This is a genomic window from Paraburkholderia denitrificans, assembly GCF_042655705.1.
GTDB classification, from domain to species: Bacteria; Pseudomonadota; Gammaproteobacteria; order Burkholderiales; family Burkholderiaceae; genus Paraburkholderia; species Paraburkholderia denitrificans.
On sequence record NZ_JBHSMP010000001.1, the window covers coordinates 1 to 56,997 of the forward strand.

A 56,997-nucleotide genomic window follows, 5' to 3' on the forward strand; every position below is an offset into this window, starting at 1 on the left:
CGTCAGGCTCCTTATGCTGTATCCGAAACCCCGGTGTCTCCCTGAGCGCCGGGGTTTCGGCGTTTGTGCCTGAAAAAGCGACGATTTTAAGGTCCGCGAGACAAAACGCTCCTTAGCGACCAGTGGCGCAGGTCGTATTGGCGCTGCGGCTTGCGCGGTTCGTCCGCCCCCGCGCGCTGTGCTTCAGTGTTTGCGGTGCACCCGCTCAAGCACGTGATGCACGGCAAGCCAGTGATGCATCATGCCTTCGCCCTCGTGTTCCTTGCGGTAGGCTCGGGATTCGTAGATCGACAGTGCAAGCAGCACCAGTAGACCGACGGCCAGTCCGATCAGGCCCGCAATACTTTCGGCATCCATGGCAGCCTCCTTTGGTTGCGGCCATTTTTCTATCTTAGGACAGCCGCGAGTCAGAAAAAATAGCGTGCTGTACCAAGGCGGCAAAACGAAATAATTTTGAAAGGATTGGATCCGATGTTTCGTGTTCTTCTGGTGGCCGCAGTGGCCGCTTTGCTTTCCGCGTGCGCCGACAATACTGCGAGCAGGCACGGCGGACCGCCGCCGCACGATCCTCCGGACTATCACGGTGTCCCCACCGACGACCGGCCGCCAATGATGATCGACAACCTGCCACCCGCTCAATAACCGCGCGTGAATCGTCTTATTGCGGTTGCGCAGTGGCAGGACGGATTGCGCCGGCAATGCGCGGCAACAGTGGCGAGAGCGTCAAGCCGCGCACACCCATGAAGATGAGCAGGGCAGTCCACAGGCCGTGGTTGCCGAATGTGCCGACCAGCGCCCACGACGTGACGAGGAATACGGCGAGCGATATCGCCATCGAGCGCATCAGCTCGCGTGTGCGTGTCGCGCCGATGAATACACCGTCGAGCAAGAAACCCCATACCGACACAAGCGGCGACAGTGCTGCCCAAGGCAGAAAACGCTCCGCAGCGGTTCGCACATCGGCTTGGTTGGTCAGTTGCTCGATGATCCAGCTTCCGGCGACCCAGTAAATCGCCGAGAATGCGAGCGCACCGAGCACGGACCAGAACAGATTGACCTTCACCGCCTGGTGGAATGCGTTGCGATCGCGCGCGCCGATTGCGGCACCGACCAGCGCCTCGGCGGCATGGGCGAAGCCATCCAGCCCGTATGCCATGAAGGTCTGAAAATTCAGGAGCAGGGCGTTCGCGGCGAGGATAGCGTCGCCTTGCTTCGCGCCGATATGCGCGAACCACCCGAAGGACCCGAGCAGGCACATCGTGCGCAGAAAGATGTCGCGATTGATCGCGACGAGCCGCCCGAGCGCTGCGGGTTCGAGGACGCGATCGAGGCGCAACCGTGGCAACCCGCGCGGTAGCTGATAGCGGAGCACGACGGCGCCGAACACGAAGCCGAGCGTATCGGCGGTGGCCGTGGCCGTACCGATGCCCGCAATGCCCCAGCCGAGCCCGTACACGTACAGCAGCACCGCGATCACGTTCGCGACGTTGACGAACACCTGAGCCGCGAGCGCGAGACGTACGCGCTGCGTACCGAGCAGATAACCGAGGACGACATAGTTCGCGAGGGAGAACGGCGCGGCGCCGATGCGCGCCTCGCAGTATGTCTGCGCGTTACGCTGCACCTCGCCGCTTGCGCCGATCAATGCGAGTGCATGGCGGATCAAAGGCGCTTGCATGAGCAGGATCACAGCGCCGATCGCGAATGCCAGCAACAACGCGCGAGCGACATTGGCCCGCAGGCCGATGCGGTCGCCCGCACCGAATGCCTGTGCGACGAGCCCGGTAGTGCCCATGCGCAGGAAGCCGAAGCCCCAGAACACGAAGTTGAAGAACAGCCCGCCGAGCGCTACGCCGCCGAGATCTGCTGCGCTGCCCAGATGGCCGGCTACCGCTGTGTCGACGGCGCCGAGAATCGGCTGCGTGAGGTTGGCGAGGACGATGGGAAACGCGAGCGTCAGGACACGCCGATGCCATCCGCGCTGCGCCGGGAGCGGGACGTCTCCGCTCAACCGCGTTCCTGCACGCAGACCCACGGCGAGACCACGACGGCCCACAGCTCCGGCTTGCGCGCCGCGTAGTCGGCTGCGGTGGCGGCTTGCATCCGTTCGACGAGCCCCGACGACAGCCATTGCGTGACGCGTTTGGCGTCATCGTTGGCAATGGCCTCGGCGATGCTGACGAGATCAAGATCGCGTGCCACCGAAAGCAGCTTGCCTTGCGCGAAAAAACGTTCGAGATCTTGCCAGTCGATTTTGGCTGTTTCGCCGAGGAGCTTGGTGTACAGCTGACTGGGTGTGGCGTCGGGAGTAGTCATGGTCATTGAGAAACGGTTGCGGCCGATACTATAAACGATTGGGAGGTCATCGCGAGCGGGCGGTCGGCGCAGCGTCGTCGCATTAACTATAATATTAATATCTGAGATATTCCAGCCTTAATCAGACATAAACCGGTGAGAATGAAAGCGCTTCAATCTCGTGTGTGCCTTCCGCTTAATTGACTTTATACGTGCGCTCGCCCACTAAAAACTGTGCGCTTGAAACTGGCGGCATCAATGGCTTCCGATTGGCTGAAAGAAGCCCGCCGCGGACACCTTGGCGACATTCTTAGATGAATGTAAAAATCAATATAATCAATATGTTGATGTAATTTGTATTGTATTTGTAATCTATATTTGATGTGGTTTATCTATGTGCGTTCGCATTCTTTTGATCTCCTGAGTTCATAAGAAAGTCCACGTGTCCCATAATCGGTGCGCCGCGACACATTTTCGAGAGAATTAAAAGATTGCAGCGATGTCAGGCCGTTGATAGATTGCGTCTCGGCGCATGGTAAACCGGTCCTTTGCCGAAATGCGCCAAACCCCCGTTAGCCCGGCTCCATGCCGGGCTTTTTTTATTTATCGGAAGTGTAGCGGCGTCCTCAACGTGGAGGCAGTTCGCGTGCCGGGTCGATCGATCGGCCCTGGTAACGCAGTTCGAAATGGAGCATCACGCGATCATTGTCGCTATTGCCCATCTGCGCGATCTGCTGGCCCTGCGTAACCGCTTGCCCTTCCTTCACGAGCAGCGCCTGATTATGCGCGTACGCGGTCAGGTAGTCGCCGTTGTGCTTGAGGATCAGCAGGTTGCCATATCCGCGCAAGCCGTTGCCCGCATAGACGACCTTCCCGGCCGCTGCCGCAATTACCGGCGTGCCCGCAGCGTTGACGATATCGATTCCCTTCGAATCGCGGCCGTCGAACGTGCGAATCACTTTGCCATTCGTGGGCCAGATAAGCGAAATGGACGTCGCGGGAACGGCCGTTGGCTTCGGCGGGGTGTCGGGTGCCGTGGGCCGCGCGGGGCGACTCGCGCGCGGAGCGGGGGCCGTTGCGGCTGTCGCTGCTGGTGCCGCCGCCGTAGAGGTGCTCGCAGGCGGCGCTACGCGCAGGACCTGGCCGACTTCGATAGCGTTGGGGTTCGACAGGCCGTTCCAGCGCACGATGTTCTGCACCGGTTGCCGATTGTCACGTGCAATCTTGCTCACCGTGTCGCCGGACTCCACGCGATAGAAGCCCGGCCCGACCGGCGGCAATCCGCACGCGGCAAGCAGCGCGACGAGCGTCGCACACGCGAATTGCCCGATTCCCCGTCTGATCCTTTTTGCCAACATTGTTTTTGTCAACCTCGAACCCCGCAAGAGCTTGCCGTGCGGCGATTCCGCGGTGGCAATCGTCTGATTTTAACGGGTTTACCCCCGCGCAAACCGTCGCACCTCAGACGCAAGCGGTAGCACCTCAGGATGGCTGACATAGGGCCCCGAACGGAGCCTGAAGGGAGCGATGCGCGCGTCAGGCGAGCGCGTCCACGCTGATTCGCAGAACGGCTGTCTCCGACGCGCCGGGCGCGAGCAAGCGCAGACCGAGGCCGTTATGGATCGCGTCCGGCAGACCGAGCCACGGCTCGACGCAGTAGAAGTCGGAGTCGTCGGCCTCGGTCCACGTCGTCACCGCATACCACGGCAGCGAGTCGGGCCGGTCGAGGTCGATCGTGACGCTGCGATGGAGCGCCGGCGCAACCATGCGTACCGGAGCCGAAGGCGGTGTCGGGTTGAGGATGTGGAAGCGGTCGACAATGCCCGGATCATCGAGCCGGTATTGCGCTTCCCCCGGTTCCACAGCGCTGATCGAGCCATCGGGTAACTGATGGCGGCGCGTGGTGGGCGGCAGTTCCAGCGTGGTCTGCGCGCGCTGTGCATGGGGCAGCGCGAAGTAAAAGTGGTGGCCAGCGTACCAGGGCAGCGGCTCGGTGCCTCGATTGGTTGTCGTCAGCGACACTTCGAGCGTGCGCTCGTCGACGAGGCGGTAGGCGGCTTCGAAACGGAACGCAAACGGATAGCCCGCGCGCGTGGCCGCTGAATCGGCAAGCGTCATGCGGACGCCGCGGCCGTCGTCGTCGATTTGCGCAGAAAAGGGCAGGTCGCGCGCGAAACCGTGCATCGGCAAATCACGCACGACGCCTTGCGCATCGCGCCAGCGCCCGATCTGTCCATCGACACGATGGCGTCCGAGAAACGGGAACAGCAGCGGGTTGCCGCCGCGAATGCGCGCTGGCTGGCTCCAGTTCGCGTGCTCGGGCCAGTGGATGACCGGCTGACCGTCGATATGCCATGAGAGCAGGCGGCCGCCCGCCCACGGTGCGAAACGCAACGTCGAAGCGCCGCTGGAGAGTTCGAGAATGTCCTGCGGAGGGCGTGATTCCATGGCCTGGCGTGTAGATGACGTGAAAAGGGGCCGTGATTTCGGCTATAAACCGGCTATGAACGCGGATTGTGCGCCGCTTTCCGAAGCGTGGAAACCTTCGTCGGTAATGCGCGCGTAAGGTGCGAGATATCCAGCCTGTGCGGTTGCCACGTTTGCCGGGATTCATTTTCGGCGATCACGCCTTGGCATCATCGCGCGGCTTCGTTAGAAATTGTTGCGGTGCCGTAAATTTCTCGACAAATGCGCCTCGCTACTTGGCGCTACGGTACTGCCCCGGCATAATCGGGACGCTTCGTCGCACCGTCAGCGTGGCGGTTCGGCGCCATGTCTACCCATTTCGAGGATCTGCGAGTGAGTCTCTGGTTTCTATTGTCTCTGAGTGTACTGCAGGGCGTCACCGAACTCTTTCCCGTGAGCAGTCTCGGCCATACGCTGCTCGTGCCGGCGCTCTTCGGCATGCACATCGACAAACATGCGCCGCAGCTGCTGCCGTTCCTCGTCGCACTGCATCTGGGCACAGCGGTCGCGCTGCTCTGGTATTTCCGCGAGCGCTGGGTTGCGCTGATCCGCGGTTTTATCGGCTCGCTCGCCGGCCACAAGAGCGACGATGGCCACATGATGTGGGCGCTTATCATCGGTACGATTCCCGCGGGTCTTGTCGGCCTTGTGCTGGAAAAGCGCATCGAGACGCTCTTTCACGATCTGCGCATCGTCGCTGCGGCGCTCATGATCAACGGCGTGCTGCTGTGGTTCGGCGACCGCTTGCAACGCGCGCGCATGCATCGCGCACCCGAGAAGCTCACATTCCGCCAGGCGTTTCTCGTCGGTCTTGCGCAGATCGGCGCGTTGATTCCGGGCTTCTCGCGCAGCGGCCTCACGATGATCGCGGGCAACGCCGCGGGTCTTACGGCCGAGAAGGCCGCCGAGTTTTCGTTCCTGCTCGGCACGCCGATCATCTTCGCCGCGGGCCTGCTCGAACTGCCCAAGCTCTTTCACGCACGCGACCAGTTGATGACGGCTGTGGTGGGCGGCGTGCTCACGGGCATCGCTGCGTGGCTCAGCGTGCGGTTTCTGATGCGCTATTTCGAAGGCCGTGGACGCCTCGCGTCGTTCGGCGTGTACTGTGTGATTGCGGGCGCGATTTGCCTCGGCTGGTTCGTGCTGCATCAGCAGCCGGTCTGAAACCGCGCACGCCGAGGTACGACCGGCACAGGTCGATCAAGGTATAATCCCGCGCCTGTACTCCTGCACATGCGGGGGACGGCGCGCCAGGCACGCGCTTACGCGACAGTAGCTCAGCTGGATAGAGCATCGGCCTTCTAAGCCGAGGGTCGGGGGTTCGAGCCCCTCCTGTCGCACCAGTGAAATCAAGCGCTTAGCCCGGTTTTGAAAACCGGGCTTTTTGCTATCTAGCGACCGTGTAACCGCCATGTAACCGGATTCGGTCAACGTTGGCGGCCCGGCATCCCCTCGCGCGCGCGTGCGCGATACGTGCGGATATTCGAGGGTGCTCATCCCCTCGCGCGCGTGCGCGCGGTATTGGTCCGATAATGCCCCTGCTTCTCCCCGCCAGCCTCATCCCCTCGCGCGTGCGCGCGATGCGTTCACTATTCCCCTCTACTTTAGCGACCAAGCCCATGAATCCACTGAGAATTCATGGACTGACTACCTGAGCCACGGTAGCCAATCAGGCGTCTATCTGGCAACAAAAAAGGCCCCGCACAGGGGGCCTTTAGACGGTGTATCGCAGCCTCACAGGTCATCATCCATATCCGGCCCGCCGCCATACATGCGCCTCGCCTGCTCGGCTCCACTCATCGGCTTCTCCCCGCCAGCATCAGCGCCTCGCACCGCCTCGCGCTTACGCTTTACGTGATAGGCCGTCAGCACCCCATGCGCCACCATGTCGAGTGCCGGTTTCGCGTCGCCGTGCTTGTCGGTCCACACCTTCGGCGTGAGTGTCCCGGCCAGCGCCAACGAATCGCCGTCATCGAGCGCCAGCAATGCCGCTTTAGTGGTATCGCTGAACGCAATCACATTCACGAACAATGACTCATCCTCGCCACTGACAGCGCGCACCTTCGCAACCACGAACGGTCGCCCACTCTGCCCCGTGCGCTCCGTCGCAGCGCCGTACAGCTTCCCGCTTACCAGCCCGTCAATCATGCCGTCACCTCGCAATCGTCGTGTCCAATGCCGGAACAAAGTTCCGCTTTAGATGGCATATCTAGAGGGTCACCGTCTGGCGGTGTAGAGAGAGTCCCGAAAACGCCCGTAATAGCACCGTCTGGCGGTGTAGTGGAGAGGGCATCTACACCGTCTCCCGGTGCAATTCGTGGCCTCTATCCACCGTCTCCCGGAGTAAGGGGCTCAATTTTTCCCGGCTGGTTTTCAGGTACGCGCTGCGCACAAAGCCAGCGCTCGCCCCTTCGTCGTACCCATCCAACTTGTCGAGCGGCCACCACGTGCAGGCGTACCAACTCGCCTTGTGCGGCCTGCATCCCTTCACAGTCTCGTATATCAGGCCAGCGCCCAAGAGCTCCTGCTTGGCCCGGTTTATCGTGTCGTATGAGGTCCAGCCGCGAGGTTTCAGATACGCGAGCGTGACAATCATTCGCCCGTTGTCGTCGCGGTGATACTGGCGCGCGATCTCTAACAACAGCGCCTTTGCAGGATGTGACAACCCCTGATAAGTCGCGCTGTCCAGCACCAACCAAGGAATCGCCACAAAGCCCCCAGCGTCGCGATTCGACACACGTCGTTTTGGCTTCGCCATTCATCACGCCTCCCACAAATCGCCTTGGCGCGGATCGATGCGACGGGCGTTCAGCTTCGCGGCGCTCACCTTGACGGCAGCGCGTTGCTTTCGGCGCTTGTCGGCAGCAACCTTTACATCGTCAATCCATGCGCGCGCGCCGGCAGCAAAGGCAGCCTCGCGGGCCTGGGCGGCTAGCCAGTACACACTAACCCATGCGACGCGGCCATCGTTGGTTCCGGTCGCAATATCGCGGCGCTCGATATGCCAACCGTAGTCCGCCTCAAGGTAATAAATGAGTGCGGCGGCGCGCGTCGTGCTTTGCTTGAATACCGCTTCCATGCCGGTTACGACGTCGCCCTCTAGCAATGTGGCCAGCACACCAGCAGTAACCGTATTGGTGCGCTTGGGCAGCGCTCCGACTGTAAAATAGCCTTGGTCTTTGGCGCTCGTTCCTTCTCGTTGGGATCGGGCGTTTTTCATTTTTGCCCCCCATTCAGCAGCGCCTGAATGTCGGAGACACGCCAGGCGAGGCGTCCATTGATGCGGACAGGGCGAATGGGGCCGTTTTCGAGACACGCCCACTTGCGCAGAGTTTGCGGTCGGCGGTTCAGCGCGGCGGCGGCTTCGTCAGTCGGGATAACTGCCTCGATACCGCGCGCGGCATGGATGGCGGGATTACCTTGAAGGTCGGTCATATCAACGTCCACTTCTGAGCCTCACGCGGCGGCCCCTTGGAGCGCTGATAACGTGCCGAATTCGTTTCAGCGCATCAAGGATTCTGCCGTGTTCGGCTTTGTGCTTCGGCGTTGATATGTTGGTATTCCGGGAGTCTCCCGCATCAACTCCCGTTTTGGTCCCGCATGTCAGATTCAGCGGCCTTAACAAGCTCCCGCTTCACGTCGCGCACATCGTGGCGCGCACGTCCCGCCACCTTCTCCTCGCGTGACAGGGCGGCAAGCGCACCACGCATTCCAGTGAGTCTCCATTGGTCGCCACCGGCCCGCTCTAAATCCCCTCCCAATTTGCGAAAGCGAGCCAATCGGCGTTTTTGGCGTTGTTCCGGGGTCTCACCGGGCGCGGTTGCGGACTCGGCGCTTCCGGCCGGGGCGTTCGACGGCTCAGGGAATCGAAACGTGATAAGCGGTTCGTTCTTTGCAAGCCATGCGTTCAGGTCGGCGGCGCGGGCCTCTTCGTATAAGTCGCGCACAGTCTTGGGGTTGTAGCGGGCAATGCGGCCTGGCTCATACACCACCAGCGCGCCAGCGGATACGGCGGCCTTCAATTTCTCAAGCATGGGGCCGAATCGCTCCCCGGTGTTGCGCGCAATTTCTTCGGCAGCTTCGCGCAATCTGTAGCGGCCAGCGGCGCGGCGGTCGGCTTCCTGCTTTGCCATCTTTTCCGCCTCGTCGCGCCGTTTCTGTTCGAATTCTTCGATAGCCTCGCGCGGCGGGTTCGCGAAAATGTGGCGCAATTCTTCCGTGGCAACCCATGCGCCTTGCAGTTCGGTCGTCGGCTCAAAGCGGCCTGTTTCGCCATCGTAGTGGTACGCAATCAGCGGTAACTGGCCTTGTCTCAGCAGGTGGTCAATTACGGTCTGCCACTTCACTTCAGACGCCCAGATTAGACCGCTGTCTTTATTTTCGCCTACGTCCATGATGGCAAGTGCGGTGGCTGCCCGAGCAAGGGAAATTGCATCGATGAACGTCTCTTGAAACTTCGCCTTCGTAGTGAGTTGCTGAGGTAATTGTTGTGTGTCCATTCGCGCTCCTTCAGGGCGCAACCCTTCGCATTTGGGCACCAGACAGGCGGGCGAAGGTTTCCCCCTTTTCGGCCCGTCGGCCTAGTCTGGTGCGTAACCTGTCAGACGCTCACCGCCCGCAATCCCGGCTTTGCCTGCTCGGCGTCAAACTGAATCCCCGCCTGGTCGAGCATCCACGCCTCAATCTTGTCGTGCCACATGCGCAGCAGGTCGAGCGGACGGCGGCGGTAATGCTTCTCCGCCAGCGCGCTCGGCTTGTGGCCTTGAATCTGCGCCACGACGCCCACCGGGCATTCAACCCACTCGGACAGTGTGCCGAACGAGCGCCGCAGCCCGTGTAGGCTTACGTGGGGCAACCCGGCCATCTGCTGCGCCTTGGTGTGCGCGATGCGCGGCTCCGCCAGCTTTCCATCTGCCGCCGTCTTGCTGGAGAAAACCCACTCAGACGGTTTCCATGCATTGCCATTGGCCTCCATGCGTGCCAGCGTGCGCACGTTCGGCGGCGTGTCGTTGAGTCGTTTCAATTCGAGTAGCAGGGACGCAAGGTAGGGCGTCAGCGGGATTGCGCGGCCCGTCTCGGTTTCTACCTTGTCGGAGACGTGAAGGCTTCGCCACTGAAAATCCACGTCATCCCAGCGGAGCCCGGCCAGTTCCTCACGGCGTGCGCCCGTTAGCAGCAAGCCTTGCAGGTACGCGCTGATTACCGGGTTGGCAATCCGGCGCACCGCGCCAAACCATGTTGCGAGTTGTTCGCGCTGGAGGCAATCATCCTTCGCCTTCGGGCGGGGCACAGCGTCGCGCACTGCGCGAGCGGTGTATGCACCATCGGGAGCAAGGCCGCGATAGTCCGGGCGTTCGTCGCACCAGCGGATGAACGCGCGCAGCTTGCGATAGGCTTGCTCGGCGTTCGTCGGGCGGCTTCGGGCCTCATCGTGCAGCCACGAGGCGACGCGCTCGGCATCGAGGTCGGACAGTTTTAGCCCCATGAGCGGCGCGAGCGGCCCCGCCACGGTCAAGCCCTTGCCGCGCTTCTTTTCCTGTCCGCCAGCTTGCGCAAGGTGTTCGTGGTCGAGCATGTGACGCTTGCTCCATTTCGAGCGGTGGGCGTCGAGATAGGCGGTCCACGCTTCGCTCACGGTCGCATCCTTGCGGCGTGCTTCCAGCTTGCGCGCAGCGACGGCTGCAAGTTGCTCGGCCATTTCCTCGCGCGGGTCTTTCCCTGCATCAGCCAGCCGCTTAATGCGGCGTGCCTCGTCTCGTACCTTGTCAATGCTCCAGTCCTTCGGCGCACCAATCGAGACGCGGATAGTTGCCCCGTCGAGCTTGCCTTGCCAAATGTAGGTGAGCGCGCCCGCTTGTGTAGCCCGCAGGCCGAGGCCGCTGGCGGCGGTATCCCAGATGAACGCCTGATACTTGTCAGCAGGGCAGCTATGCCCGCTGACCCGCGCCGCCGTGAAATTGACCTTCGCCACTGTTCGATTCCCTAGGTTCCGGGTTACATGGGAATTCCATGTAACCACCATGTAACCCGATTCTATGGAAATCGGTCAATTCTGGTCAACGTCCCTATTTCTGGGAAATCCTTTAAATCCTTTGCTGGCGGGCGTTTCGTGATTTTGTGGAATTCCAGTCAACGCCGAGAAATGTGGACTTGTTCGGCCTTCTAAGCCGAGGGTCGGGGGTTCGAGCCCCTCCTGTCGCGCCAAAATCTATTAAAAATCAAATGCTTGGAATTTCGCCGACTGCGGGAATCTGAGTCGGAATCCACTCTCGTTGTGGCGGGAGTGTGGCGAGATTCTATCGGTAACGGGTCGTCTACCCAAGCCTTGGTTCAGGCGCGAGTGATTGCGGGGTAGACCCACATGCGACGAAAGACGTTGTCAAAATAGATACCGGCCACGGTCTTATAGTCTTCCGTTAGCTTGCTAAGCTCCTATGCGTCACTTTCAAAAACGAGTTTTCCCTGGACGCTCGCAGCAAGATATTGGGTGTCGTCCTCGTAGTGTCCGAATCAGGTGTCACTGACGCTACTGCGCTTTCGGGCACTGCTCAGCCGCGCTCTTAGGGCGGCGGCCGTAAGGATCCGCGGTTGCTGCGGGAACACAGCTACCGCGAGACGCCCGAGCAGATCGCGGTGCGTCTATGATGTATTGTGGCCCCGTTTTAATGCTTGTATTTGAAGCACTTGCCGTCAAATACAGACCGTGCGGCGCCGTACCGACCGCGATGCGACACGCTGCGACAGTCAAAGCGAACGTTGCGGCAGCCAGAGCGAACTTGCAAATTATTGCGAGTAAACTTTTTGTGTAGAATCGCCGTTAACAGCGGTGTGACAACCGCTCTAAAACCCAACCCCGAAGGAGATTCCATGGTCATGAAAGGTAAGACCGGGAACATCCACGGAGTCGAAGTAAAGGCCCGGGCAGGCGTACAGCTCCCAACAACAAAGGTCAATGCAAGCTCCGCGGATGGTCGTAGGCAGATCGTTACTGCCGCCAAACGTGTTTACGAGCAACATCATTCCGTCATTCAGGCTCTCGCTAAGAGATGATTCTTGACGTGGATATGGTCGTGCTCGTGCACGACTTCATCCTCAGCCAGGAGCCGGGTCTCAATGGCAGAGCGAACAGGGGCGCCTTAGAGGGCGCCCTTGGTCGTATTGAGAACCGGGTTATCTACGATGGGTTAGCGGACGTTTTTGAAATTGCCGGGCTGTATGCAGAGGCAATTGCGCGCGGCCATGCGTTCTCAGACGCTAACAAGCGAACGGCACTCGTTTCAGCTCTTACCTATCTCTTCATAGAAGGGTACGAAGTCGGGCGAACGCAGGCGCTCGAGGAGATCATGGTCGATATTGCCGAAGGCAAGCTCAACTACCTCGACCTCGCAAACATCTTCTCGTCGCTGGCCAAGAAGATTGACCCGGTAGTGCGGCCAAACCAGATAGGCAAATGACTCCGCTTCGCGCGCTACCGGCCGCCTATGCGGTTTCACAGCTGGATATGTCCGAGTCCGGCCGAGCAGACGTAATGTGATCCGGGCGGGGCACGGTGAAGGAATGTCTTCTTGCCGCTCGCTGCGCAATTCGCGCACAAGTAAGCTCCAGCTACCTCGCCTTGGTCGTAGCTCGACCCCATCAAGGTCACCCGGAATTCAAAGTTGTCTGCGAAGTCGGCAGCGAGATCGCGAATCTGCTGGAGTTCCTCCTTCAGCGCGTTCTCTCGTGCGCTGGCCGCTTGGGCGTCCGCGAGCAGACGCTGGTTGGTTTGCTGCAGTTCGAAGCACTCCGACTGCACATCGATGATGCGTTCGAGCATCACCTCGGCTGATTTGTGCCCCGTCACCAGTCGTCCCCTCTGGCATGCGGCGACGGCATCCCGCCTCAGCCAGGGTATCCAAACGCGACATGAAATTAGGGATGAATGTCCCCTTTGACGCAGGCCTGATACCAAGCGTCGCAGCCTGATCCACAGCCTTTGCTAACCAGTAAACTTCCACCCGGCGAGCTTTCTTGAGCCTGATGCGCGGAATTTCGGTGGGGGCTGGATGAAGAAGATGTACAACTACAGAGGCTTTGACGTAACCGTTGAGGCTGAGCCGATGCGGGCGTCATCGGGTAACGTTGCTTCGTTGGCCGCGTGCGGCTTTGTTGCTGTCGTGCGTATCGGCAGGATGGGGGCGACCCGCCCCGCGGTCGCACCCATGCGTCTTATGTCTGACAATCGAAAGCCGTTCGTGACGGTAGCCGACGTGCAGAGTACAGGCTACAGTGCGGGCCAACGAGTCATCGACGACGTACTCGCCTGCTGAGCCGCTCGCGCCGCTTGAGCCGCTTGGTACGGCACGTTAGCCGGGCAATGCCACGCGTTGCCCAGGCTTGCCGCTGACTCCCCGGCGCACAGATCAGGCAGCGGGGTACGACGAGCCAGCGGGGATCGGTGGGCCGTTCAGGCCCACTGCATGTCGATTCGCATGTCTTCCGTTGCCGCCGCACCGTTTGGTGCGCTGCGATCTCCGCGGATTCTTTCTACATCGACGCACGTTCCATAGACACCCACTTTGCAGGGTCGAGGGTGCGCGCGCTTTTCATCGTGCCGTTTAATCTGCACATGCGAAATCGGGACATAAACATAAATGAAAAAAATTCGCACTCCGATAGAGCATGTAATCGCCGCAACACTCCCGCGCGGCAGCAGTCAAGAAAAAACGCGCGTGCTATTCTTTTTCCGATCCGATTGCTCATGAAGGAGAACATTCGATGACCACCCGAACCCGGTTCGGTCAGAGCGTATCGCGGCCGCAATCGGCGGCCGCGTGGCTCGACCGGGAGGCGCACCGAGCGTGGTGAACGGCAAGGTCGTGTCATGCGGCACCGTGCTGCTCGATCCCGCGGGCCGTGTGTTGCTCGCGCATGCAACCGGCACGAACCACTGGGACATCCCGAAGGGGCACGGCGAGCCCGGCGAGACCGAGGCCGAAAGCGCGGTGCGCGAGATGGTCGAGGAAACCGGAATCGCGCTTGATTCGTCGCGGCTGAAGGATCTGGGGCGTTACGTTTATCGCCGCGACAAAGACCTGCACCTGTTCGCCGCACGTGCGCTCGCAAATGAACTTGATCTTTCGCATTGCGTCTGCACGTCGTGGTTCCCGCGTCGCGAAGACGGCGTGATGATTCCCGAAATGGATGCCTGGCGCTGGATCGCGCCGGACGAGGTCGGGCAGTTCGCAAGCCGCAGCCTCACGCGTCTCTTCGAGACGACGCTCTCGCTCGTCCTGCTGCATCGCACGCTGTGAACGCGCCTCGGCGTGTCGGAGTATCGATGCATCGGCGGTCGGGAAACAGAAGAGCCGTTGCGCGATCCGCCGGGCCGTACCGCAAAGGCGTTAGTGGACGCCGCAACGAGTGTGATTCGCCAATTCCCGCAAACTCCGTTTCAGGAGATTTGTTTCGGAGGATTTGTTTTTGCGTTAGAGATCGGGCACTAAGTATGCGTGCGCAGGCGCGCAGAGCAGGGGCCTTCGGCAGATAGCTTCAGGCCAAGGAGAACCACGACTAAAGGAGATGCGATGGAAACGCTCAAGCGAGTTTGGGCCGGACAGGAGAGGCTCTGGAAGGTGTGGTGGCTGGTTGGTGTACCGCTTTGGATCGTCCTTGAGATTATCTGGATCCTGCTACTGAACCGTCAAAAGAACGGTTTATTCGATGTGCGCAGCCCTGGATACTGGTTGCCCGCTATCGTTGGCGTCGCCTTGTGGATCCTCTGGCTGATTGCTGCCTGGCGCAGTTCGCCGAATGTTGTTAACCAGATGTGGAAATGGGTCGCGCGGGTGCTGATCGTGTTGTTCGTCGCGTTGTCCGTCATCGCGTTGCTCGCCGCTCGCGAGGAATGGCAACAGCGTCTGGCTATGGCCACTCCGTCGCAAGGTGAGATAACCGTGTCCTGGCGCGAGGCACAAGGCAACCAGCACTTGCCCGGTCAGCCCGAGCAATCAGTTCAAATCAGGACGTAGTCTCCCGCAAATCATTCCCTCAACGGAAAATCCCCCGAAACGTCATGTTTACGGGGGATTGTGGGGAATCAGCCTCGGTTTTCCCGCACCTTTGCGGCGCGGGTTGGCGATTCACGCAGCAGGTTTTCTTTTGCGCGTGAGCCAGCGAGCCGACTTACTTCGCCCAGCTGTCGCGCAGGCCGACGATGCGGTTGAACACCGGCTGGCCCGGTTTCGAATCGACGCGATCCGCCACGAAGTAGCCGTGACGCTCGAACTGATAGCGGTCTTCCGCGGCGGCGTTGCGTGCGCCCGGTTCGAGGTACGCGTGTGCGACGCGCTTCGAGTCCGGATTGAGCGCTTCGAGGAAGTCGCGTCCGCCCGCGTCCGGCTGCGGTTCGCGGAACAGGCGGTCGTAGAGACGCACTTCCGCCGGGTACGCATGCGCTGCGCTCACCCAGTGGATGTTGCCCTTCACCTTGTAGTTGTTCGCGCCTTCGGTGCCCGATTTGCTGTCCGGGAAGTAGTTGCAGTGAACGGCGATGACGTTGCCGTTCTCGTCCTTGTCCGCGCCCGTGCATTCGATGACGAAGCCGTAGCGTAGTCGCACCTTGTTGCCCGGGAACAGGCGGAAGTAGCCCTTCGGCGGCGTTTCCGTGAAATCTTCGCGCTCGATCCACAGTTCGCGCGAGATCGGGAACGTGCGCTGGCCGCGCTCCGGGTGGTGCGGATGCACCGGCGCTGTGCAGTCTTCGCTCTGGCCTTCCGGGTAGTTGTCGATGATGAGCTTGAGCGGGTCGAGCACGGCGGTCGTGCGCGGCGCCTTTTCGTCGAGGTCGTCGCGCAGCGCGCCTTCGAACACGCTCATGTCGATCCACGAATCGACCTTCGTCACGCCAATGCGCTCGCAAAAGAGCTGGATGCTCTCCGGCGTGAAGCCGCGCCGGCGCACGCCGACGATGGTGGGCAAACGCGGATCGTCCCAGCCTTCGACATGGCCTTCGTTCACGAGCTGCAGCAGCTTGCGCTTGCTCGTGATCGCGTAGGTCAGGTTAAGGCGCGAAAACTCGATTTGCTGCGGCAGCGGGCGCGTGAAGACGCCGGCGTCCGCGAGTTCGTTCAGCACCCAGTCGTAGAGCGGGCGATGGTCCTCGAACTCCAGCGTGCAAAGCGAGTGTGTGATGTTTTCGAGCGCGTCCGAGATGCAGTGCGTGTAGTCGTACATCGGATACACGCACCATTTGTCGCCGGTGCGGTAGTGATGTGCGAAGCGGATGCGGTAGATCACGGGGTCGCGCAGGTTGATGTTCGGCGACGCCATGTCGATCTTCGCGCGCAGCACGTGCTCGCCTTCCGCGAACTCGCCCGCCTTCATGCGGCGGAACAGGGCGAGGTTTTCCTCCGGCGTGCGGTCGCGGTACGGCGATGCCTTGCCCGGCTCCGTGAGCGAGCCGCGGCTCGCGCGCATTTCTTCCGCGCTCTGGCTGTCGACATACGCCTTGCCGCGCTCGATCAGCAGTTCGGCGAATGCGTAGAGCTTGTCGTAGTAGTCGCTCGCGTAATAGAGGTGGTCCTGGTCGGCCTTCTTCCATTCGAAGCCGAGCCACGTTACCGCGTCGATGATCGAGTTGACGTATTCGACGCTTTCCTTTTCCGGGTTCGTGTCGTCGAAGCGCAGGTGGCATACGCCGCCGTAGCTCTTCGCCACGCCGAAATTCAGGCAGATGCTCTTGGCGTGGCCGATGTGCAGATAGCCGTTCGGCTCCGGCGGGAAGCGCGTTTCCACGCGCTGGCCCCACTTGCCCGAGCGGTTGTCGTCGTCGATGATGTTGCGGATGAAGTTGGATGCCGCGGGCGCATCGCTGCGGTCAGCGTCTTTGCGTTCGATATTCATGCGAGAAGGGGAAGATCGTTCGAGGGCGCGATTTCAACGAAAATTCACACGCCCGGGTGGTGCTGCCCATTTTACCTGACGTAACCGGGTGAGGAAGCCCTGACAGCTTGCAGGAAGTTTGCAGGTTGTGCCGATTCGCGCCGATGCTGCGCCAACGCCGTGTCGACGCAATCGCGGCGTATTTGACGGGAAATAACGATGAAAGAACAACGGGTGCTGGTGCTGCCGGGCTATCTGAATTCCGGGCCTGGGCATTGGCAGACGCGCTGGGAAGACGAACAGGCCGGTTTCGTGCGGGTGCAGATGCCCGACTGGATGCATCCCGAGTGCGATGCCTGGTGCCGCGCGCTCGATTCGGCGGTGCGCGAGGCGAGCGCCGCGGGCGCTCGCGTGCTGCTGGCGGCGCACAGCCTCGGCTGCCTGACCATTGCCCACTGGGCTGCGCGGCACGCCAGCGCGGCGCGTGCAGATGGCGGGGTGGCGCAGGTCGCGGGGGCGCTCCTCGTGGCGGTGCCGGATCCGCACGGCCCCGAGTTTCCCGCAGATGCCCACGGCTTCGATCCGGTTCCGCTCGTCCCGTTGCCGTTTCCAAGCATCGTCGTCGCGAGCAGCGACGATCCGTATGGCGGTATCCCGTTCGCCGAACGCTGCGCGCAGGCGTGGGGAAGCCGCTGGAACGGCATTGGCGCGCGCGGTCATATCAACGCGGAAAGCGGCCTCGGCGGCTGGCCGCAGGGTCTCGAATGGCTCGAATCGATGTCGACGTGAGGCCGCAGTGAAGCGGGCAGTGAAGCGGGGGCAGCGACGGGGGCAGTAAAGCGGGCAGCGGCGTGCCGCTGCCGCGCAAGCTCAGACGACGCCCTTGCCGCGCAGCGCAGCGACCTGCTCTTCGCCGTAGCCGAGCACGTCGCGCAGGACGGCGTCGGTGTGCTCGCCGAGCGTCGGCGGATGGCGCTCCACGCGCGGCGGCGTTTCGCTCATGCGGATGGGGTTGCGCACGAGCCTGGCCGTCGCGCCCGACGGGTGCGGCAGTTCCACCTGCATCCCGCGCGCGACGACCTGTTCGTTCTCGAACACCTCGGACAGATCGTTGATCGGCCCGCACGGCACGCCTGCCGCTTCGAGCGCGGCGATCCAGTCGGCCTTGGTGCGCGAGCGGACCAGGTCGGCGACGATCGGCACGAGCGTATCGCGGTGACGCACGCGCGCGGGGTTGGTCGCGAAGCGCTCGTCGTCGGCGAGTTCGGGTCTTCCGGCCACTTCGACGAACTTGCGGAACTGCCCGTCGTTGCCGACGGCGAGGATGATCCAGCTATCGTTCGTCTGGAAGGCCTGGTAGGGCACGATGTTCGGGTGCGCGTTGCCCCAGCGCACGGGCGGCTTGCCGCTCGCAAGGTAGTTCGAGTTCATGTTCGCGAGCATGGCCACCTGCACGTCGAGCAGCGCCATGTCGATGTACTGGCCCGTGCCCGTGCGGTCGCGGTGTGCGAGCGCCGTAAGCACGGCGATGGTCGCGTACATGCCGGTCATGAGGTCCGCGATGGCAACGCCCGCTTTTTGCGGGCCGCCGCCCGGCAGGCTGTCGCGCTCCCCGGTGATGCTCATGAAGCCGCCGATACCCTGCACGATGAAGTCGTAGCCCGCGCGCGCGGCGTACGGGCCGGTCTGGCCGAAACCCGTCACCGAACAGTAGATGAGGTCCGGCTTCACGGCGCGCAGCGATTCGTAGTCGAGCCCGTATTTCTTCAGTTGTCCGGCTTTGTAGTTTTCCAGCACGACGTCGCTCTGCGCCGCGAGTTCGCGCACGATGCGCTGTCCTTCGGGCGTCGAGATATCCACGCTCACCGAGCGCTTGTTGCGGTTCGCGGCGAGATAGTAGGCGGCTTCGGCCGTGTCCTTGCCGTCGGGCGTCTTCAGGTACGGGGGACCCCAGTGGCGCGTGTCGTCGCCCGCGCCGGGGCGCTCCACCTTGATCACGTCGGCGCCGAAGTCGGCGAGGGTCTGCGCGCACCACGGCCCCGCGAGCACGCGGGTGAGGTCCAGTACGCGGATATGGCTGAGAGCGCCCATGCGGTGTCGTCCAGGTTTGTTGTGCGGTTGGCCGCCCGTTACCTCGCGCGCGGCCGATTTCGGCATCTTACGCGATCCCGCAGTGGCAGTGTGAATTTCGGTACAGTGTTTCGCTTAGCGGAACTATGGCGACCGATAAGGCGATAAGCTGGGCGGATTTCGCTCACGACCTTCGTCCTTTTGCCGTGCGTTTGTCGTGCAGTTGCCGTGCATTCGTCGAGCATTCCAGGCCGGATTGGCACGCGACCGGGGCGCGTCGCAAGTCAGCCCGGCCGTGCCACCGCGCGGCTGCTTCGATCCCGCTTCGATCCCGTATAATCGACCGATTCCCGGCGACTGATACGGCCGCGAACCGCTCGCAACCGGTTCGCAACTGCCCGGATCGCCACCGGTCGGACCGGAACCAACGCAAGCCATTACTCCGATAGAAAACCAGAACGCTGTCCGGCCGTCACGTCGGCGCCACGCGCGCGGCATGCCGGTCCCGGGGCGAGGACATACGCACAGGACGCCTCCAAAGCACGCCATGAAAGCCGCTGAAATCCGCGAGAAATTCCTCAAGTTCTTTGAATCGAAGGGCCACACGATCGTGCGCTCGTCGAGCCTCGTGCCGGGCAACGACCCGACGCTGCTCTTCACCAACTCGGGCATGGTGCAGTTCAAGGACGTGTTCCTCGGCGCCGAGTCGCGTCCGTATTCGCGCGCGACCACCGCGCAGCGCAGCGTGCGCGCGGGCGGCAAGCACAACGACCTCGAAAACGTGGGCTACACGGCGCGCCACCACACGTTCTTCGAGATGCTCGGCAACTTCTCGTTCGGCGACTACTTCAAGCGCGACGCGATCCACTACTGCTGGGAGCTGCTGACCAGGGTCTACATGCTGCCGGCCGAGAAGCTCACGGTGACCGTCTATAAGGAAGACGACGAGGCGTTCGACATCTGGTCGAAGGAAATCGGCGTGCCGGTCGAGCGGATCATCCGCATCGGCGACAACAAGGGCGCGCGCTACGCATCCGACAACTTCTGGCAGATGGCCGACACCGGCCCGTGCGGCCCGTGCTCGGAAGTGTTCTACGATCACGGCCCGGAAATCTGGGGCGGCCCCCCGGGATCGCCCGAAGAGGACGGCGACCGTTTCATCGAGATCTGGAATCTCGTGTTCATGCAGTTCAACCGCGATGCCCAGGGCAACATGACGCCGCTGCCCAAGCAGTGCGTCGATACGGGCATGGGTCTGGAGCGTCTCGCGGCCGTGCTGCAGCACGTGCACAGCAACTATGAGATCGACCTGTTCCAGAACCTCATCAAGGCCGCTGGGCGCGAAACGAACACGCCCGACCTCACGAACAACTCGCTGAAGGTCATCGCCGACCACATCCGCGCCTGCGCGTTCCTGATCGTCGACGGCGTGATCCCCGGCAACGAAGGCCGCGGTTACGTGCTGCGCCGCATCGTGCGCCGCGCGATCCGCCACGGCTACAAGCTCGGCCAGAAGAGCGCGTTCTTCCACAAGCTCGTGGGCGACCTCGTCGCGGAAATGGGCGCGGCCTATCCGGAACTGAAGGACGCCGAACAGCGCGTGACCGACGTGCTGCGTCAGGAAGAAGAGCGCTTCTTCGAAACGATCGAGCACGGCATGTCGATCCTCGAAGGCGCCCTGGCCGATCTCGCCGCGAAGGGCGGCAAGGTGCTCGACGGCGAACTCGCATTCAAGCTGCACGACACGTACGGCTTCCCGCTCGACCTCACGGCGGACGTTTGCCGCGAGCGCGAGGTGAGCGTCGACGAGCCGGCGTTCGACGGCGCGATGGCGCGCCAGCGCGAGCAGGCCCGCGCGGCGGGCAAGTTCAAGATGGCGCAGGGCCTTGAATACTCGGGCGCGAAGACCACGTTCCACGGCTACGAAGAAATCGTGTTCGACGACGCGAAGGTCGTCGCGCTCTACGTCGACGGCGCGTCGGTCAACGAAGTGAAAACCGGCCAGGACGCCGTGGTCGTGCTCGACCACACGCCGTTCTACGCCGAATCGGGCGGTCAGGTGGGCGACCAGGGCGTGATTTCGAACGCGAGCATGCGCTTCGCGGTGGCGGACACGCTCAAGGTCCAGGCCGACGTGATCGGCCACCACGGCACGCTGGAGCAGGGCGCGCTGAAGGTCGGCGACATCGTGAAGGGTGAAATCGACGCGGTCCGCCGCGCCCGCACGGCCCGCAACCACTCGGCGACGCACCTGATGCACAAGGCGCTGCGTGACGTGCTCGGTTCGCACGTGCAGCAAAAGGGCTCGCTCGTCGACGCCGAGAAGACGCGCTTCGACTTCGCGCACAACGCGCCGATGACGGACGATGAAATCCGCCGCGTCGAGGGCATCGTGAACGCGGAAGTGCTCGCGAACGCGCCGGGCGTCGTGCGCGTGATGTCGTTCGACGACGCGGTGAAGGGCGGCGCGATGGCGCTCTTCGGCGAGAAGTACGGCGACGAAGTGCGCGTGCTCGACCTCGGCTTCTCGCGCGAACTCTGCGGCGGCACGCACGTGAACCGCAGCGGCGATATCGGCCTCTTCAAGATCGTGATGGAAGGCGGCGTGGCGGCAGGTATCCGCCGCGTGGAAGCGATCACGGGCGACAACGCCGTGCGCTTCGTGCAGGAACTCGATGCGCGCATCAACGCGGCCGCTGCGGCGCTCAAGGCGCAGCCGTCGGAACTCACGCAGCGCATCGTGCAGGTGCAGGACCAGGTGAAGTCGCTGGAGAAGGAGCTGGGCGCGCTGAAGTCGAAGCTCGCGTCGAGCCAGGGCGACGAACTCGCGGGCCAGGCTGTCGAAGTGGGCGGCGTGCACGTGCTGGCGGCAACGCTCGAAGGCGCGGACGCGAAGACGCTGCGTGAAACCGTCGACAAGCTCAAGGACAAGCTCAAGAGCGCGGCGATCGTGCTGGCGGCTGTCGAAGGCGGCAAGGTGAGCCTGATCGCGGGCGTGACCGCCGAAGCGAGCAAGAAGGTCAAGGCCGGCGAACTCGTGAACTTCGTCGCCCAGCAAGTGGGCGGCAAGGGCGGCGGCCGTCCCGACATGGCGCAGGCGGGCGGCACCGAGCCGGCGAATCTGCCGGCCGCGCTCGCGGGCGTGAAGGGCTGGGTCGAAGCGAAGCTGTAACGCGCGAACCGGTCGGCTGATCGGCTGATCGACGTAAAGAAGGGCTGCTCGCGAGGGCAGCCCTTTTGTTTGGGGCGCGCGGACGGAGGCAGGATTGCGCCGGATCTGGCCGGATCTGGCCGGGTTTTACCTTCGAGCGCGCCGTCCCGCTCGCGCTCTACAATAGCCGCTCGGTGCGCGCCGCCCTGTGCCCGCGCGCGAACCACACAGTTGTCCTTGCTCCGGAATTTGCCCCGAAACCCTTCGCTTCGAAACCCTTCGCCCCGTTCCCGATGAACCGCCCCGTCGCCCTCGCCCGCACCGATTACGTTCACTTCCTGCCCATCACCACGCGCTGGATGGACAACGATGTCTACGGCCACGTGAACAACGTCGTCTACTACAGCTACTTCGATACTGTCGTGAACGAGTATCTGATCCGCGCGGGCGTGCTCGATATCGAGCATGGCACGACGATTGGCCTTGTCGTCGAAACGCAGTGCAACTACTTCGCGCCGCTCGTGTTTCCGGAGCGCGTCGAAGTGGGGCTGCGGGTCGCGCGGCTGGGTGCGTCGAGCGTGCGCTACGAAGTCGGCCTCTTTCGCGAGGGTGAAGCGCGGCCTGCCGCGCAGGGCCACTTCGTGCACGTCTACGTCGATCGCGCGACGCGCCGCCCGGTCAGCGCGCTGCCCGCGCCGCTGCATGCCGCGCTCGCGCGTCTCGTCGTCGCGCCTGCCGACGAAGCCGCGCGCGGCGTGGGACGCAACTGAGCGCCTCGCCTTCGCACCACCGCACCGCGAGCAAAGGGCGTCTTTCGTGCAGACCTTCGCCATCGACGCACTGAACGGCATCAGCTACGGTCTGCTGCTCTTCATGCTGTCCGCTGGACTCACGCTGATCTTCAGCATGCTCGGCGTGCTCAACTTCGCCCATGCGAGCTTCTATATGCTCGGCGCGTATCTGGGCGTGACCCTTGCATCGTCGCTCGGCTTTGGCTGGGCGCTCGTGCTCGCGCCGCTCCTGGCCGGGCTGGCCGGCGCGTGGTTCGAACGCGCGCTGCTGCGCCGCGTACGGGCAGGCACCGCGCTCAATGCGCTCTTGCTCACGTTCGGCGCCGCTTACGTGATCGGCGAACTCGTCAAGCTAGCGTGGGGGCTCGAGCCGCTTGCCGCGACGATGCCCGCCGTGCTCGACGGTCCGCTCTTCACGCTCGGCGGCGCGGCTTTCTCGCGCTATCGCGCGTTCACGATGGCCGTCGCCATCGCCATGCTCGGCGCGCTCTGGGCCGTGCTGCGCATCTCGAAGACCGGTCTTGTCGTCCGTGCGGCGCTCACGCACGCGCAGGCGGTCGAAGCGCTCGGCCATGATGTGCCGCGCGTGCGCACGCTCGTGTTTGCGCTCGGCACCGCGCTCGCGGCGCTCGCAGGTGCGGTCGCCGCGCCGGTTTTCGTCGTCGAACCCGCGATGGCCGAATCGCTGGGATCGATCGTGTTCGTGGTCGTCGTGACGGGCGGACTCGGTTCGTTGTCCGGCGCGTTTGTCGCGTCGCTCGCGGTGGGCTGCCTGCAGACCTTTGCCGTGGCGAGCGATGTGTCGCTCGATGCACTCGGTGCACGCTGGGGCGTTGCGATCTCGCCGGCATGGCGTGCGCTCACGCTCGCGCAGGCCGCGCCGCTTCTGCCGTATCTGCTGCTCGTCGTGATGCTCGCGGTGCGGCCGCGCGGCCTCTTCGGACAACGTGGCGACGATGCGTGAACCGCTCGCGACCGTGACGTCCAGGCGACCCGCCGCGCGCTGGCGGGCGTGCGCGCCGTGGCTCGCGCTCGTCGCGCTGTTCGTCGTGCCGCCGCTGGTCTCGGCGCTTGCATCGTCATTCTCGTCGTCCGCGTTCGCGCCGCAGGGATGGCTGCTCGCGTGTCTCGCGCAGGCCGCGACGATGATCGTTTTCGCGCTCTCATACAACCTGCTGCTCGGGGAAACCGGGCTGCTCTCGTTCGGCCACGCCGCGCCTGCGGGGATCGGCGCGTTTGTGGCCGCGCATCTGTTCAACCGCTATGCGCTACCGCTGCCGCTGTTGCCGCTCGTGGGCGGCCTCGGCGGCGCGGCCTTCGGCGTGTTGACCGCGCTCGTGGCCGCGCGCCGCGCAGGCACCGCATTCGCGATGATCACACTCGGGCTCGGCGAACTCGTCGCGGCGGCTGCGTGGGCGTTGCCCGGCGCGTTCGGCGGCGAGGCGGGCGTCGGTATCGACCGCGCGAGCGGGCCCGCCTGGGCGAGCTGGACCTTCGGCCCCGATCTTCAGGCGTACTGCGTCATCGCCGCGTGGTGTCTCGTGGCGAGCGCGGCGATGTTCGCGCTCTCGCGCGCACCCTTCGCACGGCTTGCCAACGCCGTGCGCGACAACCCGGTGCGTGCAGCGGCGCTTGGCGTTGCGCCTGCGCGTGCGCGCGCCGCGATGATCGTGTGGAGCGCGGGCTTCGCGGGCGTGGCCGGTACGCTCGCGCTCATCAACATCGAACTGGCCGCCGCCGAGAGCGTCGGCATGATGCGCTCGGCCGCCGTGCTGATCGCGACTGTCACGGGCGGCACGGCGTCGTTCTTCGGACCGGTGCTCGGCGCGCTCGTATGGGTCGCGTTCAGCGTGGGCATCGCGAGTGTCACGCACGCCTGGATGCTTTACGTGGGGCTCTTTTTCGTCGCTGTCGTGCTTGCCGCGCCGGACGGGCTGGCGGGTTTCGTTGCGCGCCAGCGCGCGTGGATCGCACGGCACGGCTGGCGGCGCGGCGCGCGCGCGTGGGCGGCGGGTGCGTTAGCGGCTGCAAGCGGCGTGCTCGCGTTCGTGCTCGCCGTGCAATGGGCGTACGCCGTGCGATTGCGCGATGCCGACCCCGGTGCGTGGCTCGCGGCATTGACGCCGCGCGGCGCGTGGTGGCTCGCGGGCGCGATTGTCGTGCTGGCGGTGTTCGCTGTGGCGGGCGCGTATCGTGCGCGCGGTTTCGCGCGCGCACTCCGCACGCTCGACAGGCAGGAGGACACGCGATGAGCGTCGCGCTCCAGCTTCGCGGCATCGAAAAACGGTTTGGCGCGACGCCGATATTGCGCGGCGTCGATCTCGCCGTGCGCGCGGGCGAGCGTCACGCGCTGATCGGCCCGAACGGCGCGGGCAAATCGACGCTCTTCAGTCTGATCGCGGGCGAGCGCCGCGCGAGTGCGGGCCGCATCGAACTGAAGGGCGTCGACACGACACGTCTGTCGTCCGCCGCGGTCGCCCGGCGCGGGCTCGCACGCAGTTTCCAGACGACGAGCGTGTTCGCGCGGCTCTCTGTCTTCGACAACGTGCGCTGCGCGGTGCTGGCCTCGCGCCTCGGCTGGGCGGGGTGTGTCGGGCGCTGGTTCGGCTCGCGCGACGTCGATGCGCGTGCAGCCGAAGTGCTCGATGCGATCGGCCTTGCTCCCGTCGCACAGCATGCTGCGGGCATGCTCGGTTATGCCGGGCAACGCGCGCTCGATCTCGGCCTCGCGCTCGCGGGCGGTGCGCACACGCTGCTGCTCGACGAACCGACCGCAGGCATGAATCGCGCCGAAAGCGCCCGTGCCATCGAACTGATCCGCACGGTGACGGCGGGCAAGACGCTCCTCGTCATCGAGCACGATATGGACGCGGTGTTCGGCCTCGCCGACCGCGTTTCGGTGCTCGTGCAGGGCCGCGTGATCGCGACCGGGACGCCCGATGCGATCCGCGCCGATGCCGCCGTGCGCGATGCCTATCTTGGCAGCGGGTTCGGATCATGAGCGCGCTGCTCGATATCGCGGGCCTGCGGGCGTGGTACGGCGCGAGCCAGGTCTTGCATGGCGTGGATTTGCGCGTCGGCGCGGGCGAGATCGTCGCGCTCGCGGGGCGCAACGGCTCGGGCCGCTCGACGCTCGCGAAAGCCCTGATGGCGCTCGTGCGCACCGAGGGCGCGCGCATGTTCGCGGGGCGTTCGCTCGACGGCCTGCGAACCTTCGAGATTGCGCGGCTCGGGCTCGGCTACGTCGCGGAACAGCGCGACGTGTTTCCGGATTTGAGCGTGGAGGAGAACCTGCGGCTCGGCCTCGCCAGATACGCCAGGCACACACGGCGCGCACGCCGCGTGCGCTTCGGCGTCGAGGATGCGTGGACGCTTTTTCCCGTCCTGCGCGAGCGGCGCGCCGCGCGCGCGGGCGTGCTCTCGGGCGGCGAGCAGCAGATGCTCGCGCTCGCGCGCGCCCTGGTGGGCGACCCGGATCTGCTGATCGTCGACGAACCGACCGAGGGACTCGCCGCGCAGATGATCGCGCGTGTCGGCGAATGTCTGCGCACGCTGCGCGAGCGCGGTGTTGCGGTGCTGCTGATCGAGCAGCGACTCGCGCTTGCGCCCGAACTCGCCGATCGCGTCGTGGTGATGGGGCACGGGCGCATCGTGTTCGACGGTACGCCGAGCGAACTGGCGGCACGCGACGACGTGGTGCGCGAGTGGCTCGGCATCGGCTGAGCTTGCAGCGCGCTTGTACCGCGCTTGCACCGTGCTTGCACCGTGCACGGTGCGCCCTTACGGTAGCGCGACGCGTGCGAGCGCGGCCATCGGCCCGATCTGCGCGAGCACTTGCCGTTGCGCGGCGTCGCGCACGAAAAGCGAACCGGCAAAGCCGAGCGCATTCACCGAAATGCCTTCCACGCGCTCGGCCGCGCGCGGCACGACGAGCATCCAGCGGTGCGTCACGAGCAGGTTGTACGGCATGGCTTGATGGGCGACGCCTTGCACGTCGCGCGTGCCAATTCCGGCGGCATTGAGCAGCGCGCGATAGCAGCCGCTCATGCGCGCTGCCGCATCTTCGCCTGTGAGATCGAGCCTCGCGAATGCATGCCGGAAATGCAGCCCCGGCACGGTCCCGATACCGCCGACGAACCGCGCCGAATCGAACAGCGCTTCAACCGGCACGGTCGCCGTGCTTTCGTCGAGCGGCAGCGGCGCCACCTGCAGATGCTTGTGCGTCTGGCTCGCGCCCGCCTCGGGCCCGCTGTTGTAAAAGCCGAGCCCGTCTATCGCATGCAGCGCCGTGCAGAGCGCCGCGAAATCCGCCCGATCAAGCAACGCGTCCTGCGGCTCGAAACGCCGCGTGACGATCAGCAGATGATGCGCGATCACGTTGTACTTGTTCAGCAGCGCCACGTGCGTGCTGGAGAGATCGGCGACGAAGAGAGCGGGTTCGTACGGCAGGAACGGATCGACTGGACGTTGCGTGTGCGACGTGCGCGTTGCGGCTTCCTTGCGCGCGAGGCTCGAAACTTCGCGCACCACGAAGCGCACGCCGCCGTCTTCGATCACCGTGCGCTTCGTTGCGATCGGGAGTAGCGCGCCGCAACGCAGCGCGTGTTCGCTGCGTCGCGCGATGGCCGCGCCAAGCGAGGTGGAGTCTGCCATAAGGGGCGGCATTGGCGCTCAGGCCTTGTAGCCGATGGCGCGCAGCAGGTCGCGGCGCCACTTGACGTCCTCTTCGGCCTCGACGCCAAGCGGAGGAAAACCGTCCACGACGCCGACGATGCCGCGCCCCTGATCGGTCTCGGCCACGAGCACCTGGGTGGGATTGGCCGTCGCGCAGAAAATGCGGCACACCTCCGGCACGGCCTTGATTGCGTTGAGCACATTCACGGGGAAGAAGCCGTCGCCGAGAAACACGATGAAACTGTGTCCCGCGCCGATGCGCTGAAGATTGCTCGTGGCGAGTTCGACGAGCGCATCGTCGGTGCCCGAGCGGCGCACGAGCCGCTTGCCGGACGCTTCGCAAAACGCGAGGCCGAAGCGGATGCCGGGCACCGTGCCGTAAAGGGCTTCGTGCAGATCCTCGACGCTTTTGATGAAGTGCGACTGGCCGAGGATGAAGTTGGCGGCTTCGGGCTTGACGATCTCTACCGTGGACAGTTGCATGGCGGACCTCTTCGCGCAGTGGATGGCGCAGTGGTTGACGCAGTGGTTGATTTTGGGGGGGCAGCGCGCCGGACGTGCAGTGCGCGTCGGAACGCTGCCGCAGCGAGACCTATTATTCGCGCGAACCGGAGCCGGCTCAAGCTCGATGCGGCGCAACACAACGTAGAAGCGCACAGGCCGCCCGAAAAACAAAACGGCCGGCACCGCGAGGCGTCCGGCCGTTCGTCGTGCATGCGGCGCGCTCACTCGGTCACCACTCAAGCAGCACTCAAGCAGCGGCCTTCTTCAAGCGCTTGCCCTCGACATCGGGCAGGAACACGGTCAGCAAACCAATGAGCGGCAGGAACGAACAGACCTTGTAGACGAAGCCGATGCTCGTGGCATCCGCGAGCTGGCCGAGCACGGCCGCGCCGATGCCGCCGAGGCCGAACGCGAGGCCGAAGAAGAGGCCCGCGACCGTGCCGACCTTGCCAGGAATCAGTTCCTGCGCGTAGACGAGGATGGCCGCGAACGCCGAAGCCAGCACGAGGCCGATGATCACGGTCAGCACGCTGGTCCAGAACAGGTTGGCGTAGGGCAGGAGCAGCGTGAACGGCGCGACGCCGAGAATCGACACCCAGATCACGTATTTACGGCCGACGCGGTCGCCGACCGGTCCGCCGATGATCGTGCCCGCCGCGACGGCCGCGAGGAACACGAACAGATGGATCTGCGCGGCCTGCACGCTCAGGTGAAAGCGGTCGATCAGATAAAACGTGAAGTAGCTGTTGATGCTCGCGAGGTAGAAGTACTTCGAGAACACGAGCAGCAGGAGCACGCCGAGCGCCGTGGCGACGCGGCCGCGCGAGAGGGCGGCGTGCGGGGGCGCGGCGCGTTTTTTCTTCATGTTCGGATGCGACTTGTACCAGCGGCCGATCTGCGTGAGCACGAAGATCGCGACGAGCGCCGCGACGGAGAACCACGCGATGCTGCGCTGGCCGTGCGGAATGACGATCGCGGCGGCGAGCAGCGGCCCGAGCGACGTGCCCGCATTGCCGCCCACCTGGAAGAGCGACTGCGCGAGCCCGTGACGGCCGCCCGAGGCCATGCGTGCGACGCGCGACGACTCCGGGTGAAACACCGACGAACCGCAGCCCACGAGCGCCGCCGCGCAGAGCAGCACGGTGAAGTTCGACGCCGCCGACATCAGCAGCACGCCGCACAGCGTGAAGCCCATGCCGATGGGCAGCGAATACGGCATCGGGCGTTTGTCGGTATAGATGCCGACGAGCGGCTGGAGCATCGACGCTGTGAGCTGGTAGGTGAGCGTGATGAGGCCGATCTGCGTGAAGGACAGCGAAAAGCTGTCCTTGAGCATCGGATAGATCGCGAGGATCAACGACTGGATCATGTCGTTGATCAGGTGCGAAAAGCTGATCGCGCCGAGGACCGGATAGATCGTGGGCTGCTGCGCGGCGGATGGGGCGGGCGCGGGGGACGTAGCGGAGGCCGCAAGGGCACCCTTCTTGAGGCTCGTTTCCATGTTGTAAATCGCAGGAGTGTTCGTGCGGGCACCGCGCCCCAAGGGCGTCGGCAACGGCACGAAATGGACATGTATAAGAGTTATGAACGCAGTGTAATGTGTCTCGCACGAATATTTCGGACATTATTTGTTGAGAATCAGACATCCGCAGCCGCTTACGGCTGCTAGCCGCCATGGCGACAGTTGCGGCGCGCGCGCAACAGATTCTGGAGCGATTTATTGGTCCGTCATTTTGGCCGGGTATAACCCGCCGTACGCACGCTCACGAGGCGTGACGAGACGGGGCCGGAATGCGACAGATCAGGGCACGACAACGGGGAGCTAAAGTTTGCGTCCTGCTTTGCCGTAGAACCGGTTCTGGCGGACCGCGACGCAGCTCCCGGACGCACTACAACAAGCAGGAGACGTAACCACATGAAAGCAGCATCACAAGCCAGCCGGCGCGCCGGATTCATGGAGCAGGACACGGGCGCCGCGGGCGCCGGCACACGCACGACGCGTGCCGCGCGGGGCGGGGACGGTAAATCGTTCTCGGTGAAGGGGACGCTGCGGATTGCCTTTGCCGTGCTTCTCATCGGCACGCTCGCCATGGGCGTGTTCTCGCTCGCACAGATCAGCCGGCTCAACAGCTCGACGCAATCGATCTACGAACAGGGTTACATCGCCAGCCGCGCCGCCGAAGAGGCGCGCGGCCATCTTTTGCGCGCCAGCCGTGCGCAAAAGATGCTGCTCACGGCCACGACCGCGAAAGAGCGCGACGAACTGGGTCAAGACATCGACCGCGATCTCGCCGCGCTCGAGCGCGAGCAGGGCTCGCTCGCGCAATACGCGACGCAGTCCGGCGGCGAGGCGCTCGATCAGCAGAAGAAATTCGCTGCCGCGACTTCGGCGTGGAGCGGCCATCTGCGCGATTTCGTGACGCTCGTGAAGGCGCAGCCGCTCGACCTCTCGCAGATGAACTGGCAGGTCGGCACGCAGGACGTGTCGCTGCTCGTCGAGACGGAGAAGCTCGAAAAGCTCGTCGACCAGCTCGTGGCGCAGCGCGGCACGGCCGCGAAGGCGACCATCGATACGGCCGGGTTCATCTATAAGTCGTCGTTTGTCATGATGGCCATCGCGACCGTCGCGCTCTTCGTGCTCGCGTTCGTCATGGGCGAGTGGGTCGTGCGGCGCATCGCGCGGCAGCTCGGCGGCGAGCCCGTGCACGCGAAGGAAATCGCGAGCCGCATCGCCTCGGGCGACCTGGCGCAGCCGGTCAAGGTCGATGCGCGCGACGCGTCCAGCATGCTCGGCGCGCTGCGCGACATGCAAACCGGGCTCGCCTCGACCGTGTCCGAAATCGCTGCGAGTGCGGAGGCCATTGCTGCCGCGTCGGGCGAGATTTCGACCGGCAACCTCGATCTCTCGCATCGCACCGAGCAACAGGCGGTCGCGCTCGAACGCACCGCGAGCAGCATGGAGGAACTCACGTCGACGGTGCGCCTGAACGCCGAAAACGCGGCACAGGCCAGCACGCTTGCGGGCAATGCCTCGGAGATCGCGGAGAAGGGCGGCAGCGTGGTGGGCCGCGTGGTCGCGACGATGAACGAGATCAACGAGAGCGCGAAGAGCATTGCGGACATTATCGGCGTGATCGAGGGCATCGCGTTCCAGACCAACATTCTCGCTTTGAACGCGGCGGTGGAAGCCGCGCGCGCGGGCGAGGACGGACGCGGCTTCTCGGTTGTGGCGGGCGAAGTGCGCAACCTGGCGCAGCGCAGCGCGGCGGCGGCCAAGGAGATCAAGACGCTGATCAGCGCTTCGGTGGAGCGCGTGGCGAACGGCTCCACGCTCGCGCAGGACGCCGGTCAGACGATGGACGAAGTCGTGAAGGCGGTGAAGCGCGTGAACGACATCATCGGCGAGATTTCGGCGGCGTCGCACGAACAGCGCGCGGGCATCGAGGAAATCAGCCGCGCCGTGACGCAGATGGACGCCGGGACGCAGCAGAATGCGGCGCTTGTTGAAGAGGCGACGGCGGCGGCGCAGTCGCTCGACGATCAGGCGAAAACGCTCAAGCGGCTGGTTGGGAAGTTCAGGCTTGCCTGAGTGTCTTGCGGGCATTGCCTGAAATGCAAAACGCCGCCTGAAAAGGCGGCGTTTTGCATTCGGGCTTCGAAGCGTTCACTTCGCATCGCGCTCAATAATCCACGCGTGCGCGGGATCGTTATGGAAGTGCCATTCGCGGCACTTGCCCGCCATGACGTTTAGATAGTACGAGTCGTATCCATAAGGCACCACCACCGGATGATAGCCGCGCGGCACCATCACGATGTCGTGGTCCTCGACGGCCATCGTTTCGTCGAGGTCGCGCGCATCGGTGTAGACGCGCTGGAACGCGAAGCCCTGCGGCGGGCTCAGGCGGTGATAGTACGTCTCTTCGAGCGCGCTCTCCTGCGGCAGGCGGTCGGCGTCGTGCTTGTGCGGCGGATAGCTCGACGAATGCCCCGATGGCGTCCGCACTTCCACGACAAGCAGCGATTCCGCGGGCTCGGTTTGCGGCAGGATATCGCAGATATAGCGCGTATTGAGGCTCTTGCCGCGCGTCGAACGCTTCATCTGCGCGGGCTCGATCAGCCGTATGGGCAGCGTGCCTTTCGCGGGCGCGCTCGCAACACCCACTTCGGCGCTGCGCGTCGCGCGCACGGTGATTTTCACGCCGGGCGGCACGTAGAGCGCATACGGTGCGGCGTCTTCAAACACGCTGTCGCGCGAGCCCATCCCCGACCAACGCTCGCTGCCCGCTTCGATATCGACCGTGCCCGTGAGCACGACGATGCAGCTCTCGCGTTCCTTTTCGTACACGTAGACCACATCGCCCTCGGAAAGCCGGTAAGCGGCGAAACCGACGTACTGCCAGCCTGCCGTCGAGGGCGTCACGCGCGCGATCGTCTGGCCTTCGCGCGCAGCCTTCACTAGCAAAGTCATGCTGCCTCCTTCGTTGCATCGAGCGGCGCATCGGCGAGCGCGCGCAGCGTGCGCCAGCCTTTCTGTGCATACGCATAGGATGGCGCGATGACGGGGTCCTGTTCGGCCTCGACCACGAGCCAGCCGCGATAGCCGTGGCGCTTGAGGCGCTCGACGATCGCCGCAAAGTTCACCGCGCCGTCGCCGGGCACGGTAAACGCACCCGCGAGCACCGCGTCGAGAAAGCTCCAGTTGCGGTTGCGCGCGAGCTTCACGACCGCTGGACGCACATCCTTGCAATGGACGTGGCACACGCGTGCGACGTGTTTGTCGAGCTCGCGCACCGGGTCGCCGCCCGCGAACGTGATGTGACCGCTGTCGAATAGCAGACCCACGGCGTCGCTCGTGCGCGCCATGAGCTTGTCGATGTCGGCGGGCGTTTCGACGTAGGCGCCCATGTGATGGTGATACGCGAGGCGCACGCCGCGCGAGAGCGTGTGGCGCGCGAACGCTTCGACGCGGGCGGCGTAGTCGTCCCACTGCGCGTCGGTGAAAAAGCGCGGACGCTGATAGAGCGGACGCGCTGCGCCCTGGATCGAATCGGCGACTTCGCCATACACCATCACCGTTGCGCCGTTTCGTGCCAGCAGTTCGAGATGCGGGCCGACGGCGGCGATTTCCTCTTCGACGCTGCGGCGCGCGAGCCTCCCCGAGTACCAGCCGGATACGAGCGCAAGATCATATTGCGCGAGCAACGTTCTGAGCGCCTGCGGCTCGCGCGGAAACTTGTTGCCGAGTTCGAAGCCCTCGTAGCCGATCTCGCGCCCTTCGGCGAGTGCCACCGAAAGCGGTGTTTCGCCGCCGAGCGACGGCAGATCGTCGTTCATCCACGAAAGCGGATTGATGCCGATACGTACGTCGAATGCGCTCATGTGCGTACCTCCGCGTACCTGAAGCCGTGGATCGTCATTGCGCCGGGTTGTCGTTGTCTGCGTTGCTGCCAATGCTGCTGTCCGCACCGTCGTCAGACTCGCCGGTGCCGCTGCTCTTCTCGCGGCGGCTGCGCGCGGCGAGCCGCTCGTCGTACTGCTTGCGCGCCTCGCGGACGTTGGCGCGCGACGACACCTCGGGCACCGCGACTTCCCACCACCAGCCGCCGTCCTCGGTCGTGCGGGTGGGATCGGTGTCGATGCTGATGAGGTAGGTGCGCGACGAGGCGCGCGCGCGCTGCATCGCCGCTTCGAGTTCGGCGACGTTGGCGACGTGTTCGGCCTGCGCGCCGAGCGAGCGCGCGTGCGAGGCGAAGTCGATGCGCGGCGCGCCGAGCGGCCCCTGCGCGCAGTCGTCGAAAAGATTGTTGAACGGTGCGCCGCCGCAGGCCTGCTGCAGGCGGTTGATGCAGCCGTAGCCGCGGTTGTCGAGCACGACGATGATGAGTTTCGCGCCGAGCATCACGGAAGTCGCGATCTCGCTGTTCATCATCAGATAGCTGCCGTCGCCGAGCATCACGATGACTTCGCGATCGGGCCGCGCAAGTTTTGCGCCGAGGCCGCCCGCGATTTCGTAGCCCATGCACGAGTAGCCGTATTCGACGTGATAGGCGCCCGGCTGGCCCGCGCGCCAGAGCTTGTGCAACTCGGCGGGGAGCGTGCCCGCCGCGCAGACGACGATGTCGTCGGTGGGCGAGCGGCTCGACGAGCGTTGCACCGCGCCGATCACATCGGCGTCGTAGGGCAGGCAACTGCGATCCTGCGGCGCATGCGTGAGGTGGTCGACGCTCGCGCGCCACTCGCCCGCGAGTTGCAGCGCGTGCGCGGTCCAGTTGGCCTCGGCGCGCCAGTTCACGAGTTCGTCGGCGAGTGCGATGAGCGCGAGACGCACGTCCGCCTGCACGGCGAGGCCGTCGTGCTTGATCGCGTCGAAACTGTTGGCGTTAATGCCGATCACGTGCGCGTGCTGGAACAGCGAATTCGATCCCGTCGTGAAGTCCTGCAACCGCGTGCCGATGGCGAGGATGTAGTCGGCGTCGTGGGCGAGCGCGTTGGCGGCGGGCGAACCCGTCACGCCGATTGCGCCCACGTTGAGCGGATCGTCCCACGCGAGCGCGCCTTTACCCGCCTGGGTTTCCGCGACGGGAATGCCGCGCGCGGCAGCGAGCGACTGCAATGCCTCCGACGCGTGCGAATACAGCACGCCCCCGCCCGCGACGATCAGCGGACGCTTCGCGCGATGCAACTGGGCGAGCGCGGCGTCGATTTCGGCCTGCACGGGTGCGGGTGCATGAAAACTCACGAGGCGCGGCGTGAAAAAGCTCGCCGGGTAGTCCCACGCGGCGGATTGCACGTCCTGCGGCAGTGCGAGCGTGACGGGGCCGCACAGCGCGGCGTCGGTCAGCACGCGCAGCGCGCGCGGCAGCGCCGTGAGCAGTTGCGCGGGATGGACGATGCGGTCGAAGTAGCGCGAGACGGGCTTGAGCGCGTCGTTGGCCGAGAGGCCGCCGTCATGCGTGTCCTCGATCTGCTGCAGCACGGGATCAGGTGCGCGCGAAACGAAAATGTCGCCGGGCAGCAGCAGGATCGGCAGACGGTTCACATGCGCGAGTGCCGCAGCCGTGACGAGGTTGGTCGCACCAGGTCCGATCGACGTCGTCACCGCCATCATGCGGCGGCGCAATTGCGCCTTCGCGTAGGCAATCGCGGTGTGCGCCATCGCCTGTTCGTTATGCGCGCGTAGCGTGGGCAACTCGTGGCGCCACTGATAGAGCGCTTCGCCGAGCCCGGCGACGTTGCCATGGCCGAAGATCGCGAACACGCCGCCAAAGAGCGGTTCGGTGCGGCCGGAGCCGTCTTCGCAGGCGACGCGCTGCGCAGCGAGGTAGCGCACCAGCGCCTGCGCAGCCGTGAGACGCACGGTCTGTCCGGACGCCATGTGCGCGGCGTGTGTCGATGCAGGCTGGCTTTCGTTCACGGCGGAAGCGATGCGCTGGTTCATGCTGCTCTCTCCTCGTGCGTATGCGATCGGGCGCCGTTCGCCTGTGGGTCGCCAGGGGCCGTGCCGCGTGCATTGCTGCGCGAATCGTGCCAGGCCGCGATCAGCGTTTCGAACGTGCGGCGCACGCGTGCGATCAGCTCGTCGTCGCCGATCTCGCCCGCGAGCCATGCGAGAGCAGGCTCGTGGTGGATCGTGCGGCCCACCGTGAAGCCGCGGCAGGTCGCCGAATGCGCCGCGTTACGAAGGCCCGCGAGCATTTGCTCGACGCTTGCCGACAATCCGAGCAGCACGACGCCGCGGCAGTACGGGTCACGTTCGGCGATTAGCGCGTCAATGGCGCGCCATTGCGCGGCGTCCATCGGTTCGAGCTTCCACCACTCGGGATAGATGCCGATGTTGTAGAGGCGCTTGAGAGCGCGCCACACCGTGTCGGGCGCGTTCGGCGCGCCGTCGAGCTTCGGTGGAATCACCTCGAGCAGCAGTTCGTGGCCGCTTGCCTGCACGGCGTCGTAGAGCGCGCGCAATTGCGATTCCTGCTCGATGCGCTGTTCGACCGGTTCGTCGGGATGGAGCTGCACGAGGCACTTCACCGTGTGCTCGATGGGCCAGTTCGCAAGCGTCGTGCCGATCGAGCGGCCATGATCGAACACGAGCGGGACCGATCCGGGCAGCTCGACAGGGCGGCCGATCCACCAGCCGCGCCCGGTGGCGGCGTTCAGCGCATCCTGGCCGTAGCGGTCGTCGATCAGCACGCCGATGCGCCCTTGCAGACCGAGCGCCTGTTCGGTCTGGGCAACCGCAACGACAAAGAGATTCTTGAGTTGCGTGATGCGCGATTCGTCGGCGCCCGCTTGCTGCGCGAGTTCGAAGAACTGATTGCGATGATCGAAGGCGAAACCGAGCACTTCATCGTGCGGCGTGCGCGCGGGCGTCACGCGATGCAGGCGCGCGAGCGTTGCGTCGCGGTCCGGGCGGCGCATGCGTGCGGGGTCGGCAGCGGCTTCGCGCAGGAAGTAGTCGAGTTCGGCGGGCGTCGGCATGGCGGGCGCGCAGCCGTGGCGCGACACCACGAGCGCGCCGCATGCGTTGGCCGTGCGCGCGCAGTCTTCGAGCGGCGCGTCGCGCAGCCATCCCGAGAGAAAGCCCGCGGCGAATGCATCGCCCGCGCCGAGCACGTTGAGCACCTCGACCGCGACGCCGCGTTGCATCGGCAGATCGTCGAGCGACGCGGGCAGCGCGCCTTCGATGATCTGGCAGCCGAGCGGGCCGCGCTTGACGAGCAGCGTGGCACGGGTCGCTTCGCGCACGCGCGCGAGTGCGTCGATGAGCGATGCCGCGCCGCCCGCGATGCGGAATTCCTCTTCGGTGCCGATCACGAGATCGAAGTGCGGCAGGATGCGCTGCAAATGTGCGGACACGCCTTCGCTCGCGACGAAGCGCGTCTCGCCGTCCGCCTTGCCCGTGAGGCCCCAGAGTACGGGGCGATAGTCGATGTCGAGCACCGTGCGCACGCCGTTGCGCCGTGCGTAGTCGAGCGCCGTGAGGCTCGTGCGGTTCGTGTGTTCGGTCGAGAAGTGCGTGCCGGTGATGAGCAGCGCCTTCGAGTCGGCGATGAATGTCTCGTCGAAATCCTGCGCGTCGACGGCCATGTCGGCGCAGTTCTCACGATAGAAAAGGAGCGGAAACGTGTCGCGGTCCTTCAGGCCGAGCAGCACGAGCGCGGTCAGGCGTTCGCGGTCCACGCGCACGTGGCTCGTGTCGCAACCTTCTTTCGCGAGCGTTTCGGCGAGAAAACGGCCCATGTGATCGTCGCCGACGCGCGTGAGCATGGCCGTCCGAAGACCGAGCCGTGCGCAGCCGAACGCGATGTTCGCCGACGATCCGCCCAGATACTTCGCGAACGTCGAGACGTCTTCGAGCCGCGCGCCCACCTGCTGCGCGTAGAGATCGACGCCGAGGCGGCCGAGGCAGACGACGTCGCGGCTTTTGCCGGGCGCGAAGCGCGAAGCCGCGGCGGCGGGGGAACGGGTCGTGGCCATGTGCATTCCTCGTGAGATCGGTGCCGTTGCTGTGCCGTTGCGTTGTCTTGTACTCAGACCGTCGCGCCGTCGAGTTCCGCGATGAGCTTTTGCATCTCCGCGCCGCCGGCCATCATGTCGAGCACCTCGTTCTTGCTGATGGTGTCTTTCGTGAAGGTGCCGAGCGAGCGCCCGCGATTGAGCAGGGTGAACGAATCGCCGATGGGGTAGGCGTGATGGACGTTGTGGGTGATGAAGATCACCGAAATGCCCTTGGCGCGCGCGTTGTGGATCAGCTTGAGCACATTGAAGCTCTGCTTGACGCCGAGTGCGGCGGTCGGCTCGTCGAGAATCAGCACGCGCGCGCCAAAGTGGATCGCGCGCGCAATCGCGAGGCACTGGCGCTCGCCGCCTGACATCGTGCCGATGGCCTGATGCGGATCGCGCACGTTGATGCCCATTTCCGCGAGCCGGTCTTGTGCGATCGTTGCGCTGGCATCGAGATCCATGACGTTCAGAAAGCCGAATAATTTCTTCTGCGGCTCGCGGCCCATGAAGAAATTGCGCGCCACGGATAAGAGCGGCACAAGCGCGAGGTCTTGATACACCGTCGCGATGCCGAGGTCGAGCGCCTCCTTGGGTGAAGCGAAATGCACGGGCTTGCCGTCCACGAAATACTGGCCGGAAGAGGGCGCGTGCACGCCCGCGAGCGTCTTGATGAGCGTGGACTTGCCCGCGCCGTTGTCGCCCAGCAGGCAGTGCACTTCGCCGCGCTTCAAGCGCATCGTGACGCCGCTCAGCGCGATGACCTTGCCGAAATACTTGCTGACGTTTTCGAGCGCGAGGATCGTGTCGGCGCTGTCGCCGATGATCGTGTCGGACATGGCGGGCTCCCGGTTACGACTGCGCGACGCGGCGGCGCACGTAGTGATTGAACAGCACGGCCATCAACAGCATCATGCCGAGGAACACGCGGAACCAGTCCGAATCGATGTTCGTGTAGGTGATGCCGATCTGCACGACGCCGAAAATCAGCGCACCAAACGCGGCGCCGATCACCGAGCCGTAGCCGCCTGTGAGCAGCGTTCCGCCGATCACCGCGGCGATGATCGCCTCGAATTCCTTTTGAATGCCACGGTCGGCGGCGGCCGAGCCGATGTCGCACACCTGCAGCACGGCGAAGAGGCACGAGCAGAACGCGGTGAGCATGAAGAGCGAGATCTTGACGCGCTTGACGGGCACGCCGACGTTCTTGGCAGCGTTCGCGTCGCCGCCGACGGCGAGAATCCAGTTGCCGTAGCGCGTTCTGGCGAGCACGAACGCGCCGATTGCGGTGAGCGCGAACCACCAGAGCAGCACTTTCGGTACGCCGGGCACGAGCGGCTGGCCGTTGTCGAGCATCTTGCCGATGCCCGCATGCGCGAGGACGACGAAGAGCCCTTTGAACGCAGTGCCGTGAAAGAGCAGGTTGGTGAGCCAGTCGGCTTTCGCGACGTCGCCGACGCCCGAGACGATCGTGCGGTCGGCGAACATGATCGACAGGGCGAGCGTGAGGCCGCGCAGGATGAACAGGAACGCGAGCGTGACGATGAACGACGGCAGCCGCGTGCGCATCACGAGATACCCGTTGAGCGCGCCGAGCGCGACGCAGCCAGCGAACGCGAAGAGAATCGAGAGGGAGATGGGCCAGTGGAAGTACATGGTTGGAATGGCAACCATCATTCCCGCGAAGCCGATCATCGAGCCGATGGAGAGGTCGAACTCGCCTGCGATCATCAGCAGGCATGCGCCGACGGCGAGGATGCCGAGATAGGCTGCGACTTGCGACCAGTTCATCACGCCGTCGAGATCGAACATGCCGGACCCGCCCGCGCCGATGGCAAATATGGCGAAGATGAGCACGGTGCCTGAAATCGCGGCGAATTCGGGACGGCCGAGCAGATGCCCGAACCACGGTTCGCGGCGCATGCGTTCATCGGCTGGGGTGGATCCTGCCGATGCCTGTGGCGTGGCGCCGGGGTCTTGCGCGGTGCTGTCGTGTACGTGTGAGGGGAAGTGCTTACCGGCTACGCCCATGATCTTTCCTCTGCTCTGTTGGCCTGAGTAAGCGCTTCAGCGATGACTCAGGCCTGGTACAAAACCGTCGGCCAAACACCGCGAATCAGCGGTACTGACCCGCGTACTTCACGACCTTGTCGAGGTTCTCCTTCGTGATAAAGCCCGGGCCCGAGCGGATATCGCGCTTGCCGTACGACGGTTGCAGGCCGTAAGTCTCCAGACGCTGCTTGAATTTCGGATTCGCTTCGAGCAGCTGGCGGATATTCACCGGGTCGGTCGTGTGTTCCTTCTTCGCAATGGCGAGCACCGCGACCGGGATATAGCCTTGCAGGTACGGCTGCTGATCGATGGCGAACTGGATCGTGCCCGCGCGGATCGCCTTCGCGATGTCGTCGGAGAAATCGAACGTCGCGAAATAGATCTTGCCCGCGAGGCCCATCTGCTGGACGGCCTTCAGCGTGGCGGCAGCCGGGACCGGCCCGAGCGTCAGAATCGCGCCGGTGTTCGGGTGGTTGCGCAGATACGCGCTGACCTTCGACTGGATCTCGGTCGGGTCGGTGCCGGTATCGACGGTGGAACTCTTGTAGTCGGCGCCGATGGCGTCCGCGAAGCCGCGGCAGCGGTCGAACGACACGGAGTTCGTCGCGAAGTGATTCACGCAGAGGAATGACTTGACGCCCGCAGCCTTGGCTTTTTCGCCCGCGGCTTGCCCGGCGACGTATTCGGGCTGCCCGACGTGCATGATCGCGCCGAGCTTCGCGCTTTGCTCTTCAGTGCCGGAGTTGAGCGTGACGAGCGGAATCTTCTTTTGGGTGACCTTGCCGATCGAGCTCTTGAGCACGTCGAAGTCGGCAATCGTCGTGGCCACGCCGTCGTAGTTGCGCGCGGCGGCCTGCTCGATCAGACGCGCCATGTCGGCGATGTCGCCGTTCGGCGGGTTGCGGTAGTCGGTCTCGACGTTGAAGTCCTCGTCGGCCTGCTTGATGGCGTTCTTGATGGTGTTCCACCACGAATCCGAATCCGGTGCGTGGCTGATCAGTACGAAGTGCGCGTCGGCGGCCTGCGCCGACGGCACGGCGAGCATCGACAGCGAACCCAGCCCGGCAGCGAGCGCGAGCGTCGCCGCGAGCCGCTTGAGCATTGCCTTGCCCTTGCGTTCAGTCATTATCTCCACCTTTCTCGGTCTGTCGTTTTTAGGGATGAACCGGACGGCTTCGCGAGTCGAGGCCACCCCGCTCATCGAAAAGAGTAGGTCATCGCCGAAGTAGATGCAATTAATATTTCACCGTAAATAAAAATGGAAAATATGTTCCATTCATACGTGAGCCTTCCTATAATCGGCAGCGTCGGCAGGCTGCGGATGCCGCGCCCGGCAAGGGTTTTGCGGCGCTGCGGTAACCAGAAAGGAAAACGGATCATGGCGGATGAAACAACCGATGCCGTAGCGGGCGTTGACGAATTGATGCAGCGCATCGCACAGGAATACGATGCGCTGCCGCGTCAGTTGAAGAGCGTCGCGAACTACATCGAACAGCATCGCGCGAGCGTGATGATGGACCGCACGAGCGACATTGCCGCGAGCTGTGGGGTACATCCTTCAGCCGTGGTGCGCTTTGCGCAGCGCCTCGGCTTTTCGGGCTTCTCGGATCTGCAGGCCGTGTTTCGTCAGGCGTATGCGGGCCAGGGTTCGTCGGCCACGAGTTACCAGGCCCGCATTCGCCAGCTGATCGACGCGAAAGCCGGCAAGGCGAGTCCGGATCTCGGCGGCGCGGTGGCGCGCGAATTCATCGGCGCGTGCCGCAGCGGGCTCGACGAACTCGAAGCGGGACTCGACGACGCGCAGTTCGACGCGGCGGTCAAGATGCTCGAGCAGGCCGACAACATTTACGTGATCGGCGTGCGGCGCTCGTTTCCGGTGGCGAGCTACATCGTCTACGCGCTGCAGCACACGCGCAAGCGCGTGCATCTCGTCTCGGGGCTCGGCGGCATGTATCACGAGCAGATCCGCAGCGTGAGAAAGGGCGATGTCGTGATGGCGATCAGCTTCGCGCCCTACGGCAAGGAAACGCAATATTGCCTGCGCGTCGCGCAGCAGCACCACGCGAAGACGCTCGTCATTACCGACAGCCAGCTCTCGCCGCTCGCGCGCCACGCGGATGCCCATCTCTATGTGAAGGAGGGGAGCGCGTTCGCGTTCCGCTCGCTCACCAGCACTTTCTGCCTGTGCCAGGCGCTCTTTATCGCGCTTGCGTACCGGCTCGAACTGAACGTCGAGGAATCGACCGACACAGGAGGCTACGATGACTGAGAACGCAGGCAAGACGCTGGACGCGGCGGTATTCGGCGCGGGGCGCATCGGCCGCATTCACGCGGCGAATCTCGCGCGCCAGCAAGGCGTGCGGCTCAAATACGTGATCGACGTGAACCGCGAAGCCGCCGCCGCGCTCGCAGCGCAGCACGGCGCGCAGGTGGCCGATATCGACGGCGCGCTCGGCGACGCGTCGATTGGCGCGTCGGTGATTTGCTCCAGTACCGATACGCATTCCGAACTGATTCTTAAATCGGCGGCGGCTGGCAAGCATATCTTCTGCGAAAAGCCGGTCGATCTCACTGTCGAGCGTGCACGCGCGTGCGCTGAAGCTGTGGAGCGTGCGGGCGTGATCGCCATGATCGGCTTTCAGCGCCGCTACGATCCCACCTTCACTGCCCTCAAGGCGCGCATCGAAGCGGGCGAGATCGGCACGCCGGAAATGCTCGTGGTCACGAGCCGCGATCCGGGTGCGCCGCCGATCGACTACATCCGGCACTCGGGCGGTATTTTCAAGGACATGCTGATCCACGACTTCGATATCTTCCGCTGGATTCTCGACGACGAAGCCGACACCGTGCACGCAACGGGCAGTTGCCTTTCCGATCCTGCCATCGCCGAGGCTGGCGACATCGATTCGACGGCAGTGACGATCCGCACGAAGCGCGGGCGGCTTTGCCAGATCAATACCGCGCGCCGCGCGGCCTATGGTTACGACCAGCGCTTCGAAATTCTCGGCAGCAACGGCATGCTCCAGGCGGGCAACGTGAGGCCGACCGAAGTCGTGGCGTGGTCGAAACAGGCGGTGTCGCGGGACGTGCCGGAAGCGTTTTTCCTCGAACGCTATCGCGCGGCTTACGCGAGCGAGATGGCGCATTTCCACGACGCGGTCATACATGGCACGCCGGTACGCACGACGGTCGCGGACGGGCTCAAGGCGCTCGAACTCGCCGAGGCCGCGGCGCTGTCGTGGCGCGAAGGGTGCGTGGTGAAACTCGGCGGCTGAGCGCGCTTTCGGCGCGCGCGCTGGTCAGCTATCCGCTGATGGACCGTACGGAAGGAGGCGAACGATGCAGGCGACAGAACGGGCCCGGCCATTGCGCGTGGGCGTGGCGGGACTTGGGCGGCTCGGGCGGCGGCATGCGCTCAATCTTGCGTATCGTGTGCCGGGCGCGACGCTCGCGGCGGCGTGCAGCCCGCTCGACGACGATCTTGCGTGGGCGCGCGAGGCGCTGCCCGAGGCGCGCCTTTACGGCACTGATGCCGGTTATGCCGAGATGCTTGCGGACGCAACGCTCGACGCCGTGTGGATCGTCACGCCTTCGGCGCTGCACGCGCAGCAGATCGTCGACGCGTTGCGCGCGGGCAAGCACGTGTTCTGCGAAAAACCGCTTTCGCTCGACGTCGCCGAGTGCGAGCGCGTGGCGGAGGAAGCGCGCCGCCACGACTGCCAGCAGGTGACGATCGGCTTCATGCGCCGCTTCGATCCGAGCTATCGCGACGCGTTCGCCAAGCTGCGCGCGGGTGCGATCGGGCGGCCGTTTCTCGTGCGCTCGCAAACTTGCGACCTCAACGATCCGGGCGGTTTTTTCGTGCGCTTCGCGCCGCAATCGGGCGGCATCTTTCTCGACTGCACGGTGCACGACATCGACGTGGCGCGCTGGCTGCTCGGCAAGCCGCGCGCGACGCGCGTCTACGCGAGCGGCACGATTGCGCTGCACGAGGGACTGCGCGCGGCGGGCGACGTGGACAATGGCGTTGCGATCTGCGAATTCGAAGGCGTCGCACTGGCGATGTTCTACGCGTCGCGCACGATGGCGCACGGCAACGATACGTCGAGCGAGGTGATCGGCACGGCGGGCGCGCTTGCGATCGGACATATTCCGCGCGCGAACCGGGTCGAGGTTTACGACGCGCGCGGCGTGCGCAGCGAATGCACGCCCACGTTCTTCGACCGCTTCGAGGAGGCGTTTCTGATCGAGGCGCAGGCGTTCGTGGCGGCGGTGCGTGCGCGCGAAGGCGTGAGCGTGGGCGTCGGCGTCGGCGGGCAGAACGATGAGCAACCGGCGGGGCAGGGCGCGACGCTCGAAGATGCGCTGGAGGCGACGCGAATCGGCCTCGCGCTGCGCGAGTCGCTGCATACCGGGCGAGCCGTTTTGCTGTGAATGCTGCGGCGAATGCCGCAGGGCATGCGCCAGCAGGTGCGACGCGCCGCCCCGGGGGAGGGAGCGCGCGTGCGGTAAAATCGAGCCTGTTGCATGCGCCGCCTCCGGCGCGTCACTCGAAGGATCCTACCCCGATGCAGATTCAGGTTCACAAGGAAGTGGATGCGCGCGGGCTGAACTGCCCGCTGCCGATCCTGCGCGCCAAGAAGGCGCTTGCCGATATGGAAAGCGGCCAGATTCTCAAGGTGCTGGCGACCGACCCCGGCTCGCAGCGCGATTTCGCGGCGTTTGCGAAGCAGACGGGCAACGAGATCGTCGAAAGTACGCAGCAGGACAAGACGTTCGTCTTTCTGATGCGCCGGCGCTGATAGCCGGTACGCTTTTCTGTTCCGCACGCCGCATGCGCCAGGTGCGCGAATGAAGGCGCGAACAAAAACGTGAATTAAAGCGTGAATAAAAAAATGGCCCGCGTTCGTCGCGGGCCATTTAATTTGCAGCGCGTGCCGTGACACGCGCGGCGCTTAGCCTTCCATGACCGGCTTGCGCGTGTGCAGATATTCGGCGAATTCAGTCGCCACTTCCGGGTGGCGCAGCGCGAACTCGACGGTTGCCTTCAGATAGCCGAGCTTGCTGCCGCAGTCGAAACGCGTGCCGTGGTATTTGTACGCGAGCACCTGTTCGTCGGCGAGCAGCGACTGGATCGCGTCCGTGAGCTGCAATTCGCCGCCCGCACCGGGCTTGAGCGAGCGCAGGTGGTCGAAAATACGCGGCTTGAGCACGTAGCGGCCGACCACGCCGAGGTTCGACGGTGCGACTTCGGGCGCCGGTTTTTCGACGATGCCGGAGAGCTTGACGATCGCGTCTTCCCATTCCTTGCCGTCGACGATGCCGTACGAGCGCGTCTCCGAAGGCGGAATCTCTTCCACGCCGATCACCGAGCTATGGTAGTGATCGAACACATCCACCATCTGCTTCATGACGGGCGGCGTGCCGTAGAGCAGGTCATCGGCGAGGATCACGGCGAACGGGTTGTCGCCCACGAGCTTCTCCGCGCACAGCACCGCGTGGCCCAGGCCGAGCGCTTCCGGCTGACGCACGTAGAAGCAGTCGACGTTGTTCGGCTTGATGCTGCGGACCAGTTCCAGCAGTTTCGCCTTGCCGCGTGCTTCCAGTTCCGCCTCGATCTCATAGGACTTGTCGAAATGGTCCTCGATCGCCCGCTTGCTGCGTCCGGTCACGAAGATCATCTCGGTGATGCCGGCCGCGACCGCTTCCTCGACGGCGTACTGGATCAACGGCTTGTCGACGATCGGCAGCATTTCCTTCGGGCTTGCCTTCGTAGCCGGAAGAAAGCGCGTGCCGAGGCCCGCCACAGGGAATACTGCTTTTGTAACTTTTAGCATGGCTCTAATCCTGGTCCTGGTGCCTGGTCCTGATGCTGGTCCTGATGCTGGTCCTGGCGGCAGCGCGGCGTCCTGTTTAGTGCCGCGCGTCGCATCCTGTGTGCCGGCCAGGCGCTCAGGCCGGCAGCCGATCGAGCTGCGCGGTCAGCTTGTCCAACGTGGCCCGATATTCTGCCAGTCTTTTCTGCTCCTGCTCAACGACCGAAGCGGGTGCTTTCGCAACGAAACTCTCATTTCCGAGCTTCACATCGCATTTCGCCACTTCATTCGTCAGGCGGGCGATCTCTTTCGAGAGCCGCTCGCGTTCGGCTGCGACATCGATCTCGACCTTCAGCACGAGCTTGTCAGTTCCAACGATCGCAACCGGCGCGCCTGCCGACGCCGCATCGAGTGCAGCTTCGTCGGCGATGATCTGGACCTCGGACAGGCGCGCGAGCGCCTGCGCGTACGGCGCGAAGGTCGCGAGCCGCTCCGCGTTGCCGGTGGCCAGCAGCGGCACCTTCGTCGCGGGCGACAGGTTCATCTCGCCACGCAGATTCCGGCATGCGTCGATCACGGCCTTCAGGTCGGCGGCCCACTGTTCGGCGGCTTCGTCGATCTTCTTCGGTTCGGCGACGGGGTACGGCTGCACCATGATCGACGCCGCGCCAGCGGCCACGTCGCGCGGATACGCGTCGGTGAGCGGCGCAACCTTTTGCCAGAGCGCTTCCGTGATGAACGGAATCACCGGATGCGCGAGGCGCAACACCGTTTCCAGCACGCGCAACAGGGTGCGGCGCGTCGCGCGCTGCTGTTCGGGCGTACCGCTCTGGATCTGCACCTTAGCGAGTTCCAGATACCAGTCACAGTATTCGTCCCAGACAAACTTGTATAGGGCGTTGGCCACATTGTCGAAGCGGTAATCGGCGAAACCCTTCGCCACTTCCGCTTCAACGCGCTGCAGGCGCGAGACGATCCAGCGGTCGGCCTGCGAGAAGTGCGTGTAGCCGCCTGGGGCGCAATCCCCCGGCTCGCACGGGCCCGGCTTGGAGAAGCCGCAGTCGTGGCCTTCGCAGTTCATCAGCACGAAACGCGTGGCGTTCCACAGCTTGTTGCAGAAGTTGCGATAGCCTTCGCAGCGCGCGAGATCGAAGTTGACGTTGCGGCCGAGCGTGGCCATCGACGCCATCGTGAAGCGCAGCGCGTCCGTGCCGAACGCGGCGATGCCGTCCGGAAACTCCTTGCGCGTCTTCTTTTCGATGCTGGCGGCCTGCTTCGGATTCATGAGGCCCGTGGTGCGCTTGGCGACCAGCGCTTCGAGGTCGATGCCGTCGACGATATCGATCGGGTCGAGCGTATTGCCCTTGCTCTTCGACATCTTCTGGCCCTCGGCGTCGCGCACGAGGCCGTGCACGTACACCGTATCGAACGGCACCTTGCCGGTGAAGTGCGTGGTCATCATGACCATGCGCGCAACCCAGAAGAAGATGATGTCGAAGCCCGTCACGAGCACGGAGGAGGGCAGGAACGCCTTCAGTTCAGGGGTTTCTGCAGGCCAGCCGAGCGACGAGAACGGCACGAGCGCCGACGAGAACCACGTGTCGAGCACGTCTTCGTCGCGCTTGAGCGCGCCCTTGTAGCCCTTTGCCTCGGCCTGCGCGCGGGCCTCTTCCTCGGTCTTCGCGACGAAGATTTCGCCGTTTTCGCCGTACCACGCCGGGATCTGGTGGCCCCACCAGAGCTGGCGCGAGATGCACCAGTCCTGGATGTTCTCGAGCCACTGATAGTAGGTCGTGGTCCAGTTTTCCGGCACGAATTTGATCTGGCCGTTGCGCACGACGTCGAGCGCGGTTTCGGCAATCGACTTGCCCGGATTGAACGTGCCCTCCGGCGCGGGCTTGCTCATCGCCACGAACCATTGGTCGGTCAGCATCGGCTCGATGGCGACGCCCGTGCGGTCGCCGCGCGGCACCATCAGCTTGTGCGGCTGCACCGAGTCGAGCAGGCCGAGCGCCTCGAAGTCGGCGACGACCTGCTTGCGCGCCTCGAAGCGGTCGAGGCCGCGGTATTTTTCCGGCGCGTTGGCGTTGATCTTCGCGTCGAGCGTGAGGATCTCGATCATCGGCAGGCCGTGGCGCAGGCCCACCTGGTAGTCGTTGAAGTCGTGCGCGGGCGTGACTTTCACAACGCCCGTGCCGAATTCACGGTCGACGTAGTCGTCCGCGATGATGGGGATTTCGCGATCCGCGAGCGGCAGCTTCACGGTCTTGCCGATCAGGTGCGCGTAGCGCTCGTCCTCGGGATGAACCATCACGGCCGTATCGCCGAGCATGGTTTCCGGGCGCGTCGTCGCGACGGTCAGATGACCCGAGCCGTCCGAGAGCGGATAGCGCAGATGCCACAGATGCCCGTTTTCCTCTTCGCTTGCGACTTCGAGGTCGGAGACGGCCGTGAGCAGCACCGGATCCCAGTTCACGAGGCGCTTGCCGCGGTAGATCAGGCCCTGTTCATAGAGGCGCACGAAAACGTCGCGCACGGCGGCCGACATCTTGTCGTCCATCGTGAAGTATTCGCGCGACCAGTCGATCGATGCGCCAAGGCGCCGCACCTGGCCCGTGATCGTGGAGCCCGACTGCTGCTTCCATTCCCACACGCGTTCGACGAACTTCTCGCGGCCGAGATCGTGGCGCGAAACTTTCTGGGCGTCGAGCTGGCGTTCGACGACGATCTGCGTGGCGATGCCCGCGTGGTCGGTGCCGGGGACCCACAGCGTGTTGTCGCCGAGCATGCGGTGATAGCGCGTGAGGCCATCCATGATCGTCTGGTTGAACGCGTGCCCCATGTGCAGCGTGCCGGTAACGTTGGGCGGCGGCAACTGGATCGAGAAGTTGTTGCGGCCGGGCGTGAAGGTCGCGGCGGCGTAGCCGCGGCGCTCCCATTCGGGGCCCCATTGGGCCTCGATCGTCTGGGGCTCGAAGCTTTTCGCTAGCGTGCTGTCGCTCATGGGTGGGATCTGCCGAAAAAAGTATGCGGAAACCGTCGATTATAAGGGGTAGTTCGGTCCCCGCCGTGGCGCGGCCGGGCGGCGCACGGACCCAGGACGGCCGCGAGCGCCGATTTGCGCGCGGCGCGTGGGGCGGGTGCCGCGGCCCCGCCGCCCGCCGCTCTCGCCACACGCGGGATTTATAATGGCGCTCTGCCATCTTTCGGCGCGCCTATCGCGCGCGTCATCACTGCCTGCGCACCACATGCCCGATCTGCTCGCGAATCTGAACCCCGAACAACTTGCCGCCGTCACGTTGCCGAACGAACCGGCGCTCATCCTGGCCGGGGCCGGCAGCGGCAAGACGCGCGTGCTGATCACGCGCATCGCGTGGCTGATCCAGCAGGGGCTCGCGTCGCCCGCGACGATCCTCGGCGTGACCTTCACGAACAAGGCCGCGCGCGAAATGATGGGACGCCTCCAGGCGCTCTTGCCCATCGACACGCGCGGCATGTGGATCGGCACCTTCCACGGTCTGTGCAACCGCATGCTGCGCGCGCATTTCCGCGACGCGGGCCTGCCGCAGACATTCCAGATCCTCGACACGGCCGATCAGCTTTCGGCCATCAAGCGCCTGATGAAGGGTTTGAACGTCGATGACGAGAAATATCCGCCGAAGAACCTCCAGTACTTCATCAACAACGCGAAGGAACAGGGCCTGCGGCCGAAGGACGTGGACGTCACCGACAGCTTCAACCGCAAGTTCGTCGAACTCTACGAAGCCTACGACCAGCAGTGCCAGCGCGAAGGCGTGGTCGATTTCGCGGAACTCCTGCTGCGCTGCTACGAGCTGCTCGCGCACAATCCGCCGTTGCGCGCGCATTATCAGGCGCGCTTTCGCGACATCCTCGTGGACGAGTTCCAGGACACGAACAAGCTCCAGTACGCGTGGCTGAAACTGCTGGCGGGCGCGAACAACGCCATCTTCGCGGTGGGCGACGACGACCAGTCGATCTACGCGTTCCGCGGTGCGAACGTGGGCAACATGCGCGACTTCGAGAACGAATTCCGCGTGAAGCACATGATCAAGCTGGAGCAGAACTACCGCTCGCACGGCCATATCCTCGATGCCGCGAATCATCTGATTGCGCACAACGCGCGCCGCCTCGGCAAGAACCTGCGCACCGACGCGGGCCACGGCGAGCCGGTGCGCGTCTACGAGGCGGCGACCGATTCGCAGGAAGCGGGCTGGATCGTCGAGGAGATCCGCGCGCTCGTGAATCAGGGGCTCGCGCGCCACGAAGTTGCGGTGCTCTATCGCAGCAACGCGCAGTCGCGCACGATCGAGCACACGCTCGTGAACGCGGGCATCCCGTACAAGGTGTACGGCGGCCTGCGCTTTTTCGAGCGTCAGGAAGTGAAGCACGCGCTCGCGTATCTGCGCCTCATCGACAATCCGAACGACGACACCGCGTTTGCGCGTGTCGTGAACTTCCCGACGCGCGGCATCGGCGCACGTTCCATCGAACAGCTCGCGGATGCCGCGCGCCTCTATAACTGCTCGATGGCGGCGGCGATTCCCTACGTCACCGGCAAGGCCGGATCGAGCCTCGCGTCGTTCGCGAACCTGGTCGCGAAGATGCGCGCCGAGACGGCGCAATTGAGCCTGCCCGAAACCGTTGAATACACGGTGCGCATGAGCGGTCTCGCCGACTTCTATCAGAACGAGCGCGAAGGCCAGGACCGGCTGGAGAACCTGCAGGAACTTGTCAACGCGGCAACGGCGTTCGTGAGCGAAGAAGGCTACGGGCTCGATACGCCCGCGCGCTCGATCCCGTTGCGCCCGGGTGCTTCGTCGGCGCCGGAGATCGTGTCGCTCGACGGCGAAATCGAAGTGATCGATGCGCCCGCAATCACCGATCCCGCCCAGAATCCCGACGTCATGACGCCGCTCGCGGGCTTTCTCTCGCATGCATCGCTCGAAGCGGGCGACAACCAGGCGCAGGCAGGCCAGGACGCAGTGCAGTTGATGACCGTGCACGCGGCGAAGGGCCTCGAATTTACGGCCGTGTTCATCACCGGCCTCGAAGAAGGGCTGTTCCCGCACGAGAACAGCGCGATGGAAGCCGATGGCCTCGAAGAAGAGCGCCGCCTGATGTACGTTGCGATCACGCGCGCGAAGGAGCGGCTGTATCTGTCGTTCGCGCAAAGCCGTCTCTTGCACGGACAGACGCGCTATAACGTGCGCTCGCGCTTTTTCGACGAACTGCCGCAAGAGACGCTCAAGTGGCTCACGCCGAAGGTCGAGGCGGGCGCGCGCTGGGGCGGACGGTCAGACAACTCGGGCCGGGGCCGCGACTGGTTCGGGCGCTCGGGTGGAAACGGTGGTGGAAACAGCGGTGGCGGGAGCCGCGAGCGCGATGCCTACGTGCCGGACAAGGCGCCGCTGCCGTCGTTCGCCAACGAGCAACGTGCGGCCGAGACGGGCTTTCGCGTCGGCCAGCAGGTCTTCCACACGAAGTTCGGCGAAGGTACGATCACGGCGCTCGAAGGCAGCGGCACCGACGCGAAGGCGCAGGTCCGCTTCAAGCGCCACGGCGAGAAGTGGCTCGCGCTTGCAGTGGCGAAGCTGCAGCCGGTGGAATGACCCGGTGCTTCGGCCCGACTGAACCTCAACGAAAAATAGAAAGCGATGAATTCAACGAAGAACGCAACGTCGAACGCGACGAAGGATGCGGCCGTGCGTCCGCTGGGCGTGCTCGCCGCACTGCCCGAAGAACTGGGCGACCTCATCGCGGCGATGCAGGCCGAATCGGGCGTCGTCACGCGCACGCACGGCAAGCGCGACTATCACGTCGGCACCGTGCACGGCGTGCCCTGCGTCGTGACGCTCGCGCGTATCGGCAAGGTCGCGGCAGCGGCCACGACGAGCGCACTGATCCATGAGTTCGACGTCGAAGCCATCGTGTTTACGGGGGTCGCGGGCGGTGTCGGCGCGTCGGTGCATATCGGCGACATCGTGGTCGGCGACACGCTGCTTCAGCACGACATGAACGCCGAACCGCTCTTTCCGCGCTTCGAGATTCCGCTGCTCGGGCGGGCGCGCTTCGATGCCGACCGCGCGCTTTCGCAGGCGCTCGCCGATGCGTGCGAGCGTTTCGTGGAGCAAGAGGGCACGGCGCTTGCCACGCACTTCCGGACGGCGACGCCGCGCGTGCATCGCGGGCTCGTGATCAGCGGCGATCAATTCGTCGCGAGCGCGCAGGCGGTCGCTGCGTTGCGTGCGGCGCAGCCCGATGCGCTCGCGGTCGAAATGGAAGGTGCGGCCATTGCGCAGGTCTGCCACGAATACGGCGTGCCGTGCGCCGTGGTACGCACGATTTCGGACACCGCCGACGAACACGCGAGCACCTCGTTCGCGAGTTTTCTCACCGATATCGCGGGCACCTATTCCACGGGCATCCTCAAGCGCTTCCTCGTTGCGTACGCATCGACGTCGCGCTGAGGCGCCGAATCGCCAAAGCGCCGGAGAACCGGCGCTTTGGCCACATACCTGCAACGTAACGGCTACGCGCGTGCCACGGCCTCGCGGATCTGCTGCAGCGCCGACGCGTCTTCGATCGTCGGCAGATCGCCCGGATCGTGGCCCTCGGCGAGCGCGGCGATCGCGCGGCGCAGCAGTTTGCCCGAACGCGTCTTCGGCAGCGACCCGACGAAATGCACGCGTGCGGGCCGCCCGATGGCGCCGAGATGACGATCGACAGTCGACGCAATCGCCACTTCGAGCGTCTTTGCCGCGGCCGGATCGGCGCTCGCGCCCGCATCGCGCAGCACGACGAACGCAAGCGCCGCCTGGCCCTTCAACGCATCGTTCACGCCCACGACGGCAACTTCCGCGACCGCCGCATGCGAGGAAATCGCTTCCTCGATCTCGCGCGTGCCGAGCCGGTGGCCGGCGACGTTGATGACGTCGTCGGTGCGGCCGAGGATCGTCACGTAGCCTTTGTCGTCCTGCACGCCCCAGTCGAACGTCGAATAGACCTGCTCGCCAGGCACGCTCTCCCAGTACGTCTTCACGAAACGCGCGTCGTCGCCCCAGACCGTCTGCATGCAGCCCGGCGGCAGCGGATAGCCCAGCGTGATCACACCCTTTTCGCCGGTCGCGCACGGCTCGCCCGTGTGCTCGTTGCGCAGCGTGAGGTTGTAGCCGTAGACGGGCACGCCCGGCGAGCCGAGCTTTTGCGGCAGCACTTCGACGCCGCGCTGGATCGCGAGCATCGGCCAGCCGGTTTCGGTCTGCCAGTAGTTGTCGACCACGGGCTTGTCGAGCGCTTCCGAGATCCACTCGGCGGTCGGCTCGTCGAGCGGCTCGCCCGCGAGGAACAGCGTGCGCAGGCTCGACAGATCGGCGGCGCGCAACAGCGCCGGGTCCTGCTTCTTGAGCACGCGGATTGCAGTCGGCGCGGTGAACATGAGGTTCACGCGATGCTGCTCGACGAGACGCCACCAGATGCCGCCATCGGGGCGGATCGGCGTGCCTTCGTACATCACGGTCGTCATGCCCGCGAGGAGCGGCGCATAGATGATGTAGCTGTGCCCGACCACCCAGCCGATATCCGATGCGGTGAACATCGTGTCGCCCGCACGGCCTTCGAAGATGTATTCCATCGACGACGCCAGCGCCACGGCATAGCCGCCGACGTCGCGCTGCACGCCCTTGGGCTTGCCGGTCGTGCCCGAGGTGTAAAGGATGTACGACGGCTCGTTTGATTCGAGCCATTCGCACGGGACCTGCACGTCGTGGTACTGCTCGCGCAGCGGCTCGTAGTCGACGATATAGCTCGCCTTCAGACGCCCGGGCGCGAGTTGCCGGTCGATCAGCAGTACGCGCGATGGCGCGTGCTGGGCGCGTGACATCGCTTCGTCGACGAGCGGCGTGTAGTCGATCACCTTGCCGCCGCGCGCGCCCGCGTCGGCGCTGACGATCAGCACGGGCTTCGCATCGTCGATGCGCGCCGCGAGCGAGGGCGCGGCGAACCCGCCGAACACGACCGAATGGATCGCGCCGAGCCGCGCGCACGCAAGCACGGCGAACACCGCCTCGGGGATCATCGGCAGATAGATCAGCACGCGCTCGCCGCGCTTCACGCCGAGCGAGCGCATCACGGCGGCCATGCGGTTCACTTCGGCGTGGAGTTCGGCGTAGGTGTAGCGGCGCTCGATGCCGGTTTCGGTCGAAACATAGACGAGTGCATTTTGCTGCGCGCGCTCGGCGAGATGGCGATCCACCGCGTTGAAGCAGAGATTCGTGCGGCCACCGCAGAACCAGCGCGCGAAGGGCGGGTTCGAGCGGTCGAGCACGGCGTCGAATGGCGTCTCCCAATGGATGCGCGAGGCTTCGCGCCGCCAGAAGTTCTCGGGGTCGGCAATCGATTCGCGGTGAAAGTCGCGGTAGCTGCGCATGAAAACACTCCTTCGGGGGCGGTCGTCCTGGCTGGTTTTGTGGGTTTTTTCGCAGAATAGAGCAGTGCGGCTCAGGCGGGCAACGCGGGTTCTCCATGATGCACTGCACGGTTTTGGCGGTGTTGCGCCCGATCTTCGACGTGTGTTTCGCTGCGCCGACGCACGCGCGGCGCAGCGGCGGGCGGCGCGCGACCCTTATGCTGCGGTGCGTGCGGGCATGGCGGTGCAGTGCCGCCGATGCAGCCTTGTACCGATGTTTCGATGCCAGCCTTGAAACAGGCGCGATCCCGGACTGTGCCCTGTTTTGATCTGCATCAACGTTGAAGAGGGTGAAGGTTTTTTCGAATCCGGAACGTCCGGTCGGGACGGTGCGGCATGACCGGGCGCCTCCAGAATCAAACGGGGATTCGACGCGTTCAGACTTCGATCACGATACGTTGATAGAACCGCCCGAAGTAGAAGGTTTTGGCGACGATCTTGTCGCGATGCGATTCGGGCAGCCAGTGCTCGATCGGTTGCGTCCAGATATCGGGTGCGAACGGTTCGAGCACGCTCAATGGCACTTGCCAGAGATATTTGAGCGGATGCCAGCGCGAGCAAGGCGCGAAATCGACAATCACCAGCTTTCCGCCCGGTTTGATGACGCGTAGCGCTTCGTTGAGCGTGGCGGCACGCACGTCCTGCGGCATCTCGTGGAGCAGCATGAACAGCAGGCCACGGTCGTACGTGGCGTCCGGGATCTTGAGATCGGCGGAATTCATGCACAGGCCGCGCACCGGAGCCTTCGGATCCAGTTTGGCCTTCATGTTGCGCAACTGGCCTTCGACGATGTCGACCACGTCGAGCCGGCCGCCCGCCGCTGAAAGTTGTGCGGCGAGGCGTTGCGTCAGGTCGCCGTAAGCGCAGCCGATCTGGATGGTTGCGCCGCGGAGTTTGACGCCCAGCGCTTCGAGCGCAGCGTTACCCAGATTCCGGTACCAGCCCCAGAGGATCAGATTCACCAGCCATGGCCGCTCGAATAATCGAATCGCCCACGGCTTGATGTAAAAGTACGAATACACGCGACGGAGATATTCAGGGATCGGTATGCCGTAATCGGAAATGCCGTCGCTGGTCGTCGGAATGCTGTCCGGGCGGAGATCGTCGCTGTCTAAAACCAGGCCTCCATGATCGGTGGCTGGATGTTTCGCGACGCTGGCTTCAATGAGAGCAGGAGCATTGTCCAGGTTTTCAATCATGGCGTGATATCGAAAAGCATTACTAAGCGCATGCGATCGCGGATGCGATCGTGTCTGGCGACTCTGTAAAGCTGAAGAACCACTACCGGCAGGTGTGACGGCCCTGCGCGAGCTGTTTGCTCCGGGAAGTTTATGCAATTGGACCGTCGCATAATCGCCCGTCCGGTCACTTCCAGTCTGTTCCACACAGGCCCGCGTACCAATGATCTGCATCAATCGAGGGCGGCTGATGCGATGTGAATAGACCTGAATCAAATCCTGTGATCAATGTTGCGGTTCGGGAAATCGACGCATATGACTCACATCGCTCAAGTCCCGGGCTTCACCACCACCGTACAGGTCGTGCCCGCCGCGAGGACCATGTCGTCGGGCACCTTGTCGATATGCACGCGCACCGGCACGCGTTGCGCGAGGCGTACCCAGTTGAACGTCGGGTTCACATCGGCGAGCAATTCGCGGCTCTGAGGATTGTCGCGGTCGTAGATGCCGCGCGAGATGCTTTCGACGTGGCCTTCCAGCGTGCCGCCGCTCATCAGCTTGATCTCGGCCTTGTTGCCCACCTTCACGTGCGGCAGCTTGGTTTCCTCGAAGTAGCCGTAGACCCAGAACGAGTGGCTGTCCACCACCGCAAGCTTCGCCTGGCCGGCAATCGCATAGTCGCCCTTGAACACCTGAAGGTTCGTCACGTAACCGTCGACCGGCGAAATCACGCGCGTACGCTGAAGATTGAGCTTCGCGGCGTCGAGCGCGGCGAGCGCTTCCTCGTACTGCGCCTGCGCGGCGTTCGCGGTGTGCGACGCGTTTTCGCGGTTTTCCTTCGAGACGACGAGGTTGTCCATATCGGCGCGGCGCTTCGCATCGTCCTCGCGCATCGTCAGTTCCGACTTGCGCGCGGCGACAGCCGCCTGCGCCTGCTCCACGGCGATCGCGTAGTGCGACGGGTCGATCTGCATCAGCAGGTCGCCCTTGTGGACGAACTGGTTGTCGGCGACGGGCAGTTCGACCACGGCGCCCGAGACGTCGGGGGCGATGTTGACCACTTCGGCGCGCACGCGGCCATCGCGGGTCCACGGCTCGTCCATGTAGTGGACCCACAGCACGCGCCCGACCAGCAGTGCGACGGCGAAGATGATCGCGGTCGCGATAAAGCCCATGATGTTTCGGATAGTCATGATTGAACGGTTCAACGATAGACGGCGAGGCCGAGCGCGCAGCACACGACGACCAGCAGGCTCACGCGAAAGAGGGAGGGGTGCCAGACGATCCGGTAGAGACCGGCGCGCGCCAGCATGGAATCGAGCACCCAGGTGATCGCCGAGCCGAGGATGAACAAGAGGACGATCGCCGGAATGTAGGCGTCGAGAAAAGCCACGTCACGCGGCATGGTTGACTCCTTGCGATGAACCGGCGTGCCCCGCCGGTGCCGCATGGTGCGGAAGCGGCGATTGCGGATCGATGAGCGCGGTGCGGATGAAATGCAGATGGCTCAGGATGCGCTGCAACTGATGGCGTTCTTCGCGCGGCGGCTCGAAGCTGTCGAGCACGGCCTGGCCCGCGGCGCTGGCTGCGTCGGTGGCGGCCAGCGCCTGCGCATGGCGATGCGTTCCCGGGCGCGCGAACAGCGCGCTCAACGCGCCGAGCATCGCGCGGATCGCTGCGCGCCACGCAGTGCCCGCCGCATAGCGCGGATGCGCGGGCAGCGTGGCGAGTTCGTGGCGCAGGTCGATCACGGCGTTGCCCACTTCGAGCACCGAAAAGAGCCAGCGCAACGTGTCGCGTTTCAGGGTGTCGTCGGCGCCGACGAGCGCCTGGATCTGGAACATCAGATCGCGTGCGCCGCTCTCGAAGCGGTTGCGCAGGCCGAAGAGGCGCGTGCGGCACGCATGCGCGACCTGTCCGCGCAGGTCGGCGAGAAGACGGTTGCGCAGCCACGGCGTGGAGGGCGGCAGGAACACGGCGAATGCGGCAGCCGACACCGCCATCGACGCGACAAGCGCGATGGCGTCGTTGATATAGCGGCCCGGGTTGTACTGGATCACGTTGTCCGGTCCCGCGAGGAAACACAGGAAGATGCAGTAGCCCACGCCGTAGCCCGCGTATTTCGGGCGCGTCGTGAGGAACACGCCGAACG

50 protein-coding genes and 1 tRNA gene (1 of these 51 only partly in view) are annotated in these 56,997 nt (G+C 64.5%); 19 read left to right on the forward strand and 32 right to left on the reverse strand.

The features are described 5' to 3' along the window. Positions 1-183: 183 nt before the first annotated feature. The 5 genes from ACFPTO_RS00005 to ACFPTO_RS00025 all read right to left on the reverse strand — a co-directional run bounded on the left by ACFPTO_RS00005 (position 184) and on the right by ACFPTO_RS00025 (position 4,743). Entirely contained in the window at positions 184-357 is a 174-nt protein-coding gene (locus ACFPTO_RS00005; RefSeq protein WP_377708505.1) for a hypothetical protein, read from the reverse strand. 301 nt (positions 358-658) lie between these two features. Next, positions 659-2,011, reverse strand: a complete 1,353-nt coding sequence (locus ACFPTO_RS00010; RefSeq protein ID WP_377708507.1) for an MATE family efflux transporter — start codon at positions 2,009-2,011, stop codon at positions 659-661. Beyond that, positions 2,008-2,316, reverse strand: a complete 309-nt coding sequence (locus tag ACFPTO_RS00015; protein WP_377708509.1) for a DUF2288 domain-containing protein — start codon at positions 2,314-2,316, stop codon at positions 2,008-2,010. The genes ACFPTO_RS00010 and ACFPTO_RS00015 overlap by 4 nt, the downstream gene beginning before the upstream one ends. A 605-nt stretch (positions 2,317-2,921) precedes the next feature. Then, the gene (locus tag ACFPTO_RS00020; protein WP_377708511.1) at positions 2,922-3,653 is read right to left on the reverse strand and encodes a peptidoglycan DD-metalloendopeptidase family protein; all 732 of its coding nucleotides are present in this window, start codon (positions 3,651-3,653) and stop codon (positions 2,922-2,924) included. 178 nt (positions 3,654-3,831) lie between these two features. Further along, positions 3,832-4,743, reverse strand: coding sequence for an aldose epimerase family protein (locus ACFPTO_RS00025; protein ID WP_377708513.1), 912 nt, complete (start codon positions 4,741-4,743; stop codon positions 3,832-3,834). A 351-nt stretch (positions 4,744-5,094) separates the two neighbouring features. Between ACFPTO_RS00025 and ACFPTO_RS00030 the strand changes: the two genes are divergently transcribed. Continuing rightward, the gene (locus tag ACFPTO_RS00030; RefSeq protein WP_377708605.1) at positions 5,095-5,925 is read left to right on the forward strand and encodes an undecaprenyl-diphosphate phosphatase; all 831 of its coding nucleotides are present in this window, start codon (positions 5,095-5,097) and stop codon (positions 5,923-5,925) included. Between the two features lie 102 nt (positions 5,926-6,027). After that, a tRNA-Arg gene (locus tag ACFPTO_RS00035) sits at positions 6,028-6,104 on the forward strand. A 391-nt stretch (positions 6,105-6,495) separates the two neighbouring features. On the opposite strand, the gene ACFPTO_RS00040 is transcribed toward ACFPTO_RS00035, so the two are convergent. The 6 genes from ACFPTO_RS00040 to ACFPTO_RS00065 all read right to left on the reverse strand — a co-directional run bounded on the left by ACFPTO_RS00040 (position 6,496) and on the right by ACFPTO_RS00065 (position 10,732). Further along, positions 6,496-6,909 carry a single-stranded DNA-binding protein gene (locus tag ACFPTO_RS00040; RefSeq protein WP_377708515.1) on the reverse strand — a complete coding sequence of 138 codons (414 nt, stop codon included), beginning with the start codon at positions 6,907-6,909 and terminating at the stop codon, positions 6,496-6,498. Positions 6,910-7,054: 145 nt separating this feature from the next. Next, on the reverse strand, positions 7,055-7,519 hold the full coding sequence (locus tag ACFPTO_RS00045; RefSeq protein ID WP_377708516.1) for a hypothetical protein: 465 nt from the start codon (positions 7,517-7,519) through the stop codon (positions 7,055-7,057). A gap of 3 nt (positions 7,520-7,522) precedes the next feature. Then, positions 7,523-7,981, reverse strand: coding sequence for a hypothetical protein (locus ACFPTO_RS00050; RefSeq protein WP_377708518.1), 459 nt, complete (start codon positions 7,979-7,981; stop codon positions 7,523-7,525). Then, positions 7,978-8,196 (reverse strand): helix-turn-helix domain-containing protein, encoded by a 219-nt coding sequence (locus ACFPTO_RS00055; protein ID WP_377708519.1) that lies wholly within the window; start codon positions 8,194-8,196, stop codon positions 7,978-7,980. Before ACFPTO_RS00055 ends, ACFPTO_RS00050 begins: the two co-directional genes overlap by 4 nt. Before the next feature lie 143 nt (positions 8,197-8,339). Continuing rightward, positions 8,340-9,260: a hypothetical protein gene (locus tag ACFPTO_RS00060; RefSeq protein ID WP_377708521.1), complete on the reverse strand. Its 921-nt coding sequence runs from the start codon at positions 9,258-9,260 to the stop codon at positions 8,340-8,342. A 101-nt stretch (positions 9,261-9,361) separates the two neighbouring features. Beyond that, positions 9,362-10,732: a tyrosine-type recombinase/integrase gene (locus tag ACFPTO_RS00065; protein ID WP_377708523.1), complete on the reverse strand. Its 1,371-nt coding sequence runs from the start codon at positions 10,730-10,732 to the stop codon at positions 9,362-9,364. Between the two features lie 1,075 nt (positions 10,733-11,807). On the opposite strand from ACFPTO_RS00065, the gene ACFPTO_RS00070 reads away from it, so the two are divergent. Further along, the gene (locus ACFPTO_RS00070) at positions 11,808-12,215 is read left to right on the forward strand and encodes a type II toxin-antitoxin system death-on-curing family toxin (RefSeq protein WP_377708525.1); all 408 of its coding nucleotides are present in this window, start codon (positions 11,808-11,810) and stop codon (positions 12,213-12,215) included. Between the two features lie 35 nt (positions 12,216-12,250). Here ACFPTO_RS00070 and ACFPTO_RS00075 read toward each other — a convergent pair whose 3' ends face one another. Further along, positions 12,251-12,577: a hypothetical protein gene (locus ACFPTO_RS00075; RefSeq protein ID WP_377708527.1), complete on the reverse strand. Its 327-nt coding sequence runs from the start codon at positions 12,575-12,577 to the stop codon at positions 12,251-12,253. A 1,027-nt stretch (positions 12,578-13,604) separates the two neighbouring features. On the opposite strand from ACFPTO_RS00075, the gene ACFPTO_RS00080 reads away from it, so the two are divergent. Together ACFPTO_RS00080 and ACFPTO_RS00085 are read left to right on the forward strand one after the other, a co-directional pair. Continuing rightward, a complete protein-coding gene (locus ACFPTO_RS00080; protein ID WP_293034604.1) occupies positions 13,605-14,054 on the forward strand; it encodes an NUDIX hydrolase in 450 nt (149 codons plus the stop codon). A gap of 273 nt (positions 14,055-14,327) precedes the next feature. Next, on the forward strand, positions 14,328-14,771 hold the full coding sequence (locus ACFPTO_RS00085) for a hypothetical protein (RefSeq protein ID WP_377708528.1): 444 nt from the start codon (positions 14,328-14,330) through the stop codon (positions 14,769-14,771). Between the two features lie 154 nt (positions 14,772-14,925). Here the strand turns inward: ACFPTO_RS00085 and ACFPTO_RS00090 are convergent, their stop codons facing one another. Further along, complete coding sequence (locus tag ACFPTO_RS00090) at positions 14,926-16,644, reverse strand: glutamine--tRNA ligase/YqeY domain fusion protein (RefSeq protein WP_377708530.1); 1,719 nt, start codon at positions 16,642-16,644, stop codon at positions 14,926-14,928. 198 nt (positions 16,645-16,842) lie between these two features. On the opposite strand from ACFPTO_RS00090, the gene ACFPTO_RS00095 reads away from it, so the two are divergent. Next, positions 16,843-17,412 (forward strand): RBBP9/YdeN family alpha/beta hydrolase, encoded by a 570-nt coding sequence (locus ACFPTO_RS00095; RefSeq protein ID WP_377708532.1) that lies wholly within the window; start codon positions 16,843-16,845, stop codon positions 17,410-17,412. Positions 17,413-17,493: 81 nt separating this feature from the next. Here ACFPTO_RS00095 and ACFPTO_RS00100 read toward each other — a convergent pair whose 3' ends face one another. Beyond that, positions 17,494-18,714, reverse strand: coding sequence for a CaiB/BaiF CoA transferase family protein (locus tag ACFPTO_RS00100; RefSeq protein WP_377708534.1), 1,221 nt, complete (start codon positions 18,712-18,714; stop codon positions 17,494-17,496). 526 nt (positions 18,715-19,240) lie between these two features. Between ACFPTO_RS00100 and alaS the strand changes: the two genes are divergently transcribed. The 6 genes from alaS to ACFPTO_RS00130 all read left to right on the forward strand — a co-directional run bounded on the left by alaS (position 19,241) and on the right by ACFPTO_RS00130 (position 26,358). Further along, a complete protein-coding gene (alaS, locus tag ACFPTO_RS00105) occupies positions 19,241-21,865 on the forward strand; it encodes an alanine--tRNA ligase (protein WP_377708536.1) in 2,625 nt (874 codons plus the stop codon). A gap of 272 nt (positions 21,866-22,137) precedes the next feature. After that, positions 22,138-22,614: an acyl-CoA thioesterase gene (locus ACFPTO_RS00110; protein WP_377708537.1), complete on the forward strand. Its 477-nt coding sequence runs from the start codon at positions 22,138-22,140 to the stop codon at positions 22,612-22,614. A gap of 46 nt (positions 22,615-22,660) precedes the next feature. Beyond that, entirely contained in the window at positions 22,661-23,599 is a 939-nt protein-coding gene (locus ACFPTO_RS00115) for a branched-chain amino acid ABC transporter permease (RefSeq protein WP_377708539.1), read from the forward strand. Beyond that, a complete protein-coding gene (locus tag ACFPTO_RS00120) occupies positions 23,592-24,887 on the forward strand; it encodes a branched-chain amino acid ABC transporter permease (RefSeq protein WP_377708541.1) in 1,296 nt (431 codons plus the stop codon). Before ACFPTO_RS00115 ends, ACFPTO_RS00120 begins: the two co-directional genes overlap by 8 nt. Beyond that, the gene (locus ACFPTO_RS00125) at positions 24,884-25,636 is read left to right on the forward strand and encodes an ABC transporter ATP-binding protein (protein WP_377708543.1); all 753 of its coding nucleotides are present in this window, start codon (positions 24,884-24,886) and stop codon (positions 25,634-25,636) included. The genes ACFPTO_RS00120 and ACFPTO_RS00125 overlap by 4 nt, the downstream gene beginning before the upstream one ends. Then, a complete protein-coding gene (locus ACFPTO_RS00130; RefSeq protein WP_377708545.1) occupies positions 25,633-26,358 on the forward strand; it encodes an ABC transporter ATP-binding protein in 726 nt (241 codons plus the stop codon). The genes ACFPTO_RS00125 and ACFPTO_RS00130 overlap by 4 nt, the downstream gene beginning before the upstream one ends. 57 nt (positions 26,359-26,415) lie before the next feature. On the opposite strand, the gene ACFPTO_RS00135 is transcribed toward ACFPTO_RS00130, so the two are convergent. From ACFPTO_RS00135 to ACFPTO_RS00145, 3 genes are all read right to left on the reverse strand, one after another. After that, positions 26,416-27,288, reverse strand: coding sequence for an ATP adenylyltransferase family protein (locus ACFPTO_RS00135; RefSeq protein ID WP_377708546.1), 873 nt, complete (start codon positions 27,286-27,288; stop codon positions 26,416-26,418). An 18-nt stretch (positions 27,289-27,306) separates the two neighbouring features. Beyond that, positions 27,307-27,792 (reverse strand): adenosine-specific kinase, encoded by a 486-nt coding sequence (locus tag ACFPTO_RS00140; protein WP_377708547.1) that lies wholly within the window; start codon positions 27,790-27,792, stop codon positions 27,307-27,309. 268 nt (positions 27,793-28,060) lie between these two features. Beyond that, entirely contained in the window at positions 28,061-29,314 is a 1,254-nt protein-coding gene (locus tag ACFPTO_RS00145; RefSeq protein WP_377708548.1) for an MFS transporter, read from the reverse strand. Positions 29,315-29,728: 414 nt separating this feature from the next. Here ACFPTO_RS00145 and ACFPTO_RS00150 point away from each other — a divergent pair, with 414 nt between their 5' ends. After that, complete coding sequence (locus ACFPTO_RS00150) at positions 29,729-31,402, forward strand: methyl-accepting chemotaxis protein (RefSeq protein WP_377708550.1); 1,674 nt, start codon at positions 29,729-29,731, stop codon at positions 31,400-31,402. A 75-nt stretch (positions 31,403-31,477) separates the two neighbouring features. Here ACFPTO_RS00150 and iolB read toward each other — a convergent pair whose 3' ends face one another. The 8 genes from iolB to ACFPTO_RS00190 all read right to left on the reverse strand — a co-directional run bounded on the left by iolB (position 31,478) and on the right by ACFPTO_RS00190 (position 40,746). Continuing rightward, positions 31,478-32,281, reverse strand: coding sequence for a 5-deoxy-glucuronate isomerase (iolB, locus tag ACFPTO_RS00155; RefSeq protein WP_377708551.1), 804 nt, complete (start codon positions 32,279-32,281; stop codon positions 31,478-31,480). Then, positions 32,278-33,192 (reverse strand): myo-inosose-2 dehydratase, encoded by a 915-nt coding sequence (gene iolE / locus ACFPTO_RS00160; protein WP_377708552.1) that lies wholly within the window; start codon positions 33,190-33,192, stop codon positions 32,278-32,280. Before iolE ends, iolB begins: the two co-directional genes overlap by 4 nt. 34 nt (positions 33,193-33,226) lie before the next feature. After that, entirely contained in the window at positions 33,227-35,251 is a 2,025-nt protein-coding gene (gene iolD, locus ACFPTO_RS00165) for a 3D-(3,5/4)-trihydroxycyclohexane-1,2-dione acylhydrolase (decyclizing) (RefSeq protein ID WP_377708554.1), read from the reverse strand. Further along, positions 35,248-37,290, reverse strand: a complete 2,043-nt coding sequence (locus ACFPTO_RS00170) for a bifunctional 5-dehydro-2-deoxygluconokinase/5-dehydro-2-deoxyphosphogluconate aldolase (RefSeq protein WP_377708555.1) — start codon at positions 37,288-37,290, stop codon at positions 35,248-35,250. The genes iolD and ACFPTO_RS00170 overlap by 4 nt, the downstream gene beginning before the upstream one ends. A gap of 53 nt (positions 37,291-37,343) precedes the next feature. Further along, a complete protein-coding gene (locus ACFPTO_RS00175; RefSeq protein ID WP_377708557.1) occupies positions 37,344-38,153 on the reverse strand; it encodes an ATP-binding cassette domain-containing protein in 810 nt (269 codons plus the stop codon). Between the two features lie 13 nt (positions 38,154-38,166). Then, positions 38,167-39,345, reverse strand: coding sequence for an ABC transporter permease (locus ACFPTO_RS00180; protein WP_377708558.1), 1,179 nt, complete (start codon positions 39,343-39,345; stop codon positions 38,167-38,169). Positions 39,346-39,430: 85 nt separating this feature from the next. Beyond that, on the reverse strand, positions 39,431-40,492 hold the full coding sequence (locus ACFPTO_RS00185) for a sugar ABC transporter substrate-binding protein (protein WP_377708559.1): 1,062 nt from the start codon (positions 40,490-40,492) through the stop codon (positions 39,431-39,433). A gap of 71 nt (positions 40,493-40,563) precedes the next feature. Continuing rightward, positions 40,564-40,746, reverse strand: coding sequence for a hypothetical protein (locus ACFPTO_RS00190; RefSeq protein ID WP_377708561.1), 183 nt, complete (start codon positions 40,744-40,746; stop codon positions 40,564-40,566). Between ACFPTO_RS00190 and ACFPTO_RS00195 the strand changes: the two genes are divergently transcribed. The 4 genes from ACFPTO_RS00195 to ACFPTO_RS00210 all read left to right on the forward strand — a co-directional run bounded on the left by ACFPTO_RS00195 (position 40,745) and on the right by ACFPTO_RS00210 (position 44,168). Then, positions 40,745-41,635 carry a MurR/RpiR family transcriptional regulator gene (locus ACFPTO_RS00195; protein ID WP_377708562.1) on the forward strand — a complete coding sequence of 297 codons (891 nt, stop codon included), beginning with the start codon at positions 40,745-40,747 and terminating at the stop codon, positions 41,633-41,635. The genes ACFPTO_RS00190 and ACFPTO_RS00195 overlap by 2 nt on opposite strands. After that, positions 41,628-42,641: an inositol 2-dehydrogenase gene (gene iolG / locus ACFPTO_RS00200; RefSeq protein ID WP_377708564.1), complete on the forward strand. Its 1,014-nt coding sequence runs from the start codon at positions 41,628-41,630 to the stop codon at positions 42,639-42,641. The genes ACFPTO_RS00195 and iolG overlap by 8 nt, the downstream gene beginning before the upstream one ends. Positions 42,642-42,705: 64 nt before the next feature. After that, entirely contained in the window at positions 42,706-43,800 is a 1,095-nt protein-coding gene (locus ACFPTO_RS00205) for a Gfo/Idh/MocA family oxidoreductase (RefSeq protein WP_377708566.1), read from the forward strand. A 140-nt stretch (positions 43,801-43,940) separates the two neighbouring features. After that, entirely contained in the window at positions 43,941-44,168 is a 228-nt protein-coding gene (locus ACFPTO_RS00210) for a sulfurtransferase TusA family protein (protein WP_027815106.1), read from the forward strand. 153 nt (positions 44,169-44,321) lie between these two features. Here ACFPTO_RS00210 and galU read toward each other — a convergent pair whose 3' ends face one another. Then, entirely contained in the window at positions 44,322-45,203 is an 882-nt protein-coding gene (gene galU, locus ACFPTO_RS00215; protein ID WP_377708567.1) for a UTP--glucose-1-phosphate uridylyltransferase GalU, read from the reverse strand. A 115-nt stretch (positions 45,204-45,318) separates the two neighbouring features. Next, a complete protein-coding gene (locus ACFPTO_RS00220; RefSeq protein WP_377708569.1) occupies positions 45,319-48,186 on the reverse strand; it encodes a valine--tRNA ligase in 2,868 nt (955 codons plus the stop codon). A 244-nt stretch (positions 48,187-48,430) separates the two neighbouring features. Here ACFPTO_RS00220 and ACFPTO_RS00225 point away from each other — a divergent pair, with 244 nt between their 5' ends. Then, entirely contained in the window at positions 48,431-50,812 is a 2,382-nt protein-coding gene (locus ACFPTO_RS00225; RefSeq protein WP_377708571.1) for a UvrD-helicase domain-containing protein, read from the forward strand. Between the two features lie 45 nt (positions 50,813-50,857). Next, positions 50,858-51,670 carry a 5'-methylthioadenosine/adenosylhomocysteine nucleosidase gene (locus tag ACFPTO_RS00230; RefSeq protein ID WP_377708573.1) on the forward strand — a complete coding sequence of 271 codons (813 nt, stop codon included), beginning with the start codon at positions 50,858-50,860 and terminating at the stop codon, positions 51,668-51,670. Positions 51,671-51,732: 62 nt separating this feature from the next. Here the strand turns inward: ACFPTO_RS00230 and ACFPTO_RS00235 are convergent, their stop codons facing one another. The 5 genes from ACFPTO_RS00235 to ACFPTO_RS00255 form a co-directional block, all read right to left on the reverse strand. Then, on the reverse strand, positions 51,733-53,703 hold the full coding sequence (locus tag ACFPTO_RS00235; RefSeq protein ID WP_377708607.1) for a propionate--CoA ligase: 1,971 nt from the start codon (positions 53,701-53,703) through the stop codon (positions 51,733-51,735). 341 nt (positions 53,704-54,044) lie between these two features. Further along, positions 54,045-55,121: a rhodoquinone biosynthesis methyltransferase RquA gene (gene rquA, locus ACFPTO_RS00240; RefSeq protein ID WP_377708574.1), complete on the reverse strand. Its 1,077-nt coding sequence runs from the start codon at positions 55,119-55,121 to the stop codon at positions 54,045-54,047. Positions 55,122-55,174: 53 nt separating this feature from the next. Further along, positions 55,175-56,038: an efflux RND transporter periplasmic adaptor subunit gene (locus ACFPTO_RS00245; RefSeq protein ID WP_377708576.1), complete on the reverse strand. Its 864-nt coding sequence runs from the start codon at positions 56,036-56,038 to the stop codon at positions 55,175-55,177. An 11-nt stretch (positions 56,039-56,049) separates the two neighbouring features. Continuing rightward, positions 56,050-56,250, reverse strand: a complete 201-nt coding sequence (locus ACFPTO_RS00250; RefSeq protein WP_293040053.1) for a DUF1656 domain-containing protein — start codon at positions 56,248-56,250, stop codon at positions 56,050-56,052. Next, positions 56,240-56,997: the final stretch of an FUSC family protein gene (locus ACFPTO_RS00255; RefSeq protein WP_377708579.1), read on the reverse strand. It continues 1,441 nt past the right edge of the window; the window shows 758 of its 2,199 coding nt (coding positions 1,442-2,199); its start codon lies off the right edge, out of view; its stop codon occupies positions 56,240-56,242. Before ACFPTO_RS00255 ends, ACFPTO_RS00250 begins: the two co-directional genes overlap by 11 nt.

Bases quoted from the DNA above. Each gene is read 5' to 3' on its own strand.
- ACFPTO_RS00015 (WP_377708509.1), bottom strand. From the start codon at position 2,316: ATGACTACTCCCGACGCCACACCCAGTCAGCTGTACACCAAGCTCCTC.
- ACFPTO_RS00250 (WP_293040053.1), bottom strand. From the start codon at position 56,250: ATGCCGCGTGACGTGGCTTTTCTCGACGCCTACATTCCGGCGATCGTC.
- ACFPTO_RS00180 (WP_377708558.1), bottom strand. From the start codon at position 39,345: ATGGGCGTAGCCGGTAAGCACTTCCCCTCACACGTACACGACAGCACC.
- ACFPTO_RS00040 (WP_377708515.1), bottom strand. From the start codon at position 6,909: ATGATTGACGGGCTGGTAAGCGGGAAGCTGTACGGCGCTGCGACGGAG.
- ACFPTO_RS00075 (WP_377708527.1), bottom strand. From the start codon at position 12,577: ATGCTCGAACGCATCATCGATGTGCAGTCGGAGTGCTTCGAACTGCAG.
- ACFPTO_RS00130 (WP_377708545.1), top strand. From the start codon at position 25,633: ATGAGCGCGCTGCTCGATATCGCGGGCCTGCGGGCGTGGTACGGCGCG.
- ACFPTO_RS00120 (WP_377708541.1), top strand. From the start codon at position 23,592: ATGCGTGAACCGCTCGCGACCGTGACGTCCAGGCGACCCGCCGCGCGC.
- galU (WP_377708567.1), bottom strand. From the start codon at position 45,203: ATGCTAAAAGTTACAAAAGCAGTATTCCCTGTGGCGGGCCTCGGCACG.
- ACFPTO_RS00140 (WP_377708547.1), bottom strand. From the start codon at position 27,792: ATGCAACTGTCCACGGTAGAGATCGTCAAGCCCGAAGCCGCCAACTTC.
- ACFPTO_RS00205 (WP_377708566.1), top strand. From the start codon at position 42,706: ATGCAGGCGACAGAACGGGCCCGGCCATTGCGCGTGGGCGTGGCGGGA.
- ACFPTO_RS00230 (WP_377708573.1), top strand. From the start codon at position 50,858: ATGAATTCAACGAAGAACGCAACGTCGAACGCGACGAAGGATGCGGCC.
- ACFPTO_RS00045 (WP_377708516.1), bottom strand. From the start codon at position 7,519: ATGGCGAAGCCAAAACGACGTGTGTCGAATCGCGACGCTGGGGGCTTT.
- ACFPTO_RS00055 (WP_377708519.1), bottom strand. From the start codon at position 8,196: ATGACCGACCTTCAAGGTAATCCCGCCATCCATGCCGCGCGCGGTATC.
- iolD (WP_377708554.1), bottom strand. From the start codon at position 35,251: ATGAACCAGCGCATCGCTTCCGCCGTGAACGAAAGCCAGCCTGCATCG.
- ACFPTO_RS00185 (WP_377708559.1), bottom strand. From the start codon at position 40,492: ATGACTGAACGCAAGGGCAAGGCAATGCTCAAGCGGCTCGCGGCGACG.
- ACFPTO_RS00050 (WP_377708518.1), bottom strand. From the start codon at position 7,981: ATGAAAAACGCCCGATCCCAACGAGAAGGAACGAGCGCCAAAGACCAA.
- ACFPTO_RS00135 (WP_377708546.1), bottom strand. From the start codon at position 27,288: ATGGCAGACTCCACCTCGCTTGGCGCGGCCATCGCGCGACGCAGCGAA.
- ACFPTO_RS00125 (WP_377708543.1), top strand. From the start codon at position 24,884: ATGAGCGTCGCGCTCCAGCTTCGCGGCATCGAAAAACGGTTTGGCGCG.
- ACFPTO_RS00090 (WP_377708530.1), bottom strand. From the start codon at position 16,644: ATGAATATCGAACGCAAAGACGCTGACCGCAGCGATGCGCCCGCGGCA.
- ACFPTO_RS00100 (WP_377708534.1), bottom strand. From the start codon at position 18,714: ATGGGCGCTCTCAGCCATATCCGCGTACTGGACCTCACCCGCGTGCTC.
- ACFPTO_RS00145 (WP_377708548.1), bottom strand. From the start codon at position 29,314: ATGGAAACGAGCCTCAAGAAGGGTGCCCTTGCGGCCTCCGCTACGTCC.
- alaS (WP_377708536.1), top strand. From the start codon at position 19,241: ATGAAAGCCGCTGAAATCCGCGAGAAATTCCTCAAGTTCTTTGAATCG.
- iolB (WP_377708551.1), bottom strand. From the start codon at position 32,281: ATGACTTTGCTAGTGAAGGCTGCGCGCGAAGGCCAGACGATCGCGCGC.
- ACFPTO_RS00245 (WP_377708576.1), bottom strand. From the start codon at position 56,038: ATGACTATCCGAAACATCATGGGCTTTATCGCGACCGCGATCATCTTC.
- ACFPTO_RS00025 (WP_377708513.1), bottom strand. From the start codon at position 4,743: ATGGAATCACGCCCTCCGCAGGACATTCTCGAACTCTCCAGCGGCGCT.
- ACFPTO_RS00085 (WP_377708528.1), top strand. From the start codon at position 14,328: ATGGAAACGCTCAAGCGAGTTTGGGCCGGACAGGAGAGGCTCTGGAAG.
- iolG (WP_377708564.1), top strand. From the start codon at position 41,628: ATGACTGAGAACGCAGGCAAGACGCTGGACGCGGCGGTATTCGGCGCG.
- ACFPTO_RS00220 (WP_377708569.1), bottom strand. From the start codon at position 48,186: ATGAGCGACAGCACGCTAGCGAAAAGCTTCGAGCCCCAGACGATCGAG.
- ACFPTO_RS00005 (WP_377708505.1), bottom strand. From the start codon at position 357: ATGGATGCCGAAAGTATTGCGGGCCTGATCGGACTGGCCGTCGGTCTA.
- ACFPTO_RS00195 (WP_377708562.1), top strand. From the start codon at position 40,745: ATGGCGGATGAAACAACCGATGCCGTAGCGGGCGTTGACGAATTGATG.
- ACFPTO_RS00110 (WP_377708537.1), top strand. From the start codon at position 22,138: ATGAACCGCCCCGTCGCCCTCGCCCGCACCGATTACGTTCACTTCCTG.
- ACFPTO_RS00095 (WP_377708532.1), top strand. From the start codon at position 16,843: ATGAAAGAACAACGGGTGCTGGTGCTGCCGGGCTATCTGAATTCCGGG.
- ACFPTO_RS00225 (WP_377708571.1), top strand. From the start codon at position 48,431: ATGCCCGATCTGCTCGCGAATCTGAACCCCGAACAACTTGCCGCCGTC.
- ACFPTO_RS00070 (WP_377708525.1), top strand. From the start codon at position 11,808: ATGATTCTTGACGTGGATATGGTCGTGCTCGTGCACGACTTCATCCTC.
- ACFPTO_RS00020 (WP_377708511.1), bottom strand. From the start codon at position 3,653: ATGTTGGCAAAAAGGATCAGACGGGGAATCGGGCAATTCGCGTGTGCG.
- ACFPTO_RS00190 (WP_377708561.1), bottom strand. From the start codon at position 40,746: ATGATCCGTTTTCCTTTCTGGTTACCGCAGCGCCGCAAAACCCTTGCC.
- ACFPTO_RS00170 (WP_377708555.1), bottom strand. From the start codon at position 37,290: ATGGCCACGACCCGTTCCCCCGCCGCCGCGGCTTCGCGCTTCGCGCCC.
- ACFPTO_RS00175 (WP_377708557.1), bottom strand. From the start codon at position 38,153: ATGTCCGACACGATCATCGGCGACAGCGCCGACACGATCCTCGCGCTC.
- ACFPTO_RS00060 (WP_377708521.1), bottom strand. From the start codon at position 9,260: ATGGACACACAACAATTACCTCAGCAACTCACTACGAAGGCGAAGTTT.
- ACFPTO_RS00150 (WP_377708550.1), top strand. From the start codon at position 29,729: ATGAAAGCAGCATCACAAGCCAGCCGGCGCGCCGGATTCATGGAGCAG.
- iolE (WP_377708552.1), bottom strand. From the start codon at position 33,192: ATGAGCGCATTCGACGTACGTATCGGCATCAATCCGCTTTCGTGGATG.